Genomic DNA, 57,671 nt, shown 5'->3' with positions numbered 1-57,671 from the left:
TTCCGGAGCTTTCTCTAACTGGTTATGAGCCTTCGTTACTTGCGGAGTTAGCACAAGAACCGTCCTCAGCCATTTTCCAGGAAATATCCAAGATAGCGGTTAATAACAATTTAACTGTAATTGTTGGTTGTCCGTTACAGAGTGAAGGGTCAAAACCTTACATTGGTGCTGTAATAGGCCATCCGTCAGGTGATATTGAATTCTATAACAAGCAATATCTTCACTCCGGGGAAAGCGCCTATTGCAGCGCAGGAAGTGAGAACTACTCCTTCACGATGAAACAAACCAAAATAGCTCTAGCTGTGTGCGCAGACTTCACTGAACGCCAGCATCAGAAGGATGCTTTAGCCGAAAGCGTTGATGTTTATCTAGTGAGTGCTTTGATTTCTATAGGTGGTTTTGCTGCGGATGAGAAGCTCCTATCCGACATAGCTAATCAGCTAAACACACCGGTACTACTTTCGAATTTCATTGGTGAAACTGGCGGCTGGGAAACGGCTGGTAAATCAGGAGTGTGGGACAAAAGCGGTGATACGGTTTTTCAGGGAAGCGATAAATCACCAGGGATAACATATTGCACTATCTGCAATGGCAAGGTGAAAGAAACTTACTTTTCCATCGTCGAAGACAATAACTAAAGGCGTGTGGTTAAACAGTTTTGGACTTACATATGAAAATCCACGAATGTGTTTCCTTCATTATCATCGAAGAAAACAACATATTGCTTGAGAGAAGGGCAAAAGATAAAGAAACCGATCCGGGTATCGTCAATATACCCGGTGGTCATATTGAAAATGGAGAGAGCCAGTTAGGAGCACTATTTAGGGAATGCAAAGAAGAGCTGAATGTCACTCCCCTCTCCTACTACTTTCTATGCTCTTTGTATCACCCGACCAGCGAGATGCAGCTAATTCATTATTATGTTGTAAATGACTGGGATGGGAAAATGACACCACTAGAAGCCGAAGAAATACTATGGTCTCCAATACAAAAAGCCAACGTAAGCATTGACGCTGATAAGCTGGCTTTATCTGAAGTATCTAGATTGCGGGCTTTTCTATAGCTCTCCCATTCGTATACGCTCTGAACGAGCTCTCAAATACTCTAGGGTTAAAAGAAGCAACATAGACACGACAACCAGCAGCGTCGCTACAGCCAATATTGTTGGGCTAATTTCTTCTCGTAAGCCTGAGAACATTTGACGCGGAATCGTTCTTTGCTCTGGCCCAGCCAGGAATAAAACGACAACGACTTCATCAAATGAGGTTACGAAGGCAAACAACGCACCCGAAATAACGCCCGGACGAATTAGCGGCATTATCACCTTGAAGAAAGTGTATGTCGGCTTAGCCCCCATTCCTAGAGAAGCATTTACCAGAGAATAGTCAAACCCAGCTAATGCAGCATTTACCGTAATAATAACAAAAGGCGTACCTAGGGCGGCATGAGCGATGATAACACCCAAATAGCTACCAGCAAGATTCAGCTGAGTATAAAAGAAGAACATACCCGCCGCCGTGATGATCAAAGGAACAATCATCGGTGAAAGCAGCATCGCCATAATGGCGCGCTGGAATGGCATATCCGAGTTGCTCATACCGATCGCTGCCAGAGTACCTAATACGGTGGCAATCGCAGTAGCACAAATACCAATAAAGAAACTGTTTTTGATGGCAAGCATCCACTTGTCGTCAGAAAATATCTGCTGATACCACTTCATTGAGTAGGCGTCAGGATCAAGCGACAGCATCCCTTCGGTAAAAGTAAAGAAAGGCTCAGCATTAAAAGAGAGCGGAATGATAACCAGTATTGGCAACATCAAAAACGCCAAAACCAAATAAGCACTAGCAGATAAGCTCACTGAGCCTAGCTTTTGTAATGGCGAATAATAACGAGGAAATCGAGACATAGCTTAACCCTAACTTAATGTTGTTTACGCCAACGATGCGGTCGTAAATCCAGTACAGCAGTACGATAAGAATCAGCAGCAGGCTACCCAGAGCAGCAGCTAGTTCCCAGTTGTTAGAAGATTGCATATGGAAAGCAATAATATTACTGATCATCTGACCGTCGGTACCTCCCACTAACGCGGGCGTAATGTAGTATCCAATGGAGATGATAAACACCAGTAGTGCGCCCGCACTTAACCCTGGCAGCGTCATTGGAAAGTAGATCTTAAAGAATGCAGGCATCGGCTTGGAACCCAAAGACAACGCTGCACGAAAGTAACTGGGATCGATATTCTTCATCACGCTGTATAACGGCAGCACCATGAAAGGCAGAAGAATATGGGTCATCGCAATAACGGTTGCAAATTCGGTATAGAGCATTTCTATGGGCTCTTTAATTATCCCTATGCTTTGCAATGTACCGTTTACTACACCATTTGTTTGCAGTAGTGCTATCCATGAAGTGGTACGCACCAACAAAGATGTCCAGAAAGGAAGCAGTACAAAGACCATAAGTGTATTTGCCTTCTTACTGCTGGTGTTTGCCAAATAATAAGAAAGTGGAAAAGCAAGCAGAGCGGTAAGCAGCGTAATGGTTAGAGCGATGCGTAAGCTTCGCCAGTAGAGTTTCAGGTAGATTTGAGTATCCCTAGCCTCTATCTCACCAGCCTGATTGCGTTTGAGGTCCAACGCCGTTAAGTAGTATCGCTCTGTCCAGACACTACCCATGCTTTTCATTGCCGCCCATAACTTGGGGTTTTCCCATTTTTTATGGGTTGCAAGCAACTGTTTACCTTCGCCAGTAAGTAGCTCTTCAACTTCCATACGTTTAAGTTTTCGAGAACTTGACTTAATCAGGCTCGAAGTGCCTGGTACCGCTCGGTTTAACTCTTCTGCGAGCTTACCCGAGCGACGTTCATTAGCGAGAGTACGTAACTCCACGCTGAATGTTTCCAGTACCTTCGCAGGTGGAACGGCATTAATGGAGTCATCCCATTGCTGCATTTCAGCAAGTGTCTGAGGAATCAGTTGCGAAACGGTAGGGTGATAAACACTTCGGTAAAGCATCGTTGCAATGGGTGCAAGAAATGCCAGCGTCACAAAGCACAAAAGTGGTAGCGTAAACGCCAGTAACCGGATTTTCTTACGCCTAAGCTGTTTCTGGCTCTGGGCTATCTCTTCAATACTTAGATGTGCTGACATTGCCGTCTCCTAGATTAGTTTAGTAACCACTCGTTAAATTTCTCGCCTAGTGATTCACCATAGTCGGCCCAGAACACACTAGAAGCTTTTAAACCTTCATCCAGGTGAGAAGATGGCAGCATTGGAATCACACTTTTCTCAACATACTTATATGAAGATTGACGAGTTGGTCCGTAAGCAATATCCGGCATTCCAGCAAGAGGCTTTGAACCTGTTGCAAAGCGAATAAACTCTTCTGCTGCTTTTTTATTCTTGGTACCTTTTACAACCGCCCACACATCCAGATCGTACAAGTGGCCATCCCATACCATTTCAAATGGTTTGCTTTCCGCTTTAATCGCGTTAAAGATACGCCCATTCGCCGCCTGAACCATGACTGCACCGCCATCGTTTAGCAGTTGAGGCGCCTGAGACCAGGAGTCGAACCAAACAATGTCATCTTTGATCGTTGCCAGTTTATCTAGCGCACGTTTCTGACCTTCATCGGTTTCAAGTAGCTCATACACTTCTGACTTCGGCACACCATCCGCAAGAAGCGCCCACTCCATGTTTACCTGAGGACGTTTACGCAGCGCCCTTTTACCAGGGAACTTTTTGGTATCGAAAAGATCCGCTACAGTCATAGGCTGGCCGCCTTTGATAGTGTCATTGTTGTAAGCAAATAAGACAGTCCAAACGATAGTACCTACACCACATTCATTAGCTAACGCTTCACCAGCGAAGTCTTTCTCTGCTGGTGTACCGTCATCACCTGCTGGTAGAGTGTCCATTGGGAAAGGTTCAAGTAGCCCTTCAGAACACGCGCGCTCCAGGTCGATTACTTCCATATCGATAACATCCCAAAGCACGTTACCACTTTCGACCTGAGCCTTTAGCTCTGCAACACCACCGGAGTAGTTTTCGAATAAGATTTTTTGCCCGGTTTCAGCCATAAATGGATCGAGCATATATTTTTGTTGGGTTTCTCCATACGAGCCACCAAAAGAAACAGCGGTAAACTGTTCGGCAGCAGAAACTGCTGTACTTAAAGCACCTGCGAGAAGCAGGGCCACGATCTTTTTACTCATCATATTGATTCCTTTCAAGTTGATAGATAGGGTTAACTCTGATTTACATTTTCTGCAGCGCCATGCCAGCAGTTGCAGACCAGGTTAGGTTTGTAACATCACCCGGCTTGAAGCTAGGTGCTTGCTGGTCATTTAACACCTTGACCATAACTTCTGTTTTATCACCCAGCTGAAACAAATAGCGTATAAAGTCGCCTACATAGAGATGGGTAATGAATTTCGCTTTGATACTGTTGTCGTTATCTGAGGTTGGCGCACCGATGAACAGATTTTCCGGACGAACGGTTAATATACAATCTTGTCCAGGTTCAAGCTGATTGGTTGAAATTGCTCTGACTCTGGATTCGTCCCCTAAAATGAGCTCGTAGTAATCCCCATTGAGCTCAACGACCTGTGCCTGTATATCATTGTTTTCTCCAATAAAGTCAGCCACAAATGCGTTCGCGGGTTCTTCGTAAAGAGTATCTGGGCTAGCACATTGCTGAACGATACCATTGTTAAAAACGGCGATACGATCAGACATTGTCAGAGCTTCTGTCTGGTCATGTGTCACATAGATCGCGGTGAAGCCAATTTTTTCGTGAAGTCTTTTAATCTCGAACTGCATTTGCTCACGCAGGTTTTTATCCAGTGCGCCTAAAGGTTCATCCATCAATACGATAGATGGTTCGAAGATGAGAGAACGAGCTAATGCGACGCGTTGTTTTTGCCCACCGGAAAGTTGCCCCGGATATCGCTTACCAAAGTCTTCAAGTTCTACCAAAGCTAATGAGTCTGCAACTCGACGCTCAACTTCCTTGTCTGGTAGCTTTCTAACACGAAGTGGATAGGCAAGGTTCTCTGCCACTGTCATATGAGGGAAAAGCGCATAATGCTGGAACACCATACCAATATTACGATCATAAGGTGCGACGTCGGTGATTGGTTTTCCATCGACAAGAATCTCACCACTTGTCACATCTTCAAACCCCGCCAACATCATCAGACAGGTAGTTTTCCCTGATCCTGAAGGGCCGAGTAGCGTAACAAACTCGCCTTTTCGGATATCCAGGTTGAATTCTTTAACGACCAGGGTGCTTTGATCGTAGCTTTTTTTAACTTTCTTAAACTGTACGTATCTATCCTTAGACGTATCGCTCATCTATTCCTCACTAGCTTTTTGTGGTGCTCTCTTCCAAGTTGAGAGCAAGTGTCTATGTTAAAGTCCAAGCTGTTGATAAATAGCACCAAATGTAGTCATCTTTGTCCCTATTTGGTGCAAACTAGCTTGAAATAGCGTCGATTTACGCCCACAAACATAAGTTTTGCAAGTTGCATACCAATCAGTGTTTAATCGAGCTAAATACTCAGATAACTAGATGCATTTATCAATACAGAGATTGCTGATAACATATTTCACCATTTGTTAACATGTGATACTCATTGAGTTAAAACAGAGACCACAACAAAACTTATGTTGTATTTATCCGCACTAATGCACGGTATTACCCAGTTCAAGCAACATCGCATTCCCGCCTATGGCTGTGATATTGATTGATTTGACCTTTTCGGTAATAAAACGCAAAACCAATTTGGGGTCTTTAGAGTGTGGCAATGACTCCAGATCGGTCTCTGCAACCATTGAGGTAATGGCATTTGGGCGCATAGCCAACGCCTCGCTTAGCGAGACTGAACTGTTCGCGCTACCGATAAGCACAAAATTTCGGATATCAAGATTCAACAACTCTGTGTATTTATCCCGCTCGACTATCTGAATCAGGTTCTCAGGTAGTGTGCACCGAATATTACTCGCTTCAATTAAGGTTTTAACCCGAGAGTTGTCGCTGCACACGATGACACTATTCCCGGCGGTTAATAATGCGGTGACCATTGCGACCAACGCTTTGTCAGCATATTGTGCATCCGAGTCAAACAACAAAACAGCAACACCTCGTCCTTGTGTATAGAGTTCATTTGTTTCTCCTGTAGGGCTGACAAGTGAGTGCGTAGTCGACACAACGGATTCAGCATGGGCAAACTGATACTGCGCCACCTTGCTCAACCCTTCGGGCCATAGGTTTTCAACTGCGGCTAGTGCCTGCTTTTTGTTAGAAAAATCCGTAAGATTCCACAACTCAAACGCAGAAAATGCAGCGTTGTAACACTCTTGAATTGGTTTCATTTTTTACTTCCTTGTATATGCTATGCGGTTGGTGCTTCGTGGTACTTTATCTCTGTAAATCGATAGAGATAATGAGGGCCGCCAGCTTTAGGGCCAGTTCCAGATAACCCCTGACCTCCAAATGGCTGAACACCGACGACAGCACCAACCTGATCGCGATTAATGTACGTATTGCCTACCCTGGCGTGCTTTTCAATCCACTGATATGTGGTTTCATTGCGGCTGTGGATTCCCAAAGTCAATCCATAGCCAGTAGCATTAATCTCATCGATCAGGGCTCCCAACTCATTTGCTTTAAAGCGAATGATATGCAGGATGGGACCAAATTTTTCTTCTTTCAGAATGGATAGATCTGATATCTCAAACGCGGTAGGAGCGATAAAGTCACCTTTTGCGCACACATCATCTAAGTGAAGCTGCTGAACCAGACGCTGAGTCTTGGTCATATACTCTATGTGTTGAGTGAGTTTCTCCTTCGCGTTGGTATCAATAACGGGGCCTACATCGGTTTTATGCAAATAAGGTAAACCCACCGTAAGTTGTTCCATTGCCCCGGAAATCGCTTCAATGATTTGATCGGCAATCTCCTCCTGAACACACAAAATTCTTAGTGCAGAACAGCGCTGTCCAGCAGAAGCAAATGCAGAGCGAAGGACATCTCTCACCACTTGCTCTGGCAGAGCGGTGCTGTCAACTATCATGGCATTCTGACCACCCGTTTCTGCAATGAACGGAAGAACTTCACCTTGATCACGAACCAGTGACTGATTAATTTTCATCGCGGTCTGAGTTGAACCGGTAAAAGCCACGCCAGATACAAGAGGGTGAGAAGTCAGTGCAGATCAATCTCTGAACCTCCGCCAGGAAGCAGGTTAAACACGCCTTCAGGAAAACCGGCTTCATCTATTAACTTAGCGGCTTTTGCAGCTATCAGTGACGTCTGTTCCGCAGGTTTAGCAACCACTGTGTTACCCGCCATCAGTGCAGCTGTTATTTGTCCCAGGAAAATAGCCAGTGGGAAATTCCATGGGCTAATGCAGACAAAGACACCTCGTCCTTGTCGGCTAATAGCCATTTTCTTACCGTCAAAACAGCTTATCTGCTCAACACTAAATACTTCTTTTTGTCTGGCATAGTAGCGACAGAAATCGACCGCTTCGCGCACTTCGTCTATCGCGTCGTGGATGGTTTTTCCTGCTTCCTTATGACAAATAGCCACCAGTTCTTCCAGGTTTAACTCCAACAAATCAGCCAAGTTGTTTAGACATAGAGCTCGCTCTTCTTCTTCCTTGTCACGCCAGAGTTTAGAAGCCTGACTTGCAGACTGCATCGCCAGTTCGACATGCTCTTTCTGAGCGTGTACTACTTTTCCGACCTCAATACTTCTGTCGTATGGAGCGGTGACTGTTTGCGGGTTGCACCCGGAATCAATAAGCGAGTCATATAAGTGCTTTCCACCGATTATCGGGCCAGCTGTCCAACTCTCCGCCATGTAAACCGCGATGTCTGCCTCAAAGGGCTCTCTTTCACTATCTATATCTACGTTAATTCCAACCGCATTTTTGCGCTCCTGGAAAATAGCCGGTGGTAGTGGTATCGATTTGTTATCAAACGTCGGTACATTAAGTAGTTGATCAACGGGGTGTTTTGTCAGCAGTTCCGGAGGAAATGCACATCCACTAATCTATGTACAAAAGAACTGTTTGCACCATTTTCCAACAGCCTGCGAACCAGGTATGGCAGTAAATCTTTGTGGCTTCCAACCGGCGCATAGATACGTACGTTAGAACCATATTTTTCCATTACATGATTGTAGAGTGCTTCACCCATACCATGTAAACGCTGGAACTCATATTGGCTTTTTTACCCATTACAGCGATAGCAGTAACGGTGTGGGCATTGTGGCTGGCAAACTGAGGATAAAGATTACGGTTTACCTCGGCGCTCAACACATACCTTGCACAGGCCAGGTAAGAAACATCCGTCCCCTCCTTGCGGGTGAACACAGAATAGTTATCGTAGCCCTTTTGCTGAGCCAGCTTGATTTCAGTATCCCAATACGCCCCCTTCACCAGACGTACAGGGATCATATCTCCTTGTTCTTCTGCCAATTGATTCAACCAGGCTAAAACTGGCAGTGCTCGTTTCGCATACGTCTGAACCACAATTCCGAACTGACCCCAGCCTTTAATTTCTGGTTGGCGATACAGCTTTTCAAACAGACGCAATGACAATTCCAGACGATCCATTTCCTCGGCATCAATAGTAAGTGGCACATTGAGCTCTCTAGCACGTTTAGCCAAAATCATTAACGTACTAAATAGCTCCTCCATCACCCTCTCTTCATTCGCCACTTCATAGCGCGGATGTAGAGCTGAGAGCTTCATGGAGATGGAAGGAAGATTTTCTGCACTTCCTGTTCCCTGAGAACCTATATTCTCAATCGCCGATATATAATCGTTGAAATATTTCTTAGCATCCTGTGCTGTAAGCGCGGCCTCCCCTAGCATGTCAAAAGAGAAATCAAACCCTTTTTCCTTCTGATAACGTCCATTTTTTTGCGCTTCACGGATGCTACGCCCTAGCACAAACTGACGTCCTAGTATCGCCATTGCCTGATTCATTGCCTGACGTATAATAGGTTCAGAGAGTTTGTTAACCAGCTTTGATAACGCCTTACCTGGGGAGGATCCTTGTTCACCTTCCAACGCACAGACCTTGCCAGTTAATATCAACCCCCACGTCGATGCGTTTACAAATACAGAGTTTTTACCCTTTAGATGAGATTTCCAATCGGCGACGGTTAACTTATCCCGGATCAGTGCATCAGCAGTTGCCTTATCTGGAATGCGCATTAGCGCTTCAGCAAGACACATTAGTTGAATGCCTTCCTGCGTATCTAGACTGTATTCCAGTAACAGTGCATCAATCATCTGAATCGATTTTTTGTCTGATCTTATTGCGAGAATGAGCTCGTTGGCCTGATTTTCAATTTCAGATTTTTCTGCCTCTGACGGTGTGGCTAGTGGCAGCAGTGATTTCAATACTTTTGTTTCATCAACCATATAGAGAGACGAAATCAATGCTTCAAGTTCTTTTAGGGGCATAGCCGAAAGATTCGAGCCCAACGGTTCCATTGTTTTTAGCATAAGGTTACTTCATCCTTGATCATAGGTGCTCTGCATGCGCGAACATCTTGTCAGCCCTTATTCCATAAGGGTATCTGTAGTAACCAGTGTATTTACAAATAAGATAAAAACTTGCCAAAAACTCTTGAGTACTTGCCAAATTCTGGGGAAATGACAGGGAGAGTGAAGGGGGGATCCTCAGTTATGAGAAATAATTTTTTCGGTACTTAGAAGGAGAAATGCCAACTAACTTACTAAAAGCATGAGTAAAGGTACTGTGCCCTGCAAAACCCGACATATGTGCAACATGGCTAAGCGAGTAGCCCCCATGCTCCATTAATTTTTTTGCGTATTCGACCCGCTTAGACAAAACATACTGGTGAGGGGTCACCCCCACACTCTCTTTGAATAAATGATGGAACTGACTTTCGCTCAAAAATACGCACCCGGCTAACTGAGCTACGCTAATTTTTCTGTCTATATGCTTTTCTATATAACGGTTAATCGCTTCCATATCCAGACGATACGAACGACTGTCTGACTGAAATATTCTTATATGCTGATTTAACAGCGCAATGATGGTGTGATTACAACTCTGGCTGAGTAGCAGATTATCTGGATTTGACTCTATCTCCACTGCCAGTAAGTTAATTAACTGCCTTAGCTGGTCGTCCAGTTGAAAGTAGTAGTCCTTCTGAGCCATTTCGTTCAATCGAGATAGGTTCAGCTGATTAATTTCAGTATCGGCATAAAAATTGAGAACAAAAATGTCGGAGGGAGAATTCACTCCACCAAAGGCATGCTCTGCTGACTCTGTGATAATACACCCTTGCCCCGGAGCCATGTAGTTTCCTTTACCATTGATATCAAATTCAACAGTACCCTGAAGACCGATAACTACCTGTAGATAATCGTGTGCATGGTCATCAATGTTAGTCGACAATGTAACCAGTTCCGTAGGTTTTGGCTGCATTGTAGAGAAGTTAGCATGTGAATTTTGATAAGCCATCTCAGCACACCTATATCGTTTATTTATCAATCTCTCAGCAATGCCAAAAACGTGCCGGATTATGCTCTGTTATAATCAAACTAATAATCAATAGGTTACAACCCAACACCTCCTTAATTCCTGCCAAGTGGATGTTTTAAGCCCTTTTTTAAGCCCTATTAGAAAGAATGAATTGCACACAAATCGTGCAACATATGAGTTCCCTGCCTGCGCAGGGATGACGGTATTAGTGGGATGACGGTATTAGTGGTAATAGCGGACTCTGTAAATAAACTCAACGACAACTCTGAAGAGCTGCCGTTGTATGTCTGTAGGTTTTTTAACCGGAGAATCTATTTATTAAATTCTGGAATAATATGCTCACCATATTTAGCGATGATGTTCTCTTCATCACCGTTATCCAGATAGATGTTGAACTGAGTCACCCCGGCTTCTTCTAGCTGTTTGATCTTTGAAATATGATCATCAGGACTACCTAGTACCGAGAAGCTTTCTATAATATCGTCAGAGATAAACTCCAGATACGGGTTATCGCTTTGTCCGTGTTTAGAGTAGTCGTAACCTTTACGTTTCTCGATATAGTCAGTAAGGCTGGTTGGTACTAAACCAGAGTCTGAGCCGTACTTTTCGACGATATCGGCTACGTGGTTACCGACCATTGCAGGGAACCAGCGAGTTTTGTCCAAACACTCTTGTTTGTCACCGAAATACGCGGGTGCGGCAGCCTGAACTTTAAAGTTGCTCATGTCTTTACCTGCTTTTTCGCCGGCTTCTAATGCCTGATCAGCAAACCATTTCACCAAGCTTGGCTCAGCAATCTGTAAGATCAGACCATCACCGTGTTCACCTGCTGTTGCCAGAGCTTTTGGCCCATACGCGGCAATCCAGACAGGTAAGTCATAACCTACCGCCCAAGGGAACTGAACTTCCGAAGCACACTCTTCATAAGTTACCGGCTCATCCCCTTTTACCATCGCCTTAACCTTGTGAGTAAATTCAGCCACGCGAGCAAGCGGCGCTGGTTTTTTGCCCATCACACGCATCGACGAGTCACCACGTCCAAGGCCAATATCAAAGCGTCCTTCACTTTGTAGAGCCAGGCTGCCGTATAGGCTTGCTGCCAGCGACCAATCTCGAATATTCGGATTGGTAACACACGGTCCGAAACGCATATTCTTCGTATGTTCCATACACATAGCCATTGCGACGAAAGATTCGCGCCATAAGATATGCGAGTCGTAAAACCAGCAGTATGTAAAGCCAGCTTCTTCTGCCTGACGAACCAAATTTCTCGCGCGGTTTGGGCTGACAAACCCTTTAAAAGTAATTCCAAATTCCATGTCTTGCTTCCTTTTAGAATGTAATAAATTAGTGAATAGGTGGTGCAATAGTGACGCCTGCGTGACTAAACGGTACTTCTTTAGAGATGTTCAGGCGGATTAGGATTGGGGTTAATGCTTCAATGCAGCGTGCGCTTTCCGCAAGCCCTGCGTTGTAAGTATTCACGCCTAGTTTTTCTACTAGAGACATTACCGCCTTTTTCGCTTCCAGTTGGTTTCCACAAACCAGAACATCGCAGTTGATTGGTTGTTCGGTGTTGTTCAGCGTGACGGCGGATACATTGTGCAGTGCACCAACTACCGGGATATTGTCTCCTAGGAGTGCCTGAGCTGCTTCAGTCGCTGACCCTTCTGGTGGCATCGCAACCGCTTTAGGGTTCTTAGGTGCCAGGGGGACAACGATATCAATCAGAACCTTACCGATTAGAGCATCTTTAAGTTCTTCCAAAGTAGCGTTGTGTGCCGAATAAGGAACCGACAGAATCACCATGTCATCCGCTGCCTGAGTTGCAGCCAGGTTGTCCATACCCTCGATAGTTGCACAGCCTTCAGGTAGAGTCGCGTTCATTTCATCCGCGCTATCCGCTGCTCGGCCACCGTCGCGAGAGCCAATCACTACTGGCACTCCAGCCATGGCAAATCTTAATGCCAGCCCCTTACCCTGGGGGCCTGTTCCTCCCAGAATTGCTATTTTGTTATTTCCACTCATCGGAATAGATCCTCCCTGATTGGTCTTAAAATCTGCTTTGCTGAGCTGGTGCTAGCTTGCCAGTTCAACCCACGAAAAATAATTGCCGGGCATTTACCACTTTTACCCATTAATAGCCCGGATGCTGCGGCCAACTCATCGGCAAACGCAGGGGCTGTAACTTTCAGCTCTCTACCCCACGCATCACCCTCTCCATACATTTGTTGAATAGCAGGCACACGTGCCAGCCCAATGGCAACATTGGTTTGGCCCAATCGCCATGGACGGCCAAAGGTATCGCTCACAACTACTCCAAGACGACAGCTAAAATGTGTCTCCAGCTGTTTGCACAGTGTCACGGCACTACTGTCTGGATCTTTTGGAAGGGTTATCAGTTGGCCGGGGCGGTCGGTGTTGGATTCATCGACAGCAGCGTTAGCGCAAATAAAGCCCAGCTTGTGTTCTGCTATCAGAATGCCTTCTTCCTGCTCAGGCCGCTTCATGCTGCGTACGATGCGGGAAGATTGGTCCATAATGACCTGCACCTTGCGCGGATCTTTGTTCACGGTTTTCGCGAGCGATATGGCTTCTTCACTGGCTGTCACATCATTTACATCGACAACCGCACCTTCACATTTGGACACCACCTTGTGAGCAACCACCAGGATATCCCCTTGTTGTAAGCTCTCTCCCTGCTCCTCTAGCGCTTTGATAAGGTGCTGCGCCAGATTCATCCCCGGTTTGAAATCGGGAAGGCCACCAACCGTAAACATCTGCATTGAATCAAACTCGGGTTCATTTACCGGTTCTGCTACAGCCAGATTATTCATAACAGTACTCCTTGTGTTGGTACCCTGGGTGAACACGTAGCAGGTCATCTGGCACATCAATGTCCTGGCTCAGAGCTGACAGTTCCAGAACTTCAACTTGTAATTGATTTACGTGTGCTTGTTGGGCATGAGCGAGCGCTGACTGAGCGCCATACTGGAATTCAATCGCATTTGGAGGCGTAGTTATCAAGGCATTAGTCCCTGAATCCTTTGCTCTGGCAATGACCACTTGATTTCCCGCCTCAACAGCCTGAAAAAGTGCGCTTACTTCATCTGTGTCTAATTTGGCAATATCTGCCGGTATCACCATTTGATGTCGATATCCGGACATCATGCTCCAGCGTGTAGCAACGTCGATGGCGTTATTCAACCCTTTTGACTGTTTTTCCAGTAGTGTACAGGCACCGTAGCGCTTAGCTATATCTGCTATCTGCTGTGAATCCGTGACCACAAGGCGATTCACCTGTGGGTAGTGATTAGCAAAAAAACGTAATGTTTCCCGGTACAGGCTAAGAGCCAGGGTCTCGCGCTGGGCTACATTGAGAACTCCCATCAGACGCTGCTTAGAGTAAGCAGGTGCTTTCATCGGGATAACAATATTTAGTTTCTCCAACATTAGCTTGCCCTCTTGATCTGTAGATTCAGGGTTTCATCAACGATGGTACTCATAACCTCGGACTTCTCTGCTTCATCGCGCATCCAGATATTTCTTACCAGAACATGTATGCCCATCGCTTCTATTTCTGGTGCAAGGTAAGCATCCATAGGATCGATAACCAGCACGTCTATAAGCCCCTGATAATAAGTTGCTACGCCGAGCACATCCGGGCTGTAGCCCTGCGACTTCATCAGTTCGACTGCCGGGCCTTTCACTGCATGACCGCCAATAAGCGGGGAAACCGCAACAACTGGGACGGTGACTTTGGTTAACTGACGACGAATGTCGTCAATCGAAAGAATGGCGCCAATGCTTAACAGAGGATTACTGGGCGCTATCACAACCAAATCAGCACTGCGTAGGGCATCTAAAGACTCAGGCGTGGCACTCGCTTTTTCGCAATCGACATAATGGATCTCTTCGATTTCTGGCTGACAACGAAAACGAACAAAGTAATCCTGAAAATTAAGCCACTGACTGCCGGATTTCAGTTTGGTTTGAACCACATCATCTGTTGGTACTAAGACCGGGATCTCAACACCATTTGCGATAGATATTTGCTGAGTAATTTCTTGTGCACGAACACCTAAACGGCGTTGTTCAGTGCGAAAGATATGACTAGCAAAATCCATATCACCCAACTGCATCCAGGTATCCACACCCAATTGCTTAAGGCCATTCAGTACCTTTTGTTCATCTCCAGCAAGACCCCAGCCTTGTGTTCGGTCGATGCGTTCAGACAAGGTATATATCATGGTGTCGATATCAGGTGAGACCCATAGTCCATGGAACACCTGGTCATCTCCAATATTACCTATAATTTTCAGGCCCTTGGCGTAATTGCTTTTTGCCAAACCTTCAGCAGCTTTTGCGCCGCCTACACCACCAGCAAGAAGGGTCACATTGAGGCTGTTCATACTGCAGCCTCACAACGAATGATCTCTTGAGACGGTAAGATCAATGAGGTTTCAGCCTTCGTTTGCAGTGGGTAGTCGTGAACATTTCGATACAGGGTAGAACGTTGGAATGCATCTAAACCGGCACTGTGAATGAATTTCACCAGATCCTGTGGCTCAATCTCCTGGCCGTGCTCGCCTCCGGCTGCACGAGATATACTCTCATTCATCAGAGTTCCACCAAGGTCATTTGCACCCGAGCGCAGCATTTGTGCAGCAACGTCAGAACCCATTTTTACCCAGGAAGCCTGAATGTTATTGATCTGCCCCTGCAGCATAAGCCTTGCAACTGCGTGCATTTTAAAATGCTCGTTTCGAGTCGGTCCCGGGCGAACCTGACCAGGGTTGTCGTTGTACAGCTTGGTTTTGTAGTGAACAAAACCCAGCGGTACAAACTCGGTAAAACCGCCAGTCTCTTTTTGTGTATTACGAAGTAATTCCAGGTGATTTGCCCAGTGATGAGGCTGGTCTATATGTCCATACATGATGGTAGACGTCGTTTTGATTCCTACCTCGTGTGCGGCTTTGACAATACTGATCCAGTCTTCTGTACTGAGCTTGTTCTTAGTCAGTTGTTCACGGATTTCTACATCCAGAATCTCTGCTGCGGTTCCCGGCATTGAGTCCAGTCCACAGAACTTAAGATCCTGCAAAAACGCTTTGTGACTCATCTTGGCACGACGTGCACCGTACCAAATCTCAAATGGAGAGAACGCGTGAATATGAAGTTTTGGAAGCCTAGCCTTGATGGTTAACAGAATATTCCGGTAAAAATCGGCGCTCATTTTTGGGTGTAAGCCGCCCTGAATACACACTTCGGTAGCACCTCTGTCCCATGCTTCTTGTGCTCTGTTTGAGATTTCCTCTAATGACAAAAATTCCGCATCTTCGTGTTTAATCGGCTTAGCGAAGTTACAGAACTTACAGCCCATGTAACAAACGTTGGTAAAGTTGATGTTGCGAGTGATAACAAAACTCGCCTTATCGCCACATAAGTTCTGCCTGACCTGATCAGCAACATTGAGCAGAGCCTGGTAGTCTTGTCCTTGTGCGCTAAATAGCGTCGTTGCTTGTTTTGCTGAGATCTCTTTCCCTTCCAGTGCCTGTTTAAGCGTATCCCTGATCTCAGGGTTTAATCGGCCAAACTGAATAGGTGTTACTTTAGAATTGTCGTTCCGTGACAGCATAACTCTCTCCTTAACTCACTCTTACTTAATGGCACTGAACCATCGCTAGCCCATTTGTTGATGCTTGTGAGCGTATTCTTACCTGTGGCAAACTTACTGTTGTCTGCGTAACCTGAAAATCGGGGTATACCGTCAGACGCTCTTTCAATCTGTATCCTGCGGTGCGACAGTGTTCTGCCAGTCGCTCTATTTGTGGCCAGGCTCTTTCCGGATTGATGAAGTCTTTGGTTAGCGGTGAAATACCACCCCAATCGTTGATACCCGCACGCAGGTAGTCCTGATAATCTTGCTCCAGATTTGGTGGTGCCTGTAGGCTGATAGATGGTGACAGTATTAAGCGTGCTACCGCCAGAGTTCGCAGCATATCCAGCTTGGAGGGCTCTGGTGCATTCGCCATACCGGTACCTGACTTAGCACGAAAGTTCTGGATTATGACTTCCTGAATATGTCCGTATTTTTTGTGCAGACGGTCGATTTCCGAAAGGCTTTCTATCCTGTCTTCCCATGACTCGCCAATGCCTATAAGCAGCCCGGTGGTAAATGGGATACCCAACTCTCCTGCAGCGACTAATGTATCGATACGTCGCTGCGGTGTTTTATCAGGGCAGCCGTAATGAGCGCCGCCTTTTTTGGTCAAAGCTGGGCTTAAACTTTCCAGCATCATGCCCATAGAGCCCGCTACTGGCTTCAATGATTCGAGCTCTTCATAAGAAAGAGCACCGGCGTTGATATGAGGCACCAGCATGCTTTTTTCTAGCACTAATTCAGCCATCGCTTTCAGGTAGCCAACGGTTGTGGTGTGACCTTGCTGCGCTAATAACTCCTTCGCCAACTTATGGCGTTTTTCCGGCTGTTCACCAAGGCTAAACAAGGCTTCTTTACAGCCCATACTTTGACCTTTGATTGCGGTTGTCAGCACTTGTTCGGGAGTCATCAGCTGCGCCTCACCTGATTCCGGTGTTTTCACGAAAGTGCAGTAACTGCATGTATCCCGACACATATTGGTTAGCGGAATAAACACCTTTCTTGAATATGTCACCTGGTTGCCCCAGTACTTGTCACGTATGCCGCCAGCCTGCTGGCAGAGCGTATCAAGCAACTTGTCGCTCGCATCACCCATATGCATTGCCGCACCTTTGCTCAGCATATTTTTCTCCCTGAATTTCCTGGTCAGATTTCTCCCTGTCCCTAGCTGAAATCTGAAAGTTTGACCATCTGGTATAATTAGAATTAGCACGATTTTTACCAAATGGTAAAGACCTTGATGACATGTTTTTTTTGGTGCAAATGCGGTCTAATTTGGGGAGAAAATCAGCCAGTTAATCACAGGTAAACGCAATGAATCTGGCTCGGAATCATGAGTATTAATTAAGCGGTATGCATGGTTGGATATGGGATTGGACAAAAATCAGACAGTATAAATTTTAGCTTCAGAAGTAAGCTCGATGAAAGACTCCCTGAGGCTCCAGCAAGGGCTTGTTAAAGGGGTAAAATACCCCCGAAAAAAATTTTTATGCGTTATTTTGGGGCAACGATACCCTGGACGACCATCTCAGTAAGAAACTTGGTAGCTCGTTCGAAGTCAGGCTGTTCAAGTTTATTCTTGCCCAGAACCAGTTCTATCTGAGCAGCAAAGTCAGCGTAGGTTTGTGTCATCGCCCAAATGGCAATAAATAAATGCTCAGGCTCAATATCGCGTAGTCGACCGTCATCAACCCAGCTTTGTACTAGCTGAACATCCCTGTCAAACAAAGGTTTTAGGTTTGCTTTTAAGTAGCCTCGAATTATCGGAGCACCAGAAATAATTTCCTGTGCAAACACTTTAGAGGCATTTGGATAATCATGGGATAACTGTAACTTACCGCGAATATACGCTTCAATAACCTGTTCTGGAGTGGCGTCATATTGCTCAGCAAACACCATGCGTTCTAACCAAATATCAACAATATTTTGTAGCACTGTGCGGTAAAGCAGCTCTTTGGATGAAAAATAGTACAGCAAGTTTTGCTTAGAAATACCGCATTGACTCGCTATGCGATCCATTGTTGCACCTTTGTAGCCGAACTCAGCAAATACGATTTCCGATGCTCGCAGGATATTGGCTTCCATCGCTACGCGAGCTGAAGAGGGATTAGTATTCTTTGTTTTTGATGGCACTAACTGAGAAGATGTACTGCTCATGGTCATTAACCTTTGAATTATTTTTGTTCTTTATCTGTCAGGGTTCTGGTCTGCATGAGAGCATCCAGGAACTCCTGTACGATCCGTGTAGGCTTGGGGGATTTTCTATGAATAGCGGTAAATTCGCAATAATATGAAAATCTGTTGTTGTTTATCTTATCCATCTGCCCCTTCTTCACCATGATATCGGCAAAGTGTTCTGGCAGAAATCCGATGTATTGTCCTGATTGTATCAGTGTGGTGATACCCTCCTGGTTACTCGCACCCGCACTCTTGATCAAGTTTAATGCCCTACCCGTTTCCATATTGGGGCTACTAAAACTCAGGCCTGCATATTTCTGTGCCATAACCTCATCGTCACTCACATGGCGCTTGACCTTAAATAACTCATGGCCATTTCCGCAATACATGTACATCTGCTCACCAAATAGTGGCATATACTCCAGGCTCGCTGAGCGGCGATGCGGGGGGATGACTCCGACATGATACTTCCCTTCCAGCACCCCTTTTTCAATTTCATTTACTGGCACAACATGGATATCGATAGCAACGTTCGGGGCCTTAGCAGCATAACTCGCGATTGCCTGGTCAACCCGACAATCAGGATTAGTTACCGTAGTATCAAACATCGCTAATACCAGGTGTCCTTTCAGACTCTGATGAAGATCGTTGACCTCATGGCGAAAATCATCAATCGAAAGTAGAAGCCTCTGTGCCGATTCGTAAATATGTTGACCTTCGTTCGTCAAAGAAAAACCAGAGCGGCCACGGTGGCATAGCACTAGGCCAAGCCGCTGCTCTAGGTCTTTTAAGTGACGACTAATGGTAGAACGACCAATATTGAGTTCCATCTCTGCTGCACTCAGACCACCGCTGTCCACAACGGCCATAAACACACGCAGCAGGCGAATATCCAAATCGGATAACTGTCCTAGTAACGCCTTCATTGTTTCATAAACCTGCATCTTTAGTTCGATTATTTGTGATTTATCAAACCAAATCTCGTGCTTAAAGTAAAACGCAGTTCATGTTTTTTCCCGATTAAACGGAAAAATCACCAAAGGAGATACAGAGCAGATGGATATGCAGCAGATAGAAACAGGGATGGAAGCCTACTGGATGCCGTATACCTCAAATCGTCAGTTTAAAGCGGATCCACGCATGATTACTGGCGCTCAAGGGGCATACTATATCGACGATAAAGGTCGAAAAATATTTGATGGTCTTTCCGGCTTATGGACTTGTGGCGCGGGTCATAATCGTCCGGAAATCGCTATCGCGGTGGAGAAACAGCTGAGGGAGCTTGATTATGCTCCAGCCTTTCAGTATGGACATCCAAAAGCATTTGAGCTGGCCGAACGTTTAGCGGAACTAGCACCAGATGATATCAACCGAGTCTTTTTTGTTAACTCGGGCTCTGAGGCTTCTGATACCGCAACTAAGATAGCTCGTGCTTACTGGCGACAAAAAGGAGAGCCGACAAAAACCCGAATTATTGGACGCAGTAAAGGCTATCACGGCGCCAGTTGGGGTGCGATTAGCTGGGGTGGTATTGGCGGTAACCGTAAGTTATGGGGACAGGCGATGGATGCTGACCATCTCGCGCACACCATGCAACCTGGAATGGCATTTACGCAAGGCATGGCCCAGACAGGTGCTGAAATGGCGGATGAGTTACTGGACCTGATTGCTTTACATGATGCTTCTAATATTGCTGCTGTCATCGTTGAGCCATTTTCCGGTTCTGCCGGGGTAATTATTCCACCCGAAGGATATTTGCAGCGACTACGGGCAATTTGTGATCAGCACGATATTTTACTCATTTTTGATGAAGTGATAACGGGTTTTGGTCGTACTGGTAGTTACTTTGGCGCTCAGACATTTGGCGTTACGCCTGACATGATCTGCGTTGCTAAACAGATCACTAACGGCGCTATCCCTATGGGAGCCTTGCTGGCAAAGCAAGGGATTTATGATGTATTTATGCAAGCAGGCGGCGCTCCGCACAACATCGAACTTCCTCATGGCTATACCTACTCTGGCCATCCGGTCGCTTGTGCCTGCGCCCTAGCCACGCTTGATCTGTTGGAAGAAGAACAACTGATACCGCAAGTTGCCGAAATGGCGCCTGTATTCGAAAAAGCTATCCATAGCCTGAAAGGCATTGAGCATATTCTGGATATACGTAACTTTGGTTTCGCTGCGGGTCTGACAATCGCGCCGCGAGACGGCGATCCAACGATTCGCCCTGTAGACATCGCCACAACACTTTGGAACCAAGGGTTCTACGTGCGTTATGGCGGCGACACTATCCAGCTAGGCCTACCATTTATCACTCAACAAAACGAGATAGATCGCCTCATAAATGCAATGGGCGACGCAATCCGACAAACAGATTAAAGATAACAAGGAAGTAAACATGTCAGAACATATTGGTCACCTGATTAACGGTGAGATCCACGCAGACAGTACTCAGACTCAGGCTGTATTTAACCCGGCTACCGGCGAGCAATGTGCCGTAGTGGGTATGGCATCAAAAGAAACCGTATCTCAGGCGATCTGCGCAGCAAAAGCAGCCTACCCTGCCTGGCGCAACACACCACCAGCAGCTCGAGCACAAGTTATGTATCGCTTTAAGCTGCTACTGGAACAAAATCAGGACAAAATTTGTGAGCTTATCTCACGTGAACACGGAAAAGTTTTGAGCGATGCAAAAGGTGAGCTGGCACGTGGTATCGAAAACGTAGAGTTTGCGTGTGGTATCCCTGAGCTGCTCAAAGGTGAACACAGCCGCAATGTTGGTCGTAACATCGACGCTTGGAGTGAATTTCAGCCCCTAGGCGTGGTTGCTGGTATTACGCCGTTTAACTTCCCAGCGATGGTGCCACTTTGGATGTGGCCAAGCGCTATCATGTGTGGCAACACCTTCATTCTTAAACCATCAGAACGCGACCCTGCGAGTGTGCTTTACATAGCACAATTAGCAGAAGAAGCAGGTCTACCACCGGGTGTACTAAACGTCGTGAACGGTGGTGCTGATGTAGTAAATCAACTCATTGATGATGATGCTATTCAGGCGGTGAGCTTTGTAGGCTCTACTCCAATTGCAGAGGCTATCTACAATCGTGCATCTGAAAAAGGGAAGCGCTGCCAGGCTCTGGGCGGTGCGAAAAATCATGCGGTTATAATGCCTGATGCGGATCTAGATAACGTAACCAGTGCTCTTATGGGGGCGGCTTACGGGTCATGTGGTCAACGTTGTATGGCGATTTCTGTAGCAGTTGCAGTAGGTGACAAAGTTGCGGATGCTCTGGTAAATAAGCTGAAACCACAAATCGAAGCATTGAAGGTTGGTCCAGGTAATGACAACACCAATGAAATGGGGCCACTTATCACTGCGGCGCAGAAAGACAAAGTAGCAGCTTATGTAACCCAGGCGGTTGAGCAAGGTGCAGAGATCATTGTAGATGGTCGCACCATAGTTGTGCCCGGTTTTGAGGCAGGATTCTTTTTTGGCGGTACACTTTTCGACAAAGTAACCCCGGAAATGACAATTTATCAGGAAGAAGTTTTTGGTCCGGTGCTAGTTGTAGTAAGGGTTGACACACTGGAAGATGCCGTTGCTTTAATCAACGAGCATGAATATGGGAACGGAACCTGCATATTCACCCGTGATGGCGAAGCGAGCCGTTACTTCTCGGATCAAGTAATGGTTGGTATGGTCGGTATTAATGTCCCATTACCGGTTCCAGTTTCCTATCACAGCTTTGGCGGTTGGAAACGCTCTTTGTTCGGTGACCTGCATGCTTATGGTCCAGACTCGGTTCGTTTTTATACCAGACGTAAAGCAATCACCCAAAGGTGGCCATCTGGTGGAGTGAAAGACGGAACTCTGTTTTCATTCCCAAGTTTATAGCACGTAGCAATATCAAATTATAAAGCCGGCTCCGGCAGAACCCACTTTAGTGAGTCAGAGACCAGAGCCCAATTTAGCTTACTTAGAATTTTTACCATTTGGTAAATGGCACGGAAAGCCAGACGAGAATGTTCTTGAATACGTGGGGTCTGTACCGCTCAGAAAAGGGATGCAGGCCTAATGTGACTTAGCGTTAACGCTAAGAAGAACCAAGTAAAAGGAATTTGTATGCAAGATTTACGTGTAAACGGCGATCGGCTCTGGGAAAGTCTGATGGAGATGGCGCAGTTTGGGCTCACTGAGAAAGGTGGATGTGCTCGCCTTGCTGCCACTGAATTAGACGGTAAAGCTCGAGATCTGTTCGTTGAGTGGTGCAAAGCGTGCGGATGTACTATCAGCGTAGACAAAATGGGCAACATTTTTGCTCGCCGCGAAGGTAAAGATAACAGCTTACCAGCCATCGCGACCGGCAGTCATCTTGATACCCAGCCGACAGGTGGAAAGTTTGACGGTGTGTTTGGTGTATTGGCTGGTGTGGAAGTGCTTCGCACGCTGCATGAGAACAATATCGTTACCGAAGCACCGATGGAGTTTTCTGTCTGGACCAACGAAGAGGGCTCACGCTTTCAGCCAGCAATGCAAGGTTCTGGTGTGTATGTCGGCCGTTTTGACCTGGAAACTGAGCTGAACAAAACCGACGTCGATGGTATTCGTCTGAAAGATGAGCTAGAAAAAATAGGCTATCTGGGTGACGAAGAACCTGGCAGCCGTCATATAGGTGCATTCTTTGAGGCCCATATCGAACAAGGTCCAATCCTGGAAGACCAGGAAAAGACTATCGGTGTAGTACGTCTTGGTCAGGGGATACGTTGGTACAACGTCACCATTAAGGGACAAGAGTCCCACTCGGGTATAACCCCAATGTATCTGCGTAACGACGCCATGGTTGCCAGTGCTAAGATCATCGCTGAGATAGAGCAATTGGCAAACAGCTATGAAAATGGCTTAGGTACTGTTGGCTTTATGCAGGTCTATCCAAACTCTCGCAACGTAATCCCTGGCGAAATCACTTTCAGTGTCGATTTGCGTAACCCTAATGCAGAGACACTGGCAGAGATGGACAAAGCATTTACCGAATACTGCGCTAAAGTAGCCAAAGAGCGTGGGATCAAGATTGAAATCGACCCATTCTGGTATTTTGCGCCAGTTGAATTCAACGCGTCTGACGACGTAAAAGCTGCGGCAGAATCGCTTGGCTATTCACACATGGATATCTACGCCGGAGCTGGCCACGACGCTTGTTACATGGCGGATTTAGTTCCTACTGGCATGATCTTTACTCCATGTGAAAACGGGATAAGCCACAACGAAATCGAAAATACCTCTCCGCAAGAGTGTGAAGCCGGTGCGAACGTACTGCTGCATACCATGCTGGAGGCAAGTACGCGCATTGCAAAGGAATCTGCAACCGAAGCGCTATGTGAGACGGCAGAGTAACCCTCTGCTACCAGAAAAATTCTCAACTGGATGAGGACTTAATGATGAAATCAACCATGAAAAAAATCGGTGACTTCTATGAACTGGATGTTGCCAAAGACCTGACCGATAGTAAGTTTTTTAACGACGATCTTGCACCGACTAAGGTGGCGGAACGAACCTGGAGTAAAGTTAATATTGCTGCATTGTGGGTAGGTATGGCGATTTGTGTACCAACCTATACTTTAGGCGGTGTATTAACCGCTTACTTTGGGCTTTCAGTGCTTGAGGCGCTGTTTACTATTTTCCTGGCTAACGTGATCGTGCTTATACCACTAACACTGAACGCCTTTCCTGGCACCAAATACGGCATCCCTTTCCCGGTACTTCTGCGCTCGTCTTTTGGTACCTTTGGTTCCAACGTACCATGTCTAATCCGTGGTCTGGTAGCTTGTGGCTGGTTTGGCATCCAGACCATGTTCGGTGGCCTGGCAATCCACCTTCTTCTTTCCGAGTTATCCAGTAGCTGGGCTAGCCTTGGCAGCGTTGGTGAGGTGATCGGCTTCTTTATATTCTGGGTACTGAATATTGGAGTGGTAATCAAAGGTTCTGACTCAATCAAGTGGCTGGAAACCCTGGCAGCACCGTTGCTGCTTGCTGTAGGCCTTGGTCTTATGTTCTGGGCAAGTGGCAAGGTCTCTTACTCAGAGATCATCATGACTCCGGCAAACCGACCTGAAGACGCGGGCTTTGCGAGCTACTTCTTTGCTGGCTTAACAGCAATGGTTGGCTTCTGGGCTACACTGTCTCTGAACATTCCTGATTTCAGCCGTTACGCTAAATCACAAAAAGATCAAATTACCGGTCAGATCATCGGTCTGCCACTCACTATGTTCTTCTTCGCTGCACTTGGTGTGGTACTGACTTCTGCTTCAACTACACTATTCGGTGAAACCATTTCAGATCCAATCACGCTAATCGGTAAGATTGAGAGCCCATTCTGGGTAGTGATTGCCATGGTTCTGATTATCATCGCGACACTGTCAACGAACACAGCGGCAAACGTCGTATCCCCTACCAATGATTTCCAGAACATTGCTCCTAAGCAAATCAACCATACTCGCGGTGTACTTCTGACGGGTCTGGTTGGTATTGGGCTAATGAGCTGGGAACTGTTGAAAAAACTTCACTGGATTGAATCGGATGTGAGTGTGGAAGCGATGTACTCGAACTGGCTACTGGGCTACTCCAGCTTGCTGGGTCCTATCGCTGGCATCATGATTGTCGATTACTTCCTGGTCAAGAAGCAGAGTCTGAATATACCGGCACTATATTCTGACAAAGAATTGATTCCTTCAATCAACTACGCAGGCTTTATTGCGTTCTTCATACCTGTGCTATTTACCATCATCGCGGTCACTTTCGATGTGATGACCTGGTTCTACAACTATGGTTGGTTTACTGGTGCTTTTGCAGGTGCAATCCTGTATTACCTTGCGTCTAGCGTGATGACGCAACCGGTTCTTACCGCTGAACCTGAAGAAGCTTAAGGGAATAATATCGGCCTGTCGCACTTTATATGCTGCAGGCCGTTAATGTACAAGGAGTAACTATGAATCTATTAATTAAAGGCGGCGAAGTCGTAACCCACGAGCAGACCTATACGGCGGACGTGTTATGTGTGGACGGAAAAATCACTCAGATAGGTAGCGATTTGGATATTCCGCAAGATACTGAGATAGTCGATGCCAGTGGTAAATTAGTGATGCCAGGCGGCATTGACCCGCATACTCATATGCAATTGCCGTTTATGGGTACGGTTGCTTCAGATGATTTTGCATCGGGTACGGCTGCGGCTCTTGCAGGCGGAACAACAACCATTATCGATTTTGTCATCCCTTCTCCGCAGCAATCTTTGATTGAAGCATACCATCAGTGGCAAGACTGGGCTTCTCAGTCACAATGTAACTACAGTTTTCACGTTGCAATCACCTGGTGGGACGATTCAGTAAAGGAAGAGATGAAAACACTGGTGGAAGAACATGGTGTAAACAGCTTTAAGCATTTTATGGCGTATAAGAACGCAATAATGGCAACCGACGATATTCTGGTATCCAGTTTTAGTACTTGCCTGGAACTGGGTGCAGTGCCAACAGTCCACGCTGAAAATGGGGAGCTGGTTTATCACCTGCAGCAAAAATTGTTAGAAAAAGGTATTACAGGACCAGAAGCACATCCACTTTCGCGACCACCGGCTGTTGAAGGGGAAGCGGCGAATCGCGCTATCAACATTGCAGGTACTTTGGGCGCGCCTATTTACCTTGTGCATGTCTCGACAGAAGAAGCTATCGATGCAATTAAATACGCCAAAGACAATGGACAAATTGTGTTTGGTGAATGTCTAGCAGGACACCTGGTCATTGACGACAGCGTCTATAAGAATCCGGACTGGAATTACTCTGCAGCACACGTTATGAGCCCACCATTCCGACCGAAAAAACATCAGGATGCGCTATGGAAAGGCTTGCAGAGTGATGCCATTCAAACTACTGCAACTGACCACTGCGCCTTCTGTGCCTCTCAAAAGGCGATGGGTAAAGATAACTTCACTATGATTCCAAACGGTACCGCTGGTGTGGAGGAGCGAATGATGGTGTTGTGGGATAAAGGGGTGAATCAGGGCAAACTGACACCGAATGAGTTTGTTTCGATTACCTCTACCAACGCAGCTAAAATCTTTAACCTCTACCCTCGTAAAGGTGCCATCGCGGTTGGTTCGGATGCCGATATTGTTATCTGGGATACCAATGAACAAAAGACTTTCTCGGTCAAAGATCAGATGTCACAAATCGACTTCAGTATTTTTGAAGGTATGCAGGTGCAAGGTAAACCTGTTACGACTATTTGTAACGGTAAGGTTGCCTGGGACAACGGCGAGATTAAGACAAACCCTGGTGACGGTCAGTATGTGACACGTCCACCTTACGCTGGTTTTTACCAGAGCCAGTTAAAACGTAACGAGCTAGATGAGCCAGAAGCTGTAACTCGCTAATTTTATGCGCACAATTGATATTACCTCATTGATTTTAAATCCAAATGGAAGGAAATGAGGTAACATCTTATTTATTCCTTTCTTACTATTCACATTTTTAGTGAACGCCAATATGCTGACTGTCCTATATTAAGAAAAACGGAATACTAACTGCGACCATGAAATATAAAGTTATCGAAGCGTATACCGACGCACCATCAGATCCAATAAAGATAGAAGAAGGCGAGGTTCTGACCGTTATTGAAGAGTCAGATGCTAATGGCCCATGGCCAAACTGGATATTGTGTCGAGGCATTAACAAGCAAGGCTGGGTTCCAAAGCAGATATTGAATGTAGAGGGGAATGAAGCCACTTCGAATCAAAAATATCATGCGGTAGAACATACTCTCACCGTTGGAGAAATATTGATCGCAGAGTTTTCACTCAATGGCTGGATATGGGGAGCAAAAGAAAGTAGCCCTGACAATTTCGCCTGGGCACCAATGAATCACTTGCAAGCTGATTAAATTATAGCGAAAACGGTAGCGTCAGCAGAAGTTCTTCCCTTTAGATATGAACTCAGCAAATCCAGCTTTATCTTTAGTCGCTGCTTCAATTCGCTTTATGCCTTCTTGAAGCTGTGACATCTCCGCCGCATATGAAAGCCGTAAATAATGTTTCCCTTCCACATCGATTTTCCCGAATGAGCGGCGATCCATCACCGCAACGTGGTGATGATAAAGTGCAAACATCTGGAATAATGTCGATGGCGATGTCGTTTCCTGAACATGGCCAGGAAGGTTATTAAACGCATCTATCACACCAAGAGATTCGCAGACTTTCGATATGTTAGGGAAGATATAAAACGCCCCACCCGGCTTTTTAGTAGAAATCCCATCGATGGCATTAAGGGCCGAATATATCCAGTCTCTTCGCTCTTCAAAGGTATCTACCATTTTTCTCACAGTGTCCATTACATCCGGGTTTTCTAGCGCAACGACAGCGCCTTGTTGGTTATAAGGAGGCACACAAGAGAAGTAGTTGATATTTAGGTTTTTAAATGTGTCTGCTTCTTCTACGGTAGGGAACACAGCATATCCTATGCGGCCACCAGTCCAGGCAAATGTTTTCGACATGCCACTCGCAATAATCGTTCGCTCTGCCATGCCTGGCATCGTCGCGATAGAAATATGTTTCTTCCCATCAAACGTGATGTATTCATATATTTCATCAGAATAAACTCTGACTTCAGGGCCGCATCGGCGATTAATGACTTCCGCAATAGCTTTAAGCTGTTCTTCGCTGGCAATACCCCCGGTTGGGTTAGAAGGGAAGTTAATATAAATAAGTTTAGTTCTATCTGTGATCAGAGAATCTAATTGTTCTGCTGTAAACGAAAAGTCCTGATCCTCACTTAAGTGCAAGGGCTTTGCCACAGCACCAACATAATCAATAAACGACTCATAAATTGGAAAACCTGGGCTTGGGTAGATTATTTCATCCCCAGGATCACAATAGACTTGCTGAGCAAAGCCGATGCTTGGCTTTCCTCCTGGGAAAACAACGACTTGATCCGGAGATACATCTAACTGCCTGGTTTCACAGATTTGTTTTGCAATCGCCATACGAAGAGCGGGCAAGCCTTTAGGATCACAATAGTGGGTATTATTATTTCGTAGCTGACGTATGACTTCGTCTTCTATTGGTTTTGGTATATCAAAATCAGGCTCACCAAGGTTCAATTTCACTACTGAATGACCTTGTTTTTCAATCGCAGAAATATGAGGCCCAACTTTAAATGCATTCTCTGTATCAATTTTTTGATTGCGTTGAGAAAACAAACTTCTACCTGTCACCATTATTTATAACCATTCGCCATATAATTAATAAATATTCAGATTAAAGGTATAAGTATATTTGTCAACCGAAAACAGCCCAAATACATTATTTGAACGTTAATGTATTTTAATTATACATTAACGTTCAAATAAAAAACCGTAGTTTATTTAATAAAGCCTATAACCACCAAAACAAATACATTATATAGTTATTTACATTTCAATATTATCAATAGTATTGTATTGACAATATTGGCCCAATGGAAAAGTATATTATTCAGAGTAGAAACCATGAATGTAAAGCAGAAGTTAGTCACATTATCCGCCCTACTTATTCTAGTTGTTATCTCAATATTGACGATATACAGTGACTACAATTTCAAAAATTCCAGCAAAGAAAAAACCTTACTCAGCCTTGAAGAGTCCGCATCACTAATCTCTCACACTATTGAAAACCGGCTACAGATATACTTTACCGGATTGCATTTAGCCAGCGAAACCATTGCTGTTGACGATTCCGGCATGCCAATAATGTTTCAGCTATCAGGCCAACTTGAGTCGTTAGAACAAGGGTTACATATGTTCGGCGCCGCATATGCTATGAACAACGGCCTAACTTATAAACCGACGGGGCTAATTCCTGACTTTAATGCCAAAAAACTCCAAAGAGAATGGTTTGTTCGCTCCATGGCAAACGAAGAAAATGTAGCGACATTACCTTATGTTAATAATATTGGTGAACTGGTAATGTCTCTATCTGTACCAGTAAAAAGAAATCAAAAGGTTGTTGGTGTATTAAATGCCAATATATCTGTAAACGAACTATCTGATTTGACTCAGGAAATAACTAAAAAAGGACAAGTATTTATCAGCAGAGAGGATGGATATATCCTGGCATCTAAGTTCAACGAAGATATCGGGAATAATATTTACTCGCTCTTCCCTAGTTTTAAAAATAGCATTTCAAAAGAAGAAGGACACACATTTGATTTCAATAATGAGAAAGCTTATGTAGTTAAAGCTACATTACCAAATGTGGGATGGAATGTCTGGTCCTGGGAGAAATGGGAAAATATCAACGCCGATGCTGAAAAAAACACAATAAGTAGCGTTATATTTTCCATTATTTCAATCATTATCTCGATAGTCATTCTTTATCAACTCGTTCACCGATATATGTATAACCCGGTAGGTGGCGACCCACTCGAAATAGAGCGATATGTAAAAGAAATAGCCAAAGGTGACCTGCGAAAAACGCAATCTGAAGACTTAAATGGTAAAACTGGCATCAACCTATCTATACATACCATGTCTAAACAGCTAACAGAAAGTGTGCAAAAGATTAATGCTGCCTCTACCCAACTCGGGGAAGCATCTCTTGTGTCTTCTGCGTCCGCCAATGATCTGATCCAGAGCTCCCAGGCCCAAATGGAACAATTAGAGCTTGCCTCTTCTGCAATGAACCAAATGTCTGCCACTGTTACCGAAGTTGCTCAAAATGCAATGAATGCCTCTGATGCATCAGAGCAAGCAAAGCAGTATTCCCAACATGGGCAAGAAGTGGTCAGTAACATGAATAATGAGATAACTGCACTGGTATCTAGCATGGACGATGTCTCAGCAGTTATTCGAGAACTTGATAAAGAATCCAAATCTATCGCTAGCGTGCTGAGTGTGATTTCCGATATTTCTGAACAGACGAACCTTCTTGCTCTGAATGCAGCCATTGAGGCTGCAAGAGCTGGTGAGCAAGGCCGTGGTTTCGCCGTTGTTGCCGATGAAGTTCGGAAACTAGCCAGCAATACAAATCAGAGCATCGACGAAATTCGTGGCGTGATTCAAAGGTTACAAGAGTTATCACACCGCTCTGTAGAGGAAATGCATACTAATGTGGACAAGGCTAAAATGACGTTAAACAGCTCCGCAAATGCTGACGAAGTGTTGTCTTCTATTCAGCACTCTGTAAACCTGATTACCGATATGAATAGCCAAATCGCTGTAGCGGCAGAAGAGCAGACCAAAGTGGCCCAAGAGATCAATAACAGCATTATCGAGATAAACGATGCTGCAAAACTTAATTACCAGCGCTCTGAAGGCAACAAAGAACACGCAACAGAGCTGAGTGCAATATCAAAGAGCATTGCTAACTCAGTGGAGTTTTTCCGAGTTTAACTGATAACCACAGTATCAAACAGGGGAGCCACATCCACTCCCCTATTCTCTCCTTTCTATCCGCAACATAAGATTTCTATTCCTTTCTTCAATCCATACCACTAGTATGAATTAATTACTGCCGTTAATTTATTGATATATAGAAAAATTAATCATGGAAGAACTGATAGCACAATACACTGGCGCTGATGAAGATAGCCGCCTTACTCGCCAGTACATCGCTCAGCTTGAATACGACACTACGATGCACGCTTTAGCCAAATACCTTAAACCTGGCAATAAAGTCTGCGAACTTGGCGCGGCTACCGGACGTTACTCTTTAAAGTTTGCAGATATGGGGTGTGACGTTACTGCAGTAGAACTTGCGCCAGAGCAGGTGGATATATTCGCTGAGAAAGCAGCAGACCAAAATCTTAAGGTAAAATTGTTTCAGGGCAATGCGTGCTCTGTCCCTTTTATCGAAGACTCATCACAAGATCTCTGCGTTATTCTCGGTCCCTTATACCATCTACAGTCTATCGAAGAACGTAATCAGGTTATGCAGGAAGCGAAACGAATACTTAAGCCAGGTGGCAGCGTAGCCATTGCTTATATTTCCCGTTACTTTGTCGCTGGTTTGTTTGCTCAGAAGTTTCCAGAGCTTATCACCCCACAAGTAATGAGCAAACTATTGGAAACAGGATTGGTATCTGATCCCAAAGCAGACAGTTTTTTCAGAGTCGGTTATTTCTCTTCACCATCGGAGATAGAACAACTGATTCGAGAGAACGGTTTCAACCCGTTGAGGCACCTTGCGACAGATGGATTCTCGAGATATATCGCCACTGGCGTAAACCAGTTTACTCCAAAGCAATACAACACCTGGCTTCAAAGCCATTTAAAGACCTGTGACGAACCATCTTTGTTGGGCTCAAGTAATCACGGTTTAGTGATCGCAGAACTAGTGTAAGGAACCAAGAAAACAGATATGGATATCACTATTAGAGAAATGCTCATCTCGGACTACGATCAGGTTATCAAATTGTGGTCTGGGACCGAAGCCATGTTGTTGCGAGATGCCGACTCCAGGACAAACATAGAGCGCTACCTTAAACTCAACCCTGGTTTAAGCTTTGTGGCGCAGCACTCTTCGGAGATTAAAGGCGCTATTTTGGTAGGTACCGATGGACGAAGGGGCTATGTTCAACACCTTGCTGTTCATAAATCTGAACGAGGTAACGGTATTGGCAAGCTGCTAATTTCATCCGCAATTAAGGCGTTGGAAGCGAATGGTATTTCCAAAACTCACCTGTTTGTTGCCAACGACAATATCAATGCGCAACGATTTTACGAGTCTATAGGCTGGCTCCCCAGAGACGAAGTTCGTATGTACTCATTTAATGCATCTGACTACGAAAATGTATAACTGATGACCAAAACGCAATACGAAAGAAAAATCATCGAACTCGTCCGCCAAGATCAACAAAGAGTGAAGGCGTTAAGCGCAGTTTATCAACTAGATTTACCTGATTGTTACATTGCCGCTGGTTTTGTCCGGAACCTAGTTTGGGACTACTTGCACCAAAAGGCCTGTTCGACTCCACTGAACGATATTGACGTGATCTATTATGACCCTACTGAAAAAAACAGCAACATGTACGCTGTTTACGAAGAGCAGCTAAAAGCTTTAGAGCCCGAATTTAACTGGCAGGTTAGAAATCAATCTTTGATGCATCGAAGAAACAACGATGCCCCCTACCAAAGCACATTAGACGCCATGTCATATTGGGTAGAAAAGGAAACTGCGGTCGCCATTCGGAAAACCAGCGAGAACCAATACGAATGCATTTCCTCCTTTGGGTTTGAATCTCTCTTTAACTTAAAGCTGACGCACAACCCAAAGAGAACACTTCAAACATTTAACGAGCGAGTGCATTCTAAACAGTGGCTGGAAATCTGGCCAAAGCTCACAGTTATTTGCTAACCACCATAGACGGATAAGAACTTATGAGGAAGCAACCAAAAATCAAAACCAAACGACTCATCCTAACACCCGTCGTGAAAACCGATTTAGATATCTACAAAGCGCTGCTAACAAGCCCGGAAGTCACAAAATACCTTCCCGGTGGTAAACCATTTAGTGAAGAGTACATCGCAAATTATCTACAGGAAAAAGTCGCTCACTGGGGCAAAGGGTATGGGACGTTTATTGTTTCACTGGCTGACGCGCCAAACACAAAGATTGGATATGCAGGGGTAGAGACCATCCCTGACAATGGACTGGATGATATCCGCTATGGTCTGCTGCCTGAGTATCAAAGCAAAGGTTATGCTTTTGAAGCCGCCAAAGTAGCTCTTGAATTTACATTTAGAGAAACAAATCAGAACGAGATCTATGGTGTGGCAGTAACAGATAACCTCCCATCTGCAAGACTACTGGAGAAGCTCGGCATGCGCCCTGCAGCCGTCAGACTGTATGACAGTGATGATTTAATTACTATGTCGATACAACGAGATAACTGTCTCTCACCCAATCAATTTTAGAGAATACCAATGTCAGAAGTTAGCACAGAGATACCAAAGATAGTCCGGTTGGATATAGAAAGTTCGCAACAACAAGCAGATATGCAAAAGCTGTTTATCGAATACAGCTCCAACGCGAAGGCAAGTATTAAGGAAAACATTGTAGAGGAACTCTGCCAGCTCCCCTACTTCATTGGCTTTATCGCCTATCAAGGCAACAAACCTGTCGGCTTTGCCGTATGTCTGGAGTCATTTTCATCATATCGTTGCAAGAAGGTACTCAATATCCACGACTTTATGATCTCAGGACAATACCGAGGCAAGGGGTACGGAAAAGTACTGTTAAAAGGCGTTGAGACTTTTAGCAGAGAAAACGACTACCTGAAAATCACTTTAGAAGTCGATGACAATAATCATTCGGCACAGAAGCTTTATACAAGTTGTGGATTTGAAGATCATCAGGTGAAGCTGAAAAGATTACTGCACTGGCAGAAGTATGTGATTGAATAACCTACCAAACATAATGTGATGTATCTTATCGCCTTATTACACAATCCCATATATCATTGAACTGTCTGGTATATGGTTTAGGTTATGTCCGCAACATCTTCTTTTTACGATAAAAATGCTCAGCAATTAGCGCAGCAATATAATTCCGTTTCTTTTGAGTCGGCCCATTCGTCGTGGGAAAAGTTCTGGCCAGAGGCTGGAGATACCGTACTGGACGTGGGTGCTGGCACAGGCCGTGATGCGAAATGGATGTCTGAGAAAGGGGCAGATGTTATTGCCCTTGAACCATCGGAACCAATGCTAAAGCTTGGAAAGGAACTGACTGGAGATCGCGTTACATGGATAGCCGATGAATTACCTGCCCTCAAGAAGATCGAAGAGCTAGGTATCAGGTTCGATATAATTCTGGTTAGTGCCGTATGGATGCACCTGGCACAGACTCATAGAAGCAGAGCATTTCGCAAACTATCCAACTTACTGGCGTCAAACGGCAGACTCATTATCACACTGCGTCATGGCAAGTTTGATGATGAGCGTATCGGGTATAAAGTTACCGTTGAAGAGTTAGAACGGCTCGCAAAAGATACCGCTCTTTTAGTTCGGGACATTTCTGACTCTAGCGACTCTCTAAACCGCAATGAGGTTTCCTGGCAAACGGTTGTGATGACACTTCCGGATGATGGCTCGGGAGATCTGAATAAAGTTCGCCATATCATAGTCAACGATAGTAAGAGCTCAACGTATAAGCTCGCTCTGCTACGTGTTCTCTTGCGCATCGCGGATGCACACCCAGGTTGTGTTATCGACAGAAGTAATGGTGAGGTTGCTATCCCTTTGGGCCTGGTAGCACTTTATTGGATTAAAGCATACAAGCGCCTGATCGATGTGGGTAACATTCAGCAGAACAGCAATACCACCAAAGGACTCACCTTTATAACTCCTGATGGTTGGGAGAAAATTAAGCACCTCTCAGCAGACGATCTTTCAGTAGGGAGCTTGTTTGCAGGGGAAGATGCGACAGCAATTCAAAAGACGATTCAGGCTTCTGTTAAGGCAATGAAAGATGGTCCGATAAAGTATATCTACACTGGATCACTCTCCGATAATCAACAGGAATTCTCTACCGTATCGCCGACCAGGCGAAGAAAGATGCAATCAAGTATCTATCTGGATAACTCGTTTTTTGAAAGCTACGGCTCTTTTGTTCTAAATGAAAGCTTGTGGGAATGCTTTAGGTTGTATAACTCCTGGATTGAACCATTGGTCGTCAATCAGTGGATTATGCAGATGCAGAGGTTCAAGCTGAATCAAGACAACAATATTTCTCTACAGACCTATCACAACTGTCTGGTTTGGTTAGAAAAAGACCATGATACAAGTGAAGTTCGTAATCGTGTACATGAACTAAGAGATAATAAAACAGCATTAACCAGTGCATGGAGCAACACCAAACTAAACAACACCTTTCATGTCGACCATTGTTTACCATTTGCGTACTGGCCCAATAACGACAAGTGGAACCTATTACCAACCACTAAGACCGAAAATCTCAACAAAAAAGACAGGCTTCCGAGTAAGCCTAGGCTCGTAGAGTCGAAACACAGAATTCTCGACTGGTGGCAACTGGCATGGGGAGAAAACGACGCTCATCGACAGCGCTTTTTCACCGAGGCATCCCTCTCGCTTCCAAACGTTCCTCCTCAATGTTACGAGTTTGAGGAGGTATTCGAAGCGATGGGACTTCAGATTCAGGGAGTGAAGAATCGGTTATTGGTTGGTGAGTGGTAGTACAGTAAGAATTCTACACACTCACTTTCATTACCTCTCGTTCCCACGCTCCGCGTGGTAATGCATACTGCGAGTAAAACCACCCACGAAAAATCCATAAAAACATAGAGTTAAATCAATTTCGGAGTTTATATCGACCCATAGCTTTGAATCTGATATACATCCCCACGGGGGACCGTGGGGACGAGTTCAAAAGATCGGCTATTGGTTGGTGAGTGGTGACGTATTACTTCGCCAACTCCACCAGCTGCTTTTTAGCAAACTCGCTGCCTTGCTCTGATGCTTTTTGAAACCAGTAGGCGGCATTGGGTTTGTCTTGAGCGACACCTAATCCATTTAGGTACATGTGCCCCACCCACTCCTGTCCAACCATAACACCCGCTCGGGCAGCTTTTAATAGCCAGGGGAACGCCTTTTTATCCTTCTTTTCAACGTTGAAATAGCCATATCCCAAAGCAAACATAGCGCCTGAGTTTCCTTTTTCTGCAATTTTAGTCAGCTCTGCAACTCTTGATGCCCAGGCTTTCGAAAAGCCCGATGCACTGGCTTCCATCCATTGATGATCATTTCTTTTTACACCAATCGGCACGCTAGATTCTTTAAACAACTTATAGAGATAGGCTTCTCCATCTTTGGTCAACGGTGTTCCAGCCGCAACCCAGGTTAGGTTCTGTTTTGAGTAATAACACTCTGTGTACATTCCTATTTCTGTGCCGCCTATGTTCCATTTCTCTCTTACACTATAGTGCCCGTTATTGGCTATGAATTCGGAGTGGTTGCATGCATCAAGAGGCTGAGTGTAAGCGCCATGTCTTTCACCCGTGAAATAGAGGTACACTTTTGGAAACGAACCATTTGCATTATCAAGACCCGCATTAATTGAGTCGATATTCAAAATAGCGGTAAACAATTTTTGTTCGTGCTTAACGCCTTCTACAGTTTTTATTGAGCTGGTAACAGCCTCAGTTCCTTTCCACTTGGAGACGGATATCTTCTCATCTGAAGAGAAAGCAGAAAAACTAAGTGACGTGATGGCTAATGTCAGAATGGCTCTTTTCACGATATCGCTCCTTGACTACAGCTATCCATATTACGATTTGAATGTGACTTAGCCCACTGGAGCAGTTCCATGTATTTGCGGTGGGCCCGCTTTTTCATACCCAGTTTTATAAGTAATGCCGAAGGCAGGATATAACGCCAGTACATTGCCAAATATAAGCTTCTAGAATCATTAGCTTGGTTTAGGCCTGTTACGATATCAGGAGCAACCTGATAATACTCCTTTACCTGTTGCTTTCTTGATTCGATACTCATCATGTATTCATCCCGGAAGCTTCTCAGCGTTTCTAGTTCCCAGCAATCATCGGACAGGCCAAGGTTTTCACACGCAGCGGTTGTTAAGAAACAACCTCCCGAATCACATTTACCAGCATCTGCTCTAGCTGTTTCTTTGTCATGGGCTTTTTTCGCCATTGAATAGGCCGACATCATTCCGTTGACATCGTATTGGCGAGATATCACAGCTTTATTATCAATAAGCAAAGTGATATTTACCTTCTGATTTCCATATTCAAACAGCCTGGTTGCCGCACTTTCAGACAAGATTAAGAAGGCATCCGTTCCCCAGTCTCCACTGGTTAGCTTCATTTTATGAACAGTGTTGCCTCGGCTTAACTCAATCTGGATATTGGCATCTTCGTATTTATCCGGCCCAACAACTTTCTTATAAGATCTAACGTCGTCCTGAGAGACAACCTCATAATAAGTATCGTTAAAAATAATGTGATGAGGTATAGCCTCGGCAACCAGCTCGAAATTAACCGTAAACTCAGCTTTTAGATTGAATATAGGTAACGCATCGGAAAGAGTTTGAAGTTGAGATTTCGGCCTGATCTTCAGGGTATCTTTAGTATGCTTTTGATATTTCGGGTCCTTGGTATCCGACACTTCAATATAAAGTGTATTCCACTCTGCATACCAACCGTTTCTGATAAACTCTCCAGACTCACAGGCTGGAAGATCATCTGCAGAGCTCGCTTTTACCATTCGTGAGAACGGAAACAGCATTGCACCTGCAGAAACAGCAGCCACTAACCTTCGCCTGTTATTATTTACTGTCATTGTTAGACTTCCTTGTTTTTTGACTTAGTCAAACTCATTCTTTTGATGATATGACAATTTTAGGAGTGCTTAAATTTTAATCCCTTAGCTCACTCCAAAGACTTAATCAGTTTCACGTTTTTAGTTTCTATAGTAGACAAAGTGACATCTGTGGTGTTCGGGCTATACCAAGACTTAGTCGAGAAATAGGAAGAAAGATCTTTAGATTTAAATATATACCCATGCCTGGCAAAAATTTCATTACGAATCAAACGCAATTCGCTGGCACTGTAGCCCTGAAGCTCTTCTTTAGTTAATAAGCGAAGTGAGGAAGCGGCCATTAAGTAGCCGCCTTCTTTTGTATGCAACTCTACTAATTCTTCGACGTTTTGCATTCCACCTGGAAGTTGCGAGTTTTCATCAAATAACTTTCCGGAAGCAATCACATAGCTCTGATCATTCATTGACATGGTAAATCTGAGGCCGTTCTCTGCACTAAAATGATCGATGCCCCAAAAGCACTCTTCAACTTCAATCAAAAAGACTTTGTCTACGATTTGCATCGTCCTTTGCTGATTTATCTCAGAAGGAACGACATAAGTGTCTCCCCTATACTGATGCCTGGATCCCTTCCCCGTATCATTTTTGTATGCGCCAGAAATTGAGGGAGTTATAGATGTTAAGGTGTGTGTTCCTGGTACTGCTTTATAGGAGAGCTTACTGGTAAGCAATCTGACTGGAACGAAATCTAACTCTTCGCACGCAGATATATCAACTTGATAGTGAATGTAGCCTTTAAGCTCTTTCCAACCGCTGCCTAGATCAGCAACATATACAGGGTTGTGACCCCAGTCCATGCTGTAATATGAGGTACTACGAATCCCTAATTGTTCGTATTGTAGTTGCTGGTTCACTTTTTCCAGTTGCTTCTCTAGCCCTTTTACCCCTTCAATAGCCTGAGAGATAAGCTTGGCGTTAGCCTTTGATTCATCGTAGTTTTTATACCTTCCCTCATCATAACAGTACTCTGCTAATCTATCCCACAGTCGCCTAGCTTTATCCATCTTCTTTATTAAAACTGGTGTTTGCGTTTTTAACTCCGCGACTGAAATAAGAGCCTCTGCCACTAAATAAGCATGATCCACAAACTTACTCCGCTGCATTTCCCATAGCTCGGTACCGTCAACACCAGAATACTTTCGGGAAAGCAGAGCCTTATATGTGGTCGAATTCAGAATGCCGTTATATTGAGCAGCAAGCTCTTTGTTTAACCCATCTGCCTCAGCAATGAGCTCCATTCCTGTCTCTGAGTTTCGCTTGGTACAATAATTATCTGCTAAGGCATTCGGGATAAAAAAATAAGCTACATATCAACAGCAGCGTACGCATATTTACTCCATAAAGTTGTCATTCCAGAGTAAATATTATCAGTAGATAATAGCCACATACTTTGCTCTGACAGGCTATTTCTACTAATTAGTTCTATTCGATTTTCGAAGCTGTGAAGATTCGCAAATGAAGCCCTTAACCAAAATACTCACTCATTGATAAATAACGATTCCGGATGTGTTCAATAAGCATCTGAATTCGTTTGGCTGGCTGCCGTGTGTAAGGGTAAACCGCATAGATACCGACTTCTTTACCTACGTGGCCAGCTAACACTTCTTTTAACCTGCCCGCCTGAAGATCTTCATACACAAGACAAGTTGGTAAGTAAGCTAATCCGTTCCCCCCAATGCTGCCTTGCGCAGCGCCGCCGAGTTATCTGAGCTGAAGTTACCGCTTACTCGTAGTGTGAAGATGTCGCTATTACGTTTAAATTGCCAGTCGTATGTTCCTGTGCTTTCGTGGGTATAGCCCAGACAGTTATGGCGTAATAAATCCTTTGGTTTTTGTGGCTCGCTATTTTTCGCAATATACTCTGGAGAGCCACATATCACCCATCTCGAGTTGAAAATATAGCGCGCAATTAGACTGGAATCTTCGAGGTAGCCAGTTCGGATCACCAGATCATAATTATCCGTAATTAAATCGACAAAACGGTTGTCCATTGACATATCGATGGTCAATCCCGGGTGCTGTTGGCAGAAATCGGATACCGCTTCCGCTAACAGTAAATCACCAGAAATCGTCGGAACCGACATTCGGATATGGCCCGACAGCGCTTCATTGTAGCCGTCTATCGCGTTAAATGCGGCAGCGGCTATCTCGTTGATGTCTTTGGCGCGATTATAAAGCACCTCTCCCGCTTCAGTCGGAGAAAGGTTTCGGGTGGAACGATAAATCAGCTGTACACCAAGCGTATTTTCTAGCTTGCTAACTCGTTTGCTGACAACAGATTTATTTATGTCGTTCAACTCAGCAACTTTGCTGAATGAACCATTTTCTATTACCTGGGTGAACAACACCAAATCATCAATATCGGGCATAGATACAACTCAATTCGTCTCGGGTCTGTTGGCCTAAATATCATCAATAATAATATAAGTAGCGTAGACAGGACCGTGAACTCCTACAACTTTAATCAGCTCAATATCCGCGGTTGAACTTGGGCCTGATATAAAGTTCACGCATGAAGGCATACGTTCACCTTCCGCCGCCTTTTGATGCAACACCGCTGTCGCCTGAGAAAGACGTGGCACTAAAGCACTTTTTGCCACTATAAAAACTGATGCTTCAGGCAGAAGGCTAACTGCTCTCCCCTGATCGGGCTGGCTATACAAAACCATAGTGCCAGATTCCGCTAACGCTTGTTCGGCATATACGACACCTACTTTCGCTCGCTCAGCGATATCAATATTACCCTGATAATCAATATGCGAGTTCCATAAACTTATCTGGTAGTAGTCGGACTCAATCTGCCCGCTATCTAACAACACCTGCAGTCGTGCATCTGAAGAAAAAAGCACATCTGCCAGCTTTCCAACTTTTTCTTCACCAGCCAGGCAGTATGCTTCGCAAACTTCACGTAAGGTAACAGAGAGGTTTTCCTGAGTGGTAACCACTGCCTGAGATGCCAACGTAGTCTGAGTGTAATCTACTAACGCCTGTTTTAGTTCATCTTGAGTATACTCTGCCATCACATCATGGTGGCATGTATACCTTAATGGCGGTCGCTCAACACTTTGAGGAGTGTCCGTTCTGCCAAGCTTTTGGGCGATGTTAGCTAAAAAGTCGTCACGCTTGATAATTCGTTCAGAAGCCGTATTTATCTTATGACCCAAAATCTCTTGATTCGACATAATTATGACTCCTTGCTCTTCTGATGTTTTTTAAACCAACTACGGAAAGATTCGCCATCCGGCTCTGGTAGATCCCGGGCTTCTGTCCACTCTTTTGTTGCGCCCAAATTAAAAGGCATATGGCCATCTTTAATAAGGCTTCCCGCAACTTTAGCGCCGATTTTTACAGTAGTATCCCAAAGCATTGGTCGAGCATTTATGACGTTAAACGCACTTACTGTCATACGCTCTAGCGCAGGAGTAATAAACTGTTCAGCCATCTTTTCACGGTGCTTTAGCAACAAATCAGAAAGTGGAATCTTAACCGGACAAACATCGTGACAAGCTCTGCATAAACTACACGCATATGGCAGATCTTTAAAATCGTCGTATCCACCAAGTAGTGGAGAAAGTACTGCACCAATAGGCCCTGAATAGATAGAACCGTACGACTGACCACCAATATGCCTGTATGCCGGGCAGGTGTTGACACATGCCGCACAACGGACACAGCGCAGAATATCTTTGAACTCGGAACCAAGAATGTCCGAGCGTCCGTTATCAACGATGACCAGGTGAAACTCTTCTGGCCCATCACAATGACCTTCTTCTCGTGGCCCCGTAAGCGCAGTAACATAACCAGTTAACGGTAGGCCAACGGCGCTTCGACAAAGCAAACTAATAACGATATCTAGTTCTTCAAAGGTAGGAACAATACGCTCCATTCCCATTACTGCAATATGCGTTTTCGGCAGGCTGGTTGCAAGTCGTGCGTTACCTTCGTTGGTGACCAGGCTAATGGTTCCAGACTCGGCCACCGCAAAGTTACAGCCCGTTATGCCAATATCTGCTTCGAGGAAATCATGGCGGATGTAGTCACGCACAAATCGAGTCATCTCTTCAGGATCATCCTCACCCTGATATCCAATCTTGTCGCGGAAGACATCGCGGATCTGAGTGCGGTTTTTATGCAGAGCAGGAACAACGATGTGTGATGGTGGGTCGCAGTCGTCAACCTGAAGAATATATTCACCGAGGTCGGTCTCTACCACTTCGCAATTATTACGCTGAATTACTCGGTTCAGGTCGATCTCTTCCGTCACCATAGATTTGGATTTAACGACTTTTTTGGCATTTTTCTGCTGAACAATCTTCTCAATGTAGTCCGTCGCTTCTTCAGCGGTTTGAGCAAAGAAAACATATCCTCCATTTTTAGCCACATTGTCACTTAGCTGCTTTAGGTAGTAATCCAAATTTTCCAGGACGTGGTTGCGGATATCCATCCCCATTTCGCGCCACTCTTCCCAGTTACCCAGCTTGTCTGCTGCAATCTGGCGATTGGTAAACATACGCTCCTGCGCATTAGCTACCGACTGGCGCATAAAGTCATCTTTCATCTGCACATTGATTCTGTCGCGGAAGGTGATGTTGCTGGTTTTCATCGACATATTATTTCCCCTCACCAGATAACAATACATCCACAATATGCATCACTTTTATCGGCTTACCTTCCCGACTGATACGACCACCAATATTAATAAGACAGCTGATATCCGCTCCAATCAGATAATCGGGTTTTACAGCAGAGATATGCTGTACTTTTTCTTTCACCATTTCACCGGAAATCTCAGACATCTTGACGGAGAAAGTACCGCCAAAGCCGCAACAGGTTTCCTGATTAGCGATGGGCAGCATCTCTAAACCTTCAACCTTATCAAGAAGCGCCAAAGGCTCTTCTCTCACACCTAACTTTCTAATCAAACTGCATGAAGGATGGTAAACCGCGCGACCACAGAGCTTTGCACCGAGATCTGTGATACCTAAGGTTCCGACGATAAACTGTGTCAGTTCGTATAATCTATCTGCAATTTTTTGTGCTCTCGCCGCCCATTCAGGCTCATCAGCTAGATACTCTGGATAACGCTTAATGGTTGCTGCACACGAACCCGCAGGGCTTACAATGGGGTAATCGTTGACCTCAAAAGAGCTAATTATGCTCTTCATCGCAGCCTTGCTGCCATCCGAATAACCACTATTTAAAGACGGCTGACCACAACACCCCTGCCTTTCGGGAAAAATGACTTCACAATTCAACTGCTCTAACAATAAGACGGTCTTTTTAGCAACTTCTGCTTTGACCATATCTCCCAGACAGGTTGCAAATAGATTCACCTTCATTATATTGCTCCCATTAACATTACTTTATTAGAGTGATGTTATTTAAACTCTTCCAATAAATTACAGATACATTAATATTAAGTTCGATAAATATTATTAATTAAATTAAGCTAATATTTAAATTATTATTCTTAACTAGCATTTATATTCTAGCCACAATGATATTTATCGCTATCCCCCCAAAGTCTTAGTCTGTAAACCTCTTCAAAAATAGTGTGACTCAGATCTGTACACAAAAACACAGCCCACTCAACAACACTGTAAAATCATGAGCTTAAAAGGACACTCAAAACAAGCAAGATGTAATTACATCGCTTTTGGAAACAATAATTCCCCCTATTGAGCAATGATTAGCGACAATTCAATGAGTCCATAAGCCGCCTTGTAACCCTACTGAGGCTGGAATCAAATATTTTAATTCTCCTTTTTATTATATTTCTCTTATTTAAGCCCCTATTAACATTGTTTTACGTTCATCCAATTGGTACTGTTACCGGACTAAAAAGACATGGATACGTTATGAAAAATGGAGAAATAAAATTCTCATCTGTACGTTTAAGAATGGCGCAAATTTCCGAAAATGACCGTTCTCTTTATTTGGAGTTACACACAAATCCTAACGTCATTGATTTGTGCTTTGACAGGCCAAGTCTCAAAGATATAGAGTTAAAGTTTCAGTCGAGATTACCAGCGTGGAGAGTCGATTCTGAGAACTGGTTATGTTTAGTTATTACAGAAGCAGAAACAGGCCGTAAAGTAGGGGTTACCGGATTTAAACTGGAAAATGGTATAGCTGAAGTCGGTTACCTCCTATTACCCGAGTTTTTTGGCCGAGGCTACGGAACAGAGTCCCTGGCTGCACTTATCGGATGGGCGTCCAAGAGTTTGGGAATTACAAACTATGAGGCGATTGTGACAAAAGGCAACGTCGGCTCAGAAAAGGTATTGACCAAATGTGGGTTTACTCTCTCAAAAATCGTTCCTAATGCTTATTGTATTAAAGGACTTCTATATGATGACCACATATATTCACTAAGTATTCGCCCACGTTAATATCTTCACCAAAACATATAGCTCCGAACAATTCGATGAAAACAATCAATGTAGAACTGATTAACGCTTTTACCGCTAATGGCAACGGTGGCAATCCTGCAGGCGTAGTATTAGGTGCCGAAGGGTTATCTGAAAAACAAAAGTTGATGATTGCCCAAGCTGTTGGCTATTCAGAGACTGCTTTTGTTACCGCTGATGATAGCGCCGATTTTGCTGTTTCTTTTTATACGGTGACCGATGAAGTCGATTTTTGCGGGCACGCCACTCTGGCAACCTTTTCTACCTTGTTCAAACAAGGGATTGTGCCAGCCGGGCAATTTACCCAACGAACCAAAGCAGGACTACTTGAAGTACATATCGAGCCAGACGGACAAGTTATGCTTCAGCAAAACACTCCAACCTGGTTAAAAACCTTCTCTAAAGCTGATGTTTCAAGCCTATTCGACAATCTAGAACCTGGGGAGTTGCCCATAGAGTCATTAACAACTGGCTTATCTGATTTGATACTGCCTGTTGCAAAAGGGACTTTAGAACAATTGAGCCCAAATGATGATGCTATCGCTGAGTTCAGTCGTAAGCATAACCTTGTCGGGATCCACGCTTTCGAGATTTGTAGTGAAAAGAGTAAGTACACTGCAAATTGCCGTAATTTTGCCCCACTTTTTGGCATACCTGAAGAATCTGCAACTGGAAGTTCAAATGGTGCGCTGGCGTGTTACTTAACTAAGCATTTGGGGCCAAAAGATGAATTTCTGTTTGAACAGGGAAAAGCCATGAATTGCCGCTCTGAACTAAAAGCGGTAGTTAAATATAGGAACGATAAGTTTCACTCTGTGGTTGTTGGTGGCTACGCGGCACCAATTGGCACTAAGCAAGTGGTTGTTTAATATGCCAGAATTCAAGCAAATTAACGCTAAAGATCTTCCGATTGCACTACTGTTAGAAGCGGATCCTTCAGAGAAATGCATTCATAAGTACCTTGAAAAGGCTCTCTGCTTCGCTGCATATGATCAAGGCAAGCTAGCTGGTGTTTGCGTAACAAACTCAGAAAGCAGTGACGTATCAGAGATTTTCAACATTGCCGTATGGCCAGAACTGCAAGGCAGAGGAATTGGAACGTCTTTACTTCGGTATGTGTTAGAGCAGCTGAGTGATCGTGGTTTTAAAAAGTGGAACTAGGCACCGGCACATTTGGCTATCAGCTTACCTATTACCAGCGCTTTGGTTTCAGAGTGGAGGGTACGCAAAAATTTCTTCACCGATAATTACGAACAACCAATCTATGAGCATGGCTTACAACATATCGATATGCTGAGATTATTTCTGGATCTTTAAGAACTTATAATCTGATTTCGACCTTTGGCTTTCGCTTCATATAGCGCTTTATCTGCACTGGCATATAACCGCTCGATGCTGGAATTCTCTATACTTAGCTCGCACATGCCAACGCTAGAAGTCACACCTACAATCTCGCCCTGAAAATCATAACGATGCTCGCTAATTTTTTGGCAAAGCCTTCTGACTATCTGTTTAGACTCTTCAATATTGGTAAACGGCAATAGCACAGCAAACTCTTCTCCACCGATTCTTCCCACGATGTCGGACTCTCTGAGAGAACTTCTGCACATTTCACCAAACTTTCGGAGTACCTCATCTCCTGCCGGGTGACCATATTGGTCATTTAATTTTTTAAACCTGTCGAAATCAAACACCGCTACCGTTAACGTGCTATTGAGCTTCCTGACACGAGATATTTCTTCGTTTGCTTTGAGCCAAAAATATCGGCGATTGTATAACTGAGTCAGGTCATCGATATTGGCCAGGTTTGCCAGCTCCTCCTCGAGCTGTGCTCTCTTTTTAATTTCTCGTTTTAATGTTTTTCTCTCACTCTCTAACGAACGTTTCTGCTCAATTGATTCTTTTATATATCGGCTTCGCCCGTACTCAAGCCAGGTGGTGATCACCATGATGCAAAGGTAAGTAACGCAATATCGAGCCTCAAAGTCATAAGAATATGTCTGATTCAGTGAGTCGAAATAGAGCAAGCTGATCATAATGATAACCAACAGTGCAATACTCCAGCGAAGGCCATACTTATGACCAAAAAGAGAAATGCTTAACAATGGATAGGTATAGCTCCAGAGAATTTGCCCTTCACTTTTGGCTCCCCATACTGAAACCAGGGTGACCATTGCTATAAACACAAAATTGTTAACGTGATAGATTTTCTCTGTGTTTTTTACATGCGGAATGAGTAAAAGACTGAAAACGATACAGCCTAGAAAAACACCTAGTGTTGCTGCGATGTAAAAGTTTCCAACCCATAGGTTTTTAATACCAAATAAGATACTCAGAGGAACAGCAATAAAGACCAACCATATGTAGTGATTCAGTCTTAGCTCAGCCCGTACGCTCATAGGCCTTTTCTTATCAACTAAACTGTCTACAAACCTTTGCAGCTTAACTAAAGATTGGTACATATTACTTCTGGTTAAAATTTATTATGCAAACAGTTTAATTCTTCTGAGTAATAAATTACTCAATCCAGGTCAAATAATATGAATATCATTATTTATAATCCCGACGCTGTATATCGTATAGCTTCATCTTATTATTGAGTGTTCTACGTGGCAGCTCTAGCTCATCCATAACGGCCAGTATATTTCCTTTCTGACGTTGCATAGACTGTATGATTAGTTGTTTTTCAAATGCCTGAACCCGTTCCGCCAGGTTGTAGCTTGCAGGAGCGGCAACGTCTTGTTCATCATGACCCAGTATAGCGCCTACCGAATTTGAGCTACCCATTCCCAGTACATAGCGCTCAGCCACGTTTTTGAGTTGTCGAACATTGCCGGGCCAGAGATGATCCATCAAACGAGCGATGTCTTGTTCAGTTAGCTCCGGGTAATCTCGCTCATACTGAATTGCGGCTTTCCGGGCAAAAAATTCGAACAACTGAGGGATATCTTCCCGCCTGTCTTTGAGATCTGGCAAATTAAGCTCAATAACATTAAATCGATAGTAGAGATCTTCACGGAATACACCCTCGGCAGATGCCTGAACCAAGTCAACTTTTGTCGCAGCGATAACCCATAAATCAAGCGGAATTTCTTTATTTGAACCGACCCTTTCAAGTTTGCGCTCCTGCAAAACTCTAAGCAGCTTTATTTGAAAGTTCATAGGCATACTCTCTATTTCATCCAGAAAAAGAGTACCTCCCTGAGCATGTTCTATCTTACCGATACGTTGGCTATCTGCCCCAGTAAACGATCCCCGCTCGTGACCAAAGAGCTCACTTTCGAACAGATTTTCAGGAATCGCACCGCAGTTTACTGCAACAAATGGGCCTTCACTCCGAATGCTAAAGTCGTGAAGACAACGAGCTATCAACTCTTTACCAGTGCCTGTTGCACCGTTAATCACCGTATCCACTGGTGTTTGACCCAGCATCAAAACCTGTTGTCTGAGGTCCGTCATCACTTGGGATTGCCCTATCATCCGGCTCTCAAGTGTTGGTTTCTGACTCAACAAGCGTTGTAGATTTTTGTTCTCTAATACAAGGCGTCGCTTCTCTCCTGCACGCTCAATTCTATCCACCAGCAGATCGGGTTCTACTGGTTTTTCGATAAAGTCGTATACACCATTTCTCATCGCCTCGACCGCCATTCTGACATCGCCGTGTGCGGTAACCAACAGAACCGGTATGTCCGGATCGACACGATGAACCTCCTTCGCAAAAGCCATTCCATCCATTCCTGGCATTCTGATGTCAGACACCACGACACAATTTTCATTTTGAGTAATAGAAGATAGGGCAGACTCAGCATTCGAAAAATCATCTACCTCAATGCCTGCAAGACTGAGCCATTGTTTTGTAGCCTTGCGAATAGCGTCTTCATCATCAACCAAAATCACTTTGAATGCTCTGGCAAATTCACTACTGATTTTCATAGATAGACTCCGTTGATGATTGAGTAAGAATGACACTAAAGGTTGTGCTACCATCCTGGCTTGAGGACACTTCAAGTCGACCACCAAACTCTTCGACAATTCCATATGAGACCGACAATCCTAATCCCATACCTTCTCCCGGTGGTTTTGTCGTAAAAAAGGGATCAAACACTTTGGATAGGTGCTCTTGTTCAATGCCACAGCCGTTGTCAGTAATCCTAATTACAGCTTTCCCGCTTTTCGTTTCTAACAAGATAGCGACTCTGCCCTTATCAAATCGATTCGACATCAGTATGGCATCGACTGCGTTTCGTATCAGGTTAACCAGAATTTGTTCCAACTTAATCTCATCAGCTTTTACGAAGACAGGCAGTTCTGGCGCTAGCCAGTTAAGTTCAATGTCGTTTTTCTCAATTCTGGTGTTTAGAACCAGCAATGCATTATTGATAACGTGCTGAAGTTCGACCTGGCTCAACAAACCACTGGATTTGCTTGAGAAGGTTTTCAGATGCGTGACAATTCCTGAAACCCTATGTAATAACTTATCTATCTCTTTAAGGTTATCCTGAGCGAGTTCAAATTGCTGCCGCTCAATCAATAATCGGGTACTGGCAAGGAAGGTAACGGTTGCTTGAAGCGGTTGACTGATCTCATGAACGAGCTCTGCCGATATCTGTCCGAGAGCGCCCAGTTTTTCGGCTTGAATCAGCTCTTCGTGAGTCTGACGCAGCGCTTCTTCTGTTCGCGCCCGTTCCTCAACTTCTCGTTGGAGCTGATTATTGCTTTTGTATAATGCTGCTGTACGTTTTTCCACTCGCCATTCGAGTTGTTGCTGAAGCCTAAGTCGGCTGAAGATAAACAATCCAACCACCATCAGCAGTGCTGTAGTCAGAGCGGAAACTAACAGCGCACCTTTTTTACGCTCTTCTAATCCCGTTAAATCGCTGAGATAGTATAGTTGCCAGCCAAGCTCGGCTATTTCACGCTGATGCAACAAGTAAGGCGTGCTTACCACTTTATTGCTCGATCGAGTCTCCCCTGAGATAAGTTGGATGACCCTTTTCCCCTGAGGAGATAGCGGTAACTCTTTATAAGCCAATGCTCCAATCTGGTGGTGGCTATATTTCTTTGCTGCTTTAATCTGAGTTAACACACCAGCGGGCAAAGCAAACAGGCTTTGATAACGCCATGATGGATTGCTGGAAAGAAATATCACACCATCGCTGTCACTCACCCAAACCTGTTCACCGCCAGAACTCCAGTTCGCTTCTAACTTAGACATGTTAATTTTGAGTACTGCGACCCCAACAATGTCACCCTGGAAATAAACCGCTCTGGAAAGGAACAGTCCGGGCTGACCAGTGGTAACACCTACAGCAAAAATCGGCCAGTTTCCCCTTTAATGGCATCAATAAAATAAGGTCTGAAATGGTAGTCGTTTCCCAGAAAGCTTCCTGGCTTGTTCCAGTTACTACTCGCAACCACCACACCATTTCGATTCATTAAATAAAGAGCATCCGCGTTAGACTCCGACTGCCAGCTCTCGAGTTTGAGGTTAATTCCATTCGTTAGAGGCGCATTTTCCGGAGAAATAAGAAGTTGTAACACCTGATGATCATGAGCCACGATATAAGGCAGATATTCAAATCGTTTGTGCTCCGCTTCTACCGTTGAAACATAGAGATTAAGACGCTCTTCGCCCACTTTATTCAGCTCTTCAAAATGCGCCTGTTCTGTCGCTTTAAGGAGTGCCGCTCCCAGCATTACCCCAAGTAGCAATGAACCAAAGACGATCCAGCTGTTAGCTTTTTTTGAACTGGTTTGTGACATCCTGTCTCTCCCAAGCCTTGAACCCATAGGCCAAATCTGGCTCATTTACCAAAGTTTAAGGCGAAAAAATGAGCCAGATTTGGCCTAAAAACAATCTAAGAATACATTATCTTAACATTTAATCCAAACAACAACGCTCACAAAGCATTTACAATCAACATGTTAAAACCAAAAAGTAACAAACATGTAAAAAGTGGCAAGACCTTTGCTCTATAGATGTCGAACGATTAATGCTCACCTCCCTACAAATCAACCGAGCATATAACAAGAAACAAGGATGAAAGTATGAAGACAGTAAAGACATCAGTTATCACCACTTTGGCGTTAGCAGGTTTTATGGTGGCAGAGGCGAACGCTGCTACTGAGTGGAACGTATCGCTATGGGGTAAAAGACGAGCCTTTACGGAGAACGTTGAAAAACTAGCAGAGCTGGTCGAAGCGAAGACCAACGGCGAGTTTAAGCTAAACATTTCCTATGGTGGACTTTCAAAGTCGCGCGAAAATCTTGATGGCATCTCTTTCGGAGCCTTTGAAATGGCACAGTTCTGTTCCTTTTACCACTCTGATAAAAACCCTACCATCACAGTTACTGAGCTACCTTTCTCTCAGGATGTGTCACTTGCCCGCGTGAGTGAGATCTATACCGAAGTATTTAATCACCCTATCGTGAAAAAAGACCTAGCTCGCTGGAATGCGACTTTGTTAATGCCAACACCTCTTCCTCAGTACAACATCGTAAGTAAAGGGGGTGAACTTAAATCACTGGAAGACTTCGATGGTCTTCGTGTTCGAGGTCCAGGCGGGATAATGGGCGTACTAGGCAAACTGGGCGCAGTAAAAACGGGCGTACCATTTTCTGAAGTCCGTCAATCTATGGACTCTGGCGTAATCGATGCTGCTTCATTTGCACCCCATGCGCATCTGGCGACCAACTCATACAAGGTGGGTAATTGGGCGACAACCAACCTGAACCTTGGTTCAGCAAACTGTCCGGTAGTGGTAAACACCGAAGCGCTTGAAATGCTTAAACCAGCTCACCGTGAAGCACTTCTAGGCTCAGTTGGAGAGGCTCTGGATTACTACGTGCAAAATTACGAGCAGAATACAACTGCCAAGTATGAGGCGGCAGTGAAAGATCAGGGGCTGGCAATGGTGACATTTAACGATGAACAAACTGCCAAGCTAAGCGAGCTTTCAGAATCGGTTCGTCAGGAGTGGATTGCTAAATACAAAGGAAAGTTCGACTCTCAAACACTCTTCGATTTCACAGAAAAACTGTTTGCCGAAAAGTAATCGATTGGAATCAATACGTATTAAGGCCGCCGGATAACGGCGGCTCTTTATCTACTAATTTTAAAAGGAGGCTGTTATGTCTGCAGCTGCCTCGGTACTGGAAGACAAATCGACTCTAAGTCGCGCTGATCGTTGGTTTTTCCGCTTTGAATCTGTGCTCAATTTAGCCGGAGGACTTGCCATCTTTGCTCTGGTACTTCTCGCAACAGTAAACGTGCTTGGTCGCTGGCTCTTTTCTGCCCCAATCAGCGGCTATGTTGACTGGGTTGAACAAGCAATGGCATTTATTGCTTTTCTGGGCATTGCCTACACCCAACGAATGGGTGGCCATATCCGTATGGATATCGTTGTTGGTCTGCTACACCGAAGATGGTTATGGTTCACCGAGCTGGTTACAACCAGTTTAATGCTGATCATTACCCTTATTCTTATCTATGGTTCGTACCTTCACTTCTTCCGTGCCTACAGCATTGGAGACTCTTCACTCGATATCAATTTGCCAACCTGGCCAGCCAAACTCGTGGTTCCTGTTGCTCTATCCGTTCTGGCTCTGCGCTTGATATTGCAGATTTGGGGTTACTTAAGAGCACTAAAAGAAGGGGGAGACAAACCTGTTGCTGTACCTCTGATTGAATCAGCGGCAGAAGTGGCTGCTAAAGAAGCCGAAACCGTTAGCGGACACGACGAATAGGAGCATTATTTTGTCACAATTATTAGAAACCATGGCAAACATGGACAACATTGAAATTGGCCTTTGGGTATCTGGTGCAATGTTGGTTTTTGTTATTCTTGGTGTACGAGTTGCTTTTGCTGCAGCTATTGCTGGATTTTTAGGTCTGCTTTGGATTTTCAGTGCCAAGCTCGGGTTTGAGCGCGGTTTTATGGTCGCACTGAAAATGGCCGGTACAATTCCACACTCTAAAGTATCGTCTCTTGCCCTTTCGCTGATACCAACTTTTATCTTGATTGGTTTTCTCGCCTATCATGCAGGCTTGACCAAATCGCTTTTTGAAGCAGCCAAACGCTGGGTTGGGTGGCTTCCGGGAGGAATGGGCGTTGCAACGGTATTCTCTACTGCTGGTTTTGCTGCAGTTTCCGGAGCCTCAGTAGCAACGTCTGCGGTATTTGCCCGTATTGCCGTTCCAGAAATGCTAAAACTCGGATACGACAAGCGCTTTGCCGCTGGGGTTGTTGCCGCAGGCGGAACACTCGCTTCACTAATTCCACCATCGGCGATTCTGGTTATATACGCCATCATTGTTGAGCAGGATGTTGGTGCACTACTGATGGCTGGTTTTATTCCGGGATTTGTATCTGCCCTTATCTACGGCGGTCTTGTTGTCTTGCTTGCGGTAACACGCAAGAATTTTGGTCCACCTGTGCGGGGATACACCTGGAAGCAACGCTTTGAATCGCTGCCAGGCGCAATGCCCATCTTCTTTGTGGTTGCCATCATAATGATCTGTATCTACGGTGGCGTAGGTACCCCGACCGAAGCGGGGTCACTGGGTGCCACCGTGATCTTAGCAGTTGCCTTGTACCATGGCAGTCGCTGGAAAGAGATAAAAAGCTCGCTAATGGAAACAGCCAAACTCTCGGCGATGATCTTCGCAATCATCTGGGGTGTTCTGATATACGTTCGTTTCTTAGGTTTTGCAGATCTGCCAAGCGCGTTCTCTGACTGGATTGTGAGTCTTGAACAAAGCCCGATGTTAACACTACTGCTTATCCTGTGTGCTTACGCAGTATTAGGTATGTTTATGGATGCGATTGGCATGCTGTTGCTAACTTTACCTGTGGTTTACCCGGCAATCATTGCGTTAAACGGTGGCGTAGATGTTGCGGCTGCAGACTCAGCATTTGGAGTATCAGGAGTGGGATGTGCAATCTGGTTCGGGATAATCGTGGTTAAGATGGCTGAACTATGTCTCATCACACCGCCAATTGGACTTAACTGCTTTGTAGTAGCTGGGGTCAGACCCGAATGCTCCGTTCAGGATGTATTCCGAGGCTGTACACCTTTCTTTGTGGCCGATGTAGTCACCATTGCGGTACTCATTGCGTTCCCAGGTATCGTGCTCTGGCTACCTAACTTAATCGGATACGCCTAAATTAAGTTTCACTCAAGTATACTCGAGGGACCTCAAGATGCAGGATTCAGAGCTGCTGAAAACGCACCTTTAGGTTACTTGAGGATATAATGGGGCTTGCTGACGAGCCCCTCAACTCCAACAACCACAAACCTTTCACGCCGAACCGCTAATAGTTTGTTATAGTCTCTGGAAATAACGCGAACATACCTGATTGACCATGGATATATTGGTAAACCTGACTTTTATTGGACTAGGGATAGCAGCACTTTCTGTTTTTCAGCTCTCTTTACTTACACCGCTACTGGTTATTCTTGCTATTGCGGGAGGATATTTATCGGAGGTTTATGAGTTAACGGGTATTTCAGTGCTTATCGTTCTTTATTTATCAGCTTTGGCAATCACCAAAGTCAGACAACCGAGGTTAGTCCAGCTCACTCACGTAGTTTTTGGCGTTATTTGTATCGCTCTTGCTGCCCACAAAGCACCCGGTATCAATAACTACCTATTAATACCTTCCGCTCAAACCTCTTCCAATGCGATTCCATTTGATCTCTATCTAAACGCCGACAAGATCCATATCTATTTTGCGCTGCTGCTTATATTGCCCGGAATGAAGAACCTTACTCCGGTGAAAAGCGTATCTGTCGTATACGTTGTATGTGTGTTGTTCGCTTTAGCAGGACTTCAGTATGCCAGCCTTCCGCTGGGTATGATGAATCTGGACTTTACGATACCGGAATGGCTGCCTTTATGGGCGGCATTAAATCTGTTATTCACCTGTACAGCTGAAGAAGCATTCTTTCGGGGTTATGTTCAGCAGTCGCTTACAAAGCGGATCCATCCGATATACGCGATAGTGATTACATCATTGCTATTTGGTATCGCTCATTTCGCCGGCGGTCCTATGTTTATGTTATTCGCTGCTCTTGCCGGATTAGGCTACGGTCTGGTTTATCACTTCAGTGGCAGACTTCACTGGGCAATCCTCACTCATTTTGTGTTTAACCTGACCCACTTAATATTTTTTACTTATCCGCTTCCGGTCTAAACAAAAAGCCTATCGTTATGTCGATATGATTGCGATAATGATCGGCAAATATAACAAAAAACAGGCTAAGGCCTGAGTATCAGGGAAGGAAGTAGATACTTGTGATAAAGAAGGAACGCTTAGCCTGTATGAACAGATTATCTCTGTACGTTTTCTCTTTGATGTTGCTTGTTAGCAGCGCCTTTCCAGTTTATGCCGACACCATACTTGTGGGGGGCGATCATAACTTCCCTCCTTATGAGTTCGTAAACGATCAGGGGGAGCCTGACGGTTATAACACGGAGCTTACGCTTGCCATTGCCGATGTTATGGGGCTGGATGTTGAAATCGTTCTAGATAGCTGGGACGTAATGAAACTAGGGCTAGAAGAAGGACGAGTGAACATACTTCAGGGGATCTCATACTCAGAAGTCAGGAGCAAGTATGTTGATTTTTCACCACCTCACTCACTCATTCATCACTCCCTATTTTCAAGATTAGACGGGGCTCCGCCTGTTGAAGATATCTCCGAATTAGAAGGAAAATCAATCGTTGTACAGCGAGGTGGTATTGGTGCAGAACAGCTTAAAAACGCACAAATTAACGCTGAATTTATCTATGTGGATACTCATGCTGCAGCCCTAAGAACTCTCGCCGCTGGCAAATATGACTATGCGTTGGTTGCTAACCTTCCTGGGCTCTATCTTGGAGCGGAGTTCTCTCTTTCAAATATTGAACCCGTTAGCCAACTGTTTGATTCCCAACGATATGGATACGGCGTACTAAAAGGTAATGATGAACTTCTAGCTCAGTTTAACGAAGGCTTAGCCATACTAAAAAACACTGGTAAGCAACAGGAAATCTACAATAAATGGTTCGGCACTTATACTTCCGAAAAGATAGACTGGGAAACCTTCACTCTAGTGTTGGTAAGCTCATCTATTATTCTCACCGCAATATTTGGTGCTGTTATCGTCTGGAACCGAAGTCTGGCAAATGAGGTTACTCGCCGAACTAAAGACCTGGAAATGCAGCAACAGCAATTGATTCAGGCAGACAAGATGGCTTCGCTTGGCATACTGGTATCCGGTGTTGCTCACGAAATTAACAACCCCACTAGCCTGCTTCTTCTCAACTTACCAGTTTTAAATGAGTCTTTTGAGGACATTGAAGAAATTCTGGAAGAGCATTATCAGGCTCATGGTGACTTCGAGATCGCCGGATTAAGTTACAGCCGTATGAGAACTGAATTGCCTGCAATGTTGAGCGAGATGCTCGAAGGCACCAACCATATCAGACGAATTGTTAACGACCTTCGTGACTTTGCCCGGCAGGAACCGCAAGAGCTTTCCGAGCTGGTTGATATGAATCAGGTGATTGCCGCTGCCATTCGACTTACCGACAGAACGATTCGCTCTTCAACGGATCATTTCACTATCGAATACACAGATTCCTTACCTCTCTTTAAAGGGAATGCTCAGCGCTTACAGCAGGTTGTTATCAATCTAATCGTTAACGCCTGTCAGGCACTCGATTCTAAGTCTCAGACTATTTCAATTAAAACCCGGCACAGATTCAAAAAGAGCCAGGTAGAGATGATTGTCACCGACACCGGGTGCGGTATCGAGAAGGAAAACCTGACCCGGCTATCTGATCCATTTTTCACCACCAAGAGGAAGGAAGGAGGCACCGGACTCGGGCTTTCTATATCTTCCACAATAATAGAAGAGCACGGCGGACATTTGCACTTTGAATCACAGCCATCAAAAGGCACAATAGTGCGCGTACATATTCCGGTTAAGGATATGGAAACAAAGTTGTCCAGAAGATAACTAGTTGTCAAGAAACACTGTATTAAGAATACATAGCATGAAGAAAACCCTATATCCCGAGTTTGGCATCTTATTAGTCGATGATGAGCCAGCTTTTATTCGCAGCCTTTCACTATCACTGGAAAGACGAGGTGGGATAAATCATCTGTTCAGTACCAGCGATAGTCGTGAGGCTATGGCTTTAATTGAGCATCATCCGGAAATAGAGCTCGTATTGCTCGACCTGAATATGCCAAACCTATCCGGCGAAGATCTGTTAAAGCAGATCATGGAGAAACACCCGGAGATCGGTGTCATCATTATTAGCGGAATGAACCAGATAGAAACAGCCGTAGACTGTATCCGGCTTGGTGCATACGACTACTTCGTTAAAACTACTGACGAAAACCGGTTGATTGAAGGGATAAAGAGAGCTATTTCGATGCAGGAAATGCGCCGTGAGCACGAAGCCATGCGCCGCAGATTTCTCTCAGATACCATTGAGCATCCAGAGGTCTTTCAGGAGATCATTACCGAGGACAAGAAGCTACGTTCTATCTTCCAGTACCTGGAATCTATTTCTGGCAGCAGACAGCCCGTAATGATCACTGGCGAAAGTGGTGTTGGTAAAGAGCATATCGCCAATGCAGTCCACAAGCTTAGTGGTCGTAAGGGTGACTTAGTCAGTGTCAACGTAGCGGGCATCGATGATTCGGTTTTCGCTGATACTCTGTTTGGTCATAGCCGTGGAGCATTCACTGGTGCCGATAAAAAAAGGCTTGGAATGGTAGAAGCCGCCGCCGATGGCACCTTGTTTCTGGATGAGATTGGTGACCTAAGCCACGCATCTCAAACCAAACTACTTCGATTACTTCAGGAAGGTGATTATTATCCCCTGGGTAGCGACAAACCTAAAAGAAGCAAAGCCAGAGTTGTTGCAGCAACACACCACAACCTTAGCCAAAGGGTAGAAGAAGGCAGCTTCAGGAAAGATCTTTACTTCCGCCTATGCACTCATCAAATAGAGATCCCACCTCTAAGGGAGCGAAAAGGTGACATACCGTTACTCTTTGAGCACTTCCTGGAAAAAGCCTCTGTAGAGATGAACAAGCCAACTCCTGCATACCCTAAACAGCTTCCCGTTTTGCTTTCTACCTACCATTTTCCGGGAAACATCAGGGAACTGCAGGCTCTTGTACTTGACGCTGTAAGCCGCCATAAAAGCCATACTCTGTCAATGGATGTATTTCGGAATGTGATTGAAAAAGCCACTTCGAGCCACCAGCATCAGAGAGTGATGAAAAACTGTTTGATCCGGCTAAACCCCTTCCGACTCTTCAGGAAATGAACGAACTGTTGGTTTCCGAGGCAATGGAACGAGCAGAAGGTAATCAATCACTTGCAGCGCGCATGCTAGGCATTTCGCAACCCGCTCTTAGTAAGCGCCTAAAGAATGCAAAAAACGCCTAGCGGATGCAAAAAATGCATGAGAGCAAACCTTAAACCCCTATAACTTTGGTTATA

50 protein-coding genes and 3 pseudogenes (1 of these 53 only partly in view) are annotated in these 57,671 nt (G+C 44.8%); 25 read left to right on the top strand and 28 right to left on the bottom strand.

The genetic code is table 11. The features are described from left to right. Both P7F88_RS17615 and P7F88_RS17610 read left to right on the top strand, forming a co-directional pair. A protein-coding gene (locus P7F88_RS17615; RefSeq protein ID WP_277826813.1) for a carbon-nitrogen hydrolase family protein crosses the window boundary here: on the top strand, window positions 1–638 show its 3' portion. It extends 130 nt beyond the left edge of the window; the window shows 638 of its 768 coding nt (coding positions 131–768); the start codon falls outside the window, past its left edge; it ends in the stop codon at window positions 636–638. A 32-nt stretch (window positions 639–670) separates the two neighbouring features. Beyond that, a complete protein-coding gene (locus P7F88_RS17610) occupies window positions 671–1,063 on the top strand; it encodes an NUDIX hydrolase (protein WP_277826811.1) in 393 nt (130 codons plus the stop codon). Here the strand turns inward: P7F88_RS17610 and P7F88_RS17605 are convergent. From P7F88_RS17605 to P7F88_RS17530, 16 genes and pseudogenes are all read right to left on the bottom strand, one after another. After that, entirely contained in the window at window positions 1,058–1,909 is an 852-nt protein-coding gene (locus P7F88_RS17605) for an ABC transporter permease (RefSeq protein WP_277826809.1), read from the bottom strand. The two genes, P7F88_RS17610 and P7F88_RS17605, sit on opposite strands and share 6 nt — an antisense overlap. After that, a complete protein-coding gene (locus P7F88_RS17600) occupies window positions 1,845–3,152 on the bottom strand; it encodes an ABC transporter permease (RefSeq protein WP_277826807.1) in 1,308 nt (435 codons plus the stop codon). The genes P7F88_RS17605 and P7F88_RS17600 overlap by 65 nt, the downstream gene beginning before the upstream one ends. A gap of 14 nt (window positions 3,153–3,166) precedes the next feature. Then, window positions 3,167–4,222 carry an ABC transporter substrate-binding protein gene (locus tag P7F88_RS17595; RefSeq protein ID WP_277826805.1) on the bottom strand — a complete coding sequence of 352 codons (1,056 nt, stop codon included), beginning with the start codon at window positions 4,220–4,222 and terminating at the stop codon, window positions 3,167–3,169. Between the two features lie 40 nt (window positions 4,223–4,262). Continuing rightward, entirely contained in the window at window positions 4,263–5,360 is a 1,098-nt protein-coding gene (locus tag P7F88_RS17590) for an ABC transporter ATP-binding protein (RefSeq protein WP_277826803.1), read from the bottom strand. 330 nt (window positions 5,361–5,690) lie between these two features. Continuing rightward, complete coding sequence (locus tag P7F88_RS17585; protein WP_277826802.1) at window positions 5,691–6,380, bottom strand: 1-pyrroline-5-carboxylate dehydrogenase; 690 nt, start codon at window positions 6,378–6,380, stop codon at window positions 5,691–5,693. 20 nt (window positions 6,381–6,400) lie between these two features. Next, window positions 6,401–9,529: pseudogene (putA, locus tag P7F88_RS17580) on the bottom strand (bifunctional proline dehydrogenase/L-glutamate gamma-semialdehyde dehydrogenase PutA). Window positions 9,530–9,710: 181 nt separating this feature from the next. Then, window positions 9,711–10,517, bottom strand: coding sequence for a helix-turn-helix domain-containing protein (locus P7F88_RS17575; protein WP_277826800.1), 807 nt, complete (start codon window positions 10,515–10,517; stop codon window positions 9,711–9,713). 332 nt (window positions 10,518–10,849) lie between these two features. After that, window positions 10,850–11,857 carry a TIGR03842 family LLM class F420-dependent oxidoreductase gene (locus P7F88_RS17570; protein ID WP_277826798.1) on the bottom strand — a complete coding sequence of 336 codons (1,008 nt, stop codon included), beginning with the start codon at window positions 11,855–11,857 and terminating at the stop codon, window positions 10,850–10,852. 28 nt (window positions 11,858–11,885) lie between these two features. Next, complete coding sequence (npdG, locus tag P7F88_RS17565) at window positions 11,886–12,566, bottom strand: NADPH-dependent F420 reductase (protein WP_277826796.1); 681 nt, start codon at window positions 12,564–12,566, stop codon at window positions 11,886–11,888. Continuing rightward, the gene (gene cofE, locus P7F88_RS17560) at window positions 12,563–13,375 is read right to left on the bottom strand and encodes a coenzyme F420-0:L-glutamate ligase (RefSeq protein WP_277826794.1); all 813 of its coding nucleotides are present in this window, start codon (window positions 13,373–13,375) and stop codon (window positions 12,563–12,565) included. Before cofE ends, npdG begins: the two co-directional genes overlap by 4 nt. Further along, entirely contained in the window at window positions 13,368–13,991 is a 624-nt protein-coding gene (cofC, locus tag P7F88_RS17555) for a 2-phospho-L-lactate guanylyltransferase (protein WP_277826792.1), read from the bottom strand. Before cofC ends, cofE begins: the two co-directional genes overlap by 8 nt. Beyond that, window positions 13,991–14,950, bottom strand: coding sequence for a 2-phospho-L-lactate transferase (cofD, locus tag P7F88_RS17550; RefSeq protein WP_277826791.1), 960 nt, complete (start codon window positions 14,948–14,950; stop codon window positions 13,991–13,993). Before cofD ends, cofC begins: the two co-directional genes overlap by 1 nt. Continuing rightward, a complete protein-coding gene (cofH, locus tag P7F88_RS17545) occupies window positions 14,947–16,176 on the bottom strand; it encodes a 5-amino-6-(D-ribitylamino)uracil--L-tyrosine 4-hydroxyphenyl transferase CofH (protein WP_277826789.1) in 1,230 nt (409 codons plus the stop codon). Before cofH ends, cofD begins: the two co-directional genes overlap by 4 nt. Window positions 16,177–16,201: 25 nt before the next feature. After that, window positions 16,202–17,323, bottom strand: coding sequence for a 7,8-didemethyl-8-hydroxy-5-deazariboflavin synthase CofG (gene cofG, locus P7F88_RS17540; protein WP_277826787.1), 1,122 nt, complete (start codon window positions 17,321–17,323; stop codon window positions 16,202–16,204). Window positions 17,324–17,694: 371 nt separating this feature from the next. Beyond that, window positions 17,695–18,357 (bottom strand): TetR family transcriptional regulator C-terminal domain-containing protein, encoded by a 663-nt coding sequence (locus tag P7F88_RS17535; protein WP_277826785.1) that lies wholly within the window; start codon window positions 18,355–18,357, stop codon window positions 17,695–17,697. A gap of 17 nt (window positions 18,358–18,374) precedes the next feature. Then, the gene (locus P7F88_RS17530) at window positions 18,375–19,304 is read right to left on the bottom strand and encodes a LysR family transcriptional regulator (RefSeq protein WP_277826784.1); all 930 of its coding nucleotides are present in this window, start codon (window positions 19,302–19,304) and stop codon (window positions 18,375–18,377) included. A gap of 136 nt (window positions 19,305–19,440) precedes the next feature. On the opposite strand from P7F88_RS17530, the gene aptA reads away from it, so the two are divergent. From aptA to P7F88_RS17500, 6 genes are all read left to right on the top strand, one after another. Continuing rightward, on the top strand, window positions 19,441–20,757 hold the full coding sequence (gene aptA / locus P7F88_RS17525; protein WP_277826782.1) for an omega-aminotransferase AptA: 1,317 nt from the start codon (window positions 19,441–19,443) through the stop codon (window positions 20,755–20,757). A gap of 19 nt (window positions 20,758–20,776) precedes the next feature. After that, complete coding sequence (locus P7F88_RS17520) at window positions 20,777–22,273, top strand: CoA-acylating methylmalonate-semialdehyde dehydrogenase (protein WP_277826780.1); 1,497 nt, start codon at window positions 20,777–20,779, stop codon at window positions 22,271–22,273. Window positions 22,274–22,501: 228 nt separating this feature from the next. Further along, window positions 22,502–23,770: a Zn-dependent hydrolase gene (locus tag P7F88_RS17515; RefSeq protein ID WP_277826778.1), complete on the top strand. Its 1,269-nt coding sequence runs from the start codon at window positions 22,502–22,504 to the stop codon at window positions 23,768–23,770. 41 nt (window positions 23,771–23,811) lie between these two features. Continuing rightward, window positions 23,812–25,299, top strand: coding sequence for an NCS1 family nucleobase:cation symporter-1 (locus P7F88_RS17510; protein ID WP_277826776.1), 1,488 nt, complete (start codon window positions 23,812–23,814; stop codon window positions 25,297–25,299). Between the two features lie 62 nt (window positions 25,300–25,361). After that, the gene (gene hydA / locus P7F88_RS17505; protein ID WP_277826774.1) at window positions 25,362–26,801 is read left to right on the top strand and encodes a dihydropyrimidinase; all 1,440 of its coding nucleotides are present in this window, start codon (window positions 25,362–25,364) and stop codon (window positions 26,799–26,801) included. 158 nt (window positions 26,802–26,959) lie between these two features. After that, window positions 26,960–27,307, top strand: a complete 348-nt coding sequence (locus P7F88_RS17500) for an SH3 domain-containing protein (RefSeq protein WP_277826772.1) — start codon at window positions 26,960–26,962, stop codon at window positions 27,305–27,307. A 21-nt stretch (window positions 27,308–27,328) separates the two neighbouring features. On the opposite strand, the gene P7F88_RS17495 is transcribed toward P7F88_RS17500, so the two are convergent. After that, window positions 27,329–28,621, bottom strand: coding sequence for a pyridoxal phosphate-dependent aminotransferase (locus tag P7F88_RS17495; protein WP_277826770.1), 1,293 nt, complete (start codon window positions 28,619–28,621; stop codon window positions 27,329–27,331). A gap of 288 nt (window positions 28,622–28,909) precedes the next feature. On the opposite strand from P7F88_RS17495, the gene P7F88_RS17490 reads away from it, so the two are divergent. The 7 genes from P7F88_RS17490 to P7F88_RS17460 all read left to right on the top strand — a co-directional run bounded on the left by P7F88_RS17490 (window position 28,910) and on the right by P7F88_RS17460 (window position 35,590). Then, on the top strand, window positions 28,910–30,790 hold the full coding sequence (locus tag P7F88_RS17490) for a methyl-accepting chemotaxis protein (protein ID WP_277826768.1): 1,881 nt from the start codon (window positions 28,910–28,912) through the stop codon (window positions 30,788–30,790). Between the two features lie 154 nt (window positions 30,791–30,944). Continuing rightward, window positions 30,945–31,739, top strand: a complete 795-nt coding sequence (locus P7F88_RS17485) for a class I SAM-dependent methyltransferase (RefSeq protein WP_277826766.1) — start codon at window positions 30,945–30,947, stop codon at window positions 31,737–31,739. Window positions 31,740–31,778: 39 nt separating this feature from the next. Further along, window positions 31,779–32,195 carry a GNAT family N-acetyltransferase gene (locus P7F88_RS17480; protein ID WP_277829218.1) on the top strand — a complete coding sequence of 139 codons (417 nt, stop codon included), beginning with the start codon at window positions 31,779–31,781 and terminating at the stop codon, window positions 32,193–32,195. Between the two features lie 3 nt (window positions 32,196–32,198). Next, complete coding sequence (locus P7F88_RS17475) at window positions 32,199–32,753, top strand: nucleotidyltransferase family protein (RefSeq protein ID WP_277826764.1); 555 nt, start codon at window positions 32,199–32,201, stop codon at window positions 32,751–32,753. Window positions 32,754–32,776: 23 nt separating this feature from the next. Then, window positions 32,777–33,313 carry a GNAT family N-acetyltransferase gene (locus P7F88_RS17470; protein ID WP_277826762.1) on the top strand — a complete coding sequence of 179 codons (537 nt, stop codon included), beginning with the start codon at window positions 32,777–32,779 and terminating at the stop codon, window positions 33,311–33,313. Between the two features lie 9 nt (window positions 33,314–33,322). Continuing rightward, the gene (locus P7F88_RS17465) at window positions 33,323–33,802 is read left to right on the top strand and encodes a GNAT family N-acetyltransferase (protein ID WP_277826761.1); all 480 of its coding nucleotides are present in this window, start codon (window positions 33,323–33,325) and stop codon (window positions 33,800–33,802) included. Window positions 33,803–33,886: 84 nt separating this feature from the next. Further along, window positions 33,887–35,590 carry a class I SAM-dependent methyltransferase gene (locus tag P7F88_RS17460; protein ID WP_277826759.1) on the top strand — a complete coding sequence of 568 codons (1,704 nt, stop codon included), beginning with the start codon at window positions 33,887–33,889 and terminating at the stop codon, window positions 35,588–35,590. 226 nt (window positions 35,591–35,816) lie between these two features. Here P7F88_RS17460 and P7F88_RS17455 read toward each other — a convergent pair whose 3' ends face one another. The 7 genes and pseudogenes from P7F88_RS17455 to P7F88_RS17425 all read right to left on the bottom strand — a co-directional run bounded on the left by P7F88_RS17455 (window position 35,817) and on the right by P7F88_RS17425 (window position 43,089). After that, window positions 35,817–36,650, bottom strand: a complete 834-nt coding sequence (locus P7F88_RS17455; RefSeq protein WP_277826757.1) for a tetratricopeptide repeat protein — start codon at window positions 36,648–36,650, stop codon at window positions 35,817–35,819. Beyond that, window positions 36,647–37,711, bottom strand: coding sequence for a CFI-box-CTERM domain-containing protein (locus P7F88_RS17450; protein WP_277826755.1), 1,065 nt, complete (start codon window positions 37,709–37,711; stop codon window positions 36,647–36,649). The genes P7F88_RS17455 and P7F88_RS17450 overlap by 4 nt, the downstream gene beginning before the upstream one ends. Window positions 37,712–37,800: 89 nt before the next feature. Further along, window positions 37,801–38,988, bottom strand: a complete 1,188-nt coding sequence (locus P7F88_RS17445; protein WP_277826754.1) for a YARHG domain-containing protein — start codon at window positions 38,986–38,988, stop codon at window positions 37,801–37,803. A 226-nt stretch (window positions 38,989–39,214) separates the two neighbouring features. Continuing rightward, window positions 39,215–40,119: pseudogene (locus P7F88_RS17440) on the bottom strand (LysR family transcriptional regulator). Window positions 40,120–40,152: 33 nt separating this feature from the next. Next, complete coding sequence (locus tag P7F88_RS17435) at window positions 40,153–40,932, bottom strand: LutC/YkgG family protein (protein ID WP_277826752.1); 780 nt, start codon at window positions 40,930–40,932, stop codon at window positions 40,153–40,155. Between the two features lie 2 nt (window positions 40,933–40,934). After that, entirely contained in the window at window positions 40,935–42,359 is a 1,425-nt protein-coding gene (locus tag P7F88_RS17430; RefSeq protein ID WP_277826750.1) for a LutB/LldF family L-lactate oxidation iron-sulfur protein, read from the bottom strand. A 1-nt stretch (window position 42,360) separates the two neighbouring features. After that, entirely contained in the window at window positions 42,361–43,089 is a 729-nt protein-coding gene (locus P7F88_RS17425; protein ID WP_277826748.1) for a (Fe-S)-binding protein, read from the bottom strand. Between the two features lie 534 nt (window positions 43,090–43,623). Here P7F88_RS17425 and P7F88_RS17420 point away from each other — a divergent pair. The 3 genes and pseudogenes from P7F88_RS17420 (at window position 43,624) to P7F88_RS17410 (ending at window position 45,477) form a co-directional block, all read left to right on the top strand. Continuing rightward, a complete protein-coding gene (locus P7F88_RS17420) occupies window positions 43,624–44,142 on the top strand; it encodes a GNAT family N-acetyltransferase (RefSeq protein WP_277829217.1) in 519 nt (172 codons plus the stop codon). Window positions 44,143–44,177: 35 nt separating this feature from the next. Then, complete coding sequence (locus P7F88_RS17415; protein WP_277826747.1) at window positions 44,178–45,029, top strand: PhzF family phenazine biosynthesis protein; 852 nt, start codon at window positions 44,178–44,180, stop codon at window positions 45,027–45,029. A 1-nt stretch (window position 45,030) separates the two neighbouring features. Next, window positions 45,031–45,477, top strand: a pseudogene (locus tag P7F88_RS17410) (GNAT family N-acetyltransferase). Here the strand turns inward: P7F88_RS17410 and P7F88_RS17405 are convergent. From P7F88_RS17405 to P7F88_RS17390, 4 genes are all read right to left on the bottom strand, one after another. Beyond that, entirely contained in the window at window positions 45,474–46,559 is a 1,086-nt protein-coding gene (locus tag P7F88_RS17405; protein ID WP_277826745.1) for a GGDEF domain-containing protein, read from the bottom strand. The pseudogene P7F88_RS17410 and the gene P7F88_RS17405 sit on opposite strands and share 4 nt — an antisense overlap. A gap of 151 nt (window positions 46,560–46,710) precedes the next feature. Beyond that, window positions 46,711–48,093 (bottom strand): sigma-54-dependent transcriptional regulator, encoded by a 1,383-nt coding sequence (locus P7F88_RS17400; protein ID WP_277826743.1) that lies wholly within the window; start codon window positions 48,091–48,093, stop codon window positions 46,711–46,713. Continuing rightward, window positions 48,080–49,375 (bottom strand): sensor histidine kinase, encoded by a 1,296-nt coding sequence (locus tag P7F88_RS17395; RefSeq protein ID WP_277826742.1) that lies wholly within the window; start codon window positions 49,373–49,375, stop codon window positions 48,080–48,082. Before P7F88_RS17395 ends, P7F88_RS17400 begins: the two co-directional genes overlap by 14 nt. Before the next feature lie 89 nt (window positions 49,376–49,464). Beyond that, a complete protein-coding gene (locus tag P7F88_RS17390) occupies window positions 49,465–49,923 on the bottom strand; it encodes a PDC sensor domain-containing protein (RefSeq protein WP_277826740.1) in 459 nt (152 codons plus the stop codon). Window positions 49,924–50,208: 285 nt separating this feature from the next. Between P7F88_RS17390 and dctP the strand changes: the two genes are divergently transcribed. The 7 genes from dctP (at window position 50,209) to P7F88_RS26475 (ending at window position 57,617) form a co-directional block, all read left to right on the top strand. Then, window positions 50,209–51,216 (top strand): TRAP transporter substrate-binding protein DctP, encoded by a 1,008-nt coding sequence (dctP, locus tag P7F88_RS17385; RefSeq protein WP_277826738.1) that lies wholly within the window; start codon window positions 50,209–50,211, stop codon window positions 51,214–51,216. A gap of 76 nt (window positions 51,217–51,292) precedes the next feature. Then, a complete protein-coding gene (locus P7F88_RS17380) occupies window positions 51,293–51,907 on the top strand; it encodes a TRAP transporter small permease subunit (RefSeq protein WP_277826736.1) in 615 nt (204 codons plus the stop codon). A 10-nt stretch (window positions 51,908–51,917) separates the two neighbouring features. Continuing rightward, the gene (locus P7F88_RS17375; protein WP_277826734.1) at window positions 51,918–53,327 is read left to right on the top strand and encodes a TRAP transporter large permease; all 1,410 of its coding nucleotides are present in this window, start codon (window positions 51,918–51,920) and stop codon (window positions 53,325–53,327) included. 199 nt (window positions 53,328–53,526) lie between these two features. Then, window positions 53,527–54,357 (top strand): CPBP family intramembrane glutamic endopeptidase, encoded by an 831-nt coding sequence (locus P7F88_RS17370; protein ID WP_277826732.1) that lies wholly within the window; start codon window positions 53,527–53,529, stop codon window positions 54,355–54,357. 128 nt (window positions 54,358–54,485) lie between these two features. Continuing rightward, a complete protein-coding gene (locus P7F88_RS17365; protein ID WP_277826730.1) occupies window positions 54,486–56,168 on the top strand; it encodes a transporter substrate-binding domain-containing protein in 1,683 nt (560 codons plus the stop codon). A 37-nt stretch (window positions 56,169–56,205) separates the two neighbouring features. Then, entirely contained in the window at window positions 56,206–57,495 is a 1,290-nt protein-coding gene (locus tag P7F88_RS17360; RefSeq protein ID WP_277826728.1) for a sigma-54-dependent transcriptional regulator, read from the top strand. Then, the gene (locus tag P7F88_RS26475; RefSeq protein WP_422128155.1) at window positions 57,492–57,617 is read left to right on the top strand and encodes a helix-turn-helix domain-containing protein; all 126 of its coding nucleotides are present in this window, start codon (window positions 57,492–57,494) and stop codon (window positions 57,615–57,617) included. The genes P7F88_RS17360 and P7F88_RS26475 overlap by 4 nt, the downstream gene beginning before the upstream one ends. The last annotated feature ends 54 nt before the right edge of the window (window positions 57,618–57,671 follow it).

It is taken from the genome of Vibrio hannami (assembly GCF_029589055.1).
Classification (GTDB): domain Bacteria; phylum Pseudomonadota; class Gammaproteobacteria; order Enterobacterales; family Vibrionaceae; genus Vibrio; species Vibrio hannami.
This window is presented reverse-complemented; position numbering and strand designations above follow the sequence as displayed.

What these genes read in the sequence shown, in the direction of transcription:
- P7F88_RS17610 (WP_277826811.1), top strand. Translation starts at nt 671, where the DNA reads ATGAAAATCCACGAATGTGTTTCCTTCATTATCATCGAAGAAAACAAC.
- P7F88_RS17605 (WP_277826809.1), bottom strand. Translation starts at nt 1,909, where the DNA reads ATGTCTCGATTTCCTCGTTATTATTCGCCATTACAAAAGCTAGGCTCA.
- P7F88_RS17600 (WP_277826807.1), bottom strand. Translation starts at nt 3,152, where the DNA reads ATGTCAGCACATCTAAGTATTGAAGAGATAGCCCAGAGCCAGAAACAG.
- P7F88_RS17595 (WP_277826805.1), bottom strand. Translation starts at nt 4,222, where the DNA reads ATGATGAGTAAAAAGATCGTGGCCCTGCTTCTCGCAGGTGCTTTAAGT.
- P7F88_RS17590 (WP_277826803.1), bottom strand. Translation starts at nt 5,360, where the DNA reads ATGAGCGATACGTCTAAGGATAGATACGTACAGTTTAAGAAAGTTAAA.
- P7F88_RS17585 (WP_277826802.1), bottom strand. Translation starts at nt 6,380, where the DNA reads ATGAAACCAATTCAAGAGTGTTACAACGCTGCATTTTCTGCGTTTGAG.
- P7F88_RS17575 (WP_277826800.1), bottom strand. Translation starts at nt 10,517, where the DNA reads ATGGCTTATCAAAATTCACATGCTAACTTCTCTACAATGCAGCCAAAA.
- P7F88_RS17570 (WP_277826798.1), bottom strand. Translation starts at nt 11,857, where the DNA reads ATGGAATTTGGAATTACTTTTAAAGGGTTTGTCAGCCCAAACCGCGCG.
- npdG (WP_277826796.1), bottom strand. Translation starts at nt 12,566, where the DNA reads ATGAGTGGAAATAACAAAATAGCAATTCTGGGAGGAACAGGCCCCCAG.
- cofE (WP_277826794.1), bottom strand. Translation starts at nt 13,375, where the DNA reads ATGAATAATCTGGCTGTAGCAGAACCGGTAAATGAACCCGAGTTTGAT.
- cofC (WP_277826792.1), bottom strand. Translation starts at nt 13,991, where the DNA reads ATGTTGGAGAAACTAAATATTGTTATCCCGATGAAAGCACCTGCTTAC.
- cofD (WP_277826791.1), bottom strand. Translation starts at nt 14,950, where the DNA reads ATGAACAGCCTCAATGTGACCCTTCTTGCTGGTGGTGTAGGCGGCGCA.
- cofH (WP_277826789.1), bottom strand. Translation starts at nt 16,176, where the DNA reads ATGCTGTCACGGAACGACAATTCTAAAGTAACACCTATTCAGTTTGGC.
- cofG (WP_277826787.1), bottom strand. Translation starts at nt 17,323, where the DNA reads ATGCTGAGCAAAGGTGCGGCAATGCATATGGGTGATGCGAGCGACAAG.
- P7F88_RS17535 (WP_277826785.1), bottom strand. Translation starts at nt 18,357, where the DNA reads ATGAGCAGTACATCTTCTCAGTTAGTGCCATCAAAAACAAAGAATACT.
- P7F88_RS17530 (WP_277826784.1), bottom strand. Translation starts at nt 19,304, where the DNA reads ATGAAGGCGTTACTAGGACAGTTATCCGATTTGGATATTCGCCTGCTG.
- aptA (WP_277826782.1), top strand. Translation starts at nt 19,441, where the DNA reads ATGCAGCAGATAGAAACAGGGATGGAAGCCTACTGGATGCCGTATACC.
- P7F88_RS17520 (WP_277826780.1), top strand. Translation starts at nt 20,777, where the DNA reads ATGTCAGAACATATTGGTCACCTGATTAACGGTGAGATCCACGCAGAC.
- P7F88_RS17515 (WP_277826778.1), top strand. Translation starts at nt 22,502, where the DNA reads ATGCAAGATTTACGTGTAAACGGCGATCGGCTCTGGGAAAGTCTGATG.
- P7F88_RS17510 (WP_277826776.1), top strand. Translation starts at nt 23,812, where the DNA reads ATGATGAAATCAACCATGAAAAAAATCGGTGACTTCTATGAACTGGAT.
- hydA (WP_277826774.1), top strand. Translation starts at nt 25,362, where the DNA reads ATGAATCTATTAATTAAAGGCGGCGAAGTCGTAACCCACGAGCAGACC.
- P7F88_RS17500 (WP_277826772.1), top strand. Translation starts at nt 26,960, where the DNA reads ATGAAATATAAAGTTATCGAAGCGTATACCGACGCACCATCAGATCCA.
- P7F88_RS17490 (WP_277826768.1), top strand. Translation starts at nt 28,910, where the DNA reads ATGAATGTAAAGCAGAAGTTAGTCACATTATCCGCCCTACTTATTCTA.
- P7F88_RS17485 (WP_277826766.1), top strand. Translation starts at nt 30,945, where the DNA reads ATGGAAGAACTGATAGCACAATACACTGGCGCTGATGAAGATAGCCGC.
- P7F88_RS17480 (WP_277829218.1), top strand. Translation starts at nt 31,779, where the DNA reads ATGCTCATCTCGGACTACGATCAGGTTATCAAATTGTGGTCTGGGACC.
- P7F88_RS17475 (WP_277826764.1), top strand. Translation starts at nt 32,199, where the DNA reads ATGACCAAAACGCAATACGAAAGAAAAATCATCGAACTCGTCCGCCAA.
- P7F88_RS17470 (WP_277826762.1), top strand. Translation starts at nt 32,777, where the DNA reads ATGAGGAAGCAACCAAAAATCAAAACCAAACGACTCATCCTAACACCC.
- P7F88_RS17465 (WP_277826761.1), top strand. Translation starts at nt 33,323, where the DNA reads ATGTCAGAAGTTAGCACAGAGATACCAAAGATAGTCCGGTTGGATATA.
- P7F88_RS17460 (WP_277826759.1), top strand. Translation starts at nt 33,887, where the DNA reads ATGTCCGCAACATCTTCTTTTTACGATAAAAATGCTCAGCAATTAGCG.
- P7F88_RS17450 (WP_277826755.1), bottom strand. Translation starts at nt 37,711, where the DNA reads ATGACAGTAAATAATAACAGGCGAAGGTTAGTGGCTGCTGTTTCTGCA.
- P7F88_RS17445 (WP_277826754.1), bottom strand. Translation starts at nt 38,988, where the DNA reads ATGGAGCTCATTGCTGAGGCAGATGGGTTAAACAAAGAGCTTGCTGCT.
- P7F88_RS17435 (WP_277826752.1), bottom strand. Translation starts at nt 40,932, where the DNA reads ATGTCGAATCAAGAGATTTTGGGTCATAAGATAAATACGGCTTCTGAA.
- P7F88_RS17430 (WP_277826750.1), bottom strand. Translation starts at nt 42,359, where the DNA reads ATGTCGATGAAAACCAGCAACATCACCTTCCGCGACAGAATCAATGTG.
- P7F88_RS17425 (WP_277826748.1), bottom strand. Translation starts at nt 43,089, where the DNA reads ATGAAGGTGAATCTATTTGCAACCTGTCTGGGAGATATGGTCAAAGCA.
- P7F88_RS17415 (WP_277826747.1), top strand. Translation starts at nt 44,178, where the DNA reads ATGAAAACAATCAATGTAGAACTGATTAACGCTTTTACCGCTAATGGC.
- P7F88_RS17405 (WP_277826745.1), bottom strand. Translation starts at nt 46,559, where the DNA reads ATGAGCGTACGGGCTGAGCTAAGACTGAATCACTACATATGGTTGGTC.
- P7F88_RS17400 (WP_277826743.1), bottom strand. Translation starts at nt 48,093, where the DNA reads ATGAAAATCAGTAGTGAATTTGCCAGAGCATTCAAAGTGATTTTGGTT.
- P7F88_RS17395 (WP_277826742.1), bottom strand. Translation starts at nt 49,375, where the DNA reads ATGTCTAAGTTAGAAGCGAACTGGAGTTCTGGCGGTGAACAGGTTTGG.
- P7F88_RS17390 (WP_277826740.1), bottom strand. Translation starts at nt 49,923, where the DNA reads ATGTCACAAACCAGTTCAAAAAAAGCTAACAGCTGGATCGTCTTTGGT.
- dctP (WP_277826738.1), top strand. Translation starts at nt 50,209, where the DNA reads ATGAAGACAGTAAAGACATCAGTTATCACCACTTTGGCGTTAGCAGGT.
- P7F88_RS17380 (WP_277826736.1), top strand. Translation starts at nt 51,293, where the DNA reads ATGTCTGCAGCTGCCTCGGTACTGGAAGACAAATCGACTCTAAGTCGC.
- P7F88_RS17370 (WP_277826732.1), top strand. Translation starts at nt 53,527, where the DNA reads ATGGATATATTGGTAAACCTGACTTTTATTGGACTAGGGATAGCAGCA.
- P7F88_RS17365 (WP_277826730.1), top strand. Translation starts at nt 54,486, where the DNA reads ATGAACAGATTATCTCTGTACGTTTTCTCTTTGATGTTGCTTGTTAGC.
- P7F88_RS17360 (WP_277826728.1), top strand. Translation starts at nt 56,206, where the DNA reads ATGAAGAAAACCCTATATCCCGAGTTTGGCATCTTATTAGTCGATGAT.
- P7F88_RS26475 (WP_422128155.1), top strand. Translation starts at nt 57,492, where the DNA reads ATGAACGAACTGTTGGTTTCCGAGGCAATGGAACGAGCAGAAGGTAAT.